This window comes from Nocardioides marinquilinus (assembly GCF_039543705.1).
In the GTDB taxonomy this organism is placed as follows: Bacteria; Actinomycetota; Actinomycetes; order Propionibacteriales; family Nocardioidaceae; genus Nocardioides; species Nocardioides marinquilinus.
Genome location: NZ_BAABKG010000001.1, coordinates 743,543 through 798,176 on the forward strand (window position 1 = coordinate 743,543; position 54,634 = coordinate 798,176).

The 54,634-nt window shown below is 74.5% G+C and carries 63 protein-coding genes and 1 riboswitch (2 of these 64 cut by a window edge); of the genes, 38 read left to right on the forward strand and 25 right to left on the reverse strand.

The window, feature by feature from the left end:
• Positions 1-378: the 3' portion of a response regulator gene (locus ABEA04_RS03520; RefSeq protein ID WP_345454563.1), read on the forward strand. It extends 279 nt beyond the left edge of the window; the window shows 378 of its 657 coding nt (coding positions 280-657); the start codon falls outside the window, past its left edge; its stop codon occupies positions 376-378.
• A 73-nt stretch (positions 379-451) separates the two neighbouring features.
• Here ABEA04_RS03520 and ABEA04_RS03525 read toward each other — a convergent pair whose 3' ends face one another.
• On the reverse strand, positions 452-1,456 hold the full coding sequence (locus ABEA04_RS03525; RefSeq protein WP_345454565.1) for a Gfo/Idh/MocA family protein: 1,005 nt from the start codon (positions 1,454-1,456) through the stop codon (positions 452-454).
• A 61-nt stretch (positions 1,457-1,517) separates the two neighbouring features.
• On the opposite strand from ABEA04_RS03525, the gene napA reads away from it, so the two are divergent.
• From napA to ABEA04_RS03555, 6 genes are all read left to right on the forward strand, one after another.
• Entirely contained in the window at positions 1,518-1,880 is a 363-nt protein-coding gene (gene napA / locus ABEA04_RS03530) for a nucleoid-associated protein NapA (RefSeq protein WP_486348270.1), read from the forward strand.
• Between the two features lie 2 nt (positions 1,881-1,882).
• Complete coding sequence (locus ABEA04_RS03535; RefSeq protein WP_345454569.1) at positions 1,883-2,443, forward strand: LytR C-terminal domain-containing protein; 561 nt, start codon at positions 1,883-1,885, stop codon at positions 2,441-2,443.
• Positions 2,444-2,486: 43 nt separating this feature from the next.
• The gene (gene otsB, locus ABEA04_RS03540; protein ID WP_345454571.1) at positions 2,487-3,332 is read left to right on the forward strand and encodes a trehalose-phosphatase; all 846 of its coding nucleotides are present in this window, start codon (positions 2,487-2,489) and stop codon (positions 3,330-3,332) included.
• 170 nt (positions 3,333-3,502) lie between these two features.
• A riboswitch (SAM riboswitch) is annotated at positions 3,503-3,647 on the forward strand.
• A 12-nt stretch (positions 3,648-3,659) separates the two neighbouring features.
• Positions 3,660-4,964, forward strand: coding sequence for a threonine synthase (thrC, locus tag ABEA04_RS03545; RefSeq protein WP_345454573.1), 1,305 nt, complete (start codon positions 3,660-3,662; stop codon positions 4,962-4,964).
• A gap of 58 nt (positions 4,965-5,022) precedes the next feature.
• Positions 5,023-5,298 (forward strand): MoaD/ThiS family protein, encoded by a 276-nt coding sequence (locus ABEA04_RS03550; RefSeq protein ID WP_345454575.1) that lies wholly within the window; start codon positions 5,023-5,025, stop codon positions 5,296-5,298.
• A 28-nt stretch (positions 5,299-5,326) separates the two neighbouring features.
• Complete coding sequence (locus ABEA04_RS03555; protein ID WP_345454577.1) at positions 5,327-5,866, forward strand: DUF6174 domain-containing protein; 540 nt, start codon at positions 5,327-5,329, stop codon at positions 5,864-5,866.
• A gap of 10 nt (positions 5,867-5,876) precedes the next feature.
• Here the strand turns inward: ABEA04_RS03555 and ABEA04_RS03560 are convergent, their stop codons facing one another.
• The 7 genes from ABEA04_RS03560 to ABEA04_RS03590 form a co-directional block, all read right to left on the reverse strand.
• Positions 5,877-6,497, reverse strand: a complete 621-nt coding sequence (locus ABEA04_RS03560) for a class F sortase (protein ID WP_345454579.1) — start codon at positions 6,495-6,497, stop codon at positions 5,877-5,879.
• Positions 6,484-7,788: a hypothetical protein gene (locus tag ABEA04_RS03565; RefSeq protein ID WP_345454581.1), complete on the reverse strand. Its 1,305-nt coding sequence runs from the start codon at positions 7,786-7,788 to the stop codon at positions 6,484-6,486. Before ABEA04_RS03565 ends, ABEA04_RS03560 begins: the two co-directional genes overlap by 14 nt.
• A 121-nt stretch (positions 7,789-7,909) precedes the next feature.
• Positions 7,910-9,148, reverse strand: coding sequence for an RNA polymerase sigma factor (locus tag ABEA04_RS03570; RefSeq protein WP_345454583.1), 1,239 nt, complete (start codon positions 9,146-9,148; stop codon positions 7,910-7,912).
• Between the two features lie 7 nt (positions 9,149-9,155).
• Complete coding sequence (locus ABEA04_RS03575; protein WP_345454585.1) at positions 9,156-9,527, reverse strand: YciI family protein; 372 nt, start codon at positions 9,525-9,527, stop codon at positions 9,156-9,158.
• Complete coding sequence (locus ABEA04_RS03580) at positions 9,524-9,889, reverse strand: YciI family protein (protein WP_345454587.1); 366 nt, start codon at positions 9,887-9,889, stop codon at positions 9,524-9,526. Before ABEA04_RS03580 ends, ABEA04_RS03575 begins: the two co-directional genes overlap by 4 nt.
• Before the next feature lie 137 nt (positions 9,890-10,026).
• Entirely contained in the window at positions 10,027-10,470 is a 444-nt protein-coding gene (locus tag ABEA04_RS03585; protein ID WP_345454589.1) for a hypothetical protein, read from the reverse strand.
• A complete protein-coding gene (locus ABEA04_RS03590; protein WP_345454591.1) occupies positions 10,461-11,024 on the reverse strand; it encodes an RNA polymerase sigma factor in 564 nt (187 codons plus the stop codon). Before ABEA04_RS03590 ends, ABEA04_RS03585 begins: the two co-directional genes overlap by 10 nt.
• Before the next feature lie 163 nt (positions 11,025-11,187).
• Here ABEA04_RS03590 and ABEA04_RS03595 point away from each other — a divergent pair, with 163 nt between their 5' ends.
• The 9 genes from ABEA04_RS03595 (at position 11,188) to ABEA04_RS03635 (ending at position 16,624) form a co-directional block, all read left to right on the forward strand.
• Positions 11,188-11,673: an Asp23/Gls24 family envelope stress response protein gene (locus ABEA04_RS03595; RefSeq protein ID WP_345454593.1), complete on the forward strand. Its 486-nt coding sequence runs from the start codon at positions 11,188-11,190 to the stop codon at positions 11,671-11,673.
• 16 nt (positions 11,674-11,689) lie between these two features.
• Positions 11,690-12,106 carry an Asp23/Gls24 family envelope stress response protein gene (locus ABEA04_RS03600; RefSeq protein ID WP_345454595.1) on the forward strand — a complete coding sequence of 139 codons (417 nt, stop codon included), beginning with the start codon at positions 11,690-11,692 and terminating at the stop codon, positions 12,104-12,106.
• The gene (locus ABEA04_RS03605; RefSeq protein ID WP_345454597.1) at positions 12,103-12,444 is read left to right on the forward strand and encodes a hypothetical protein; all 342 of its coding nucleotides are present in this window, start codon (positions 12,103-12,105) and stop codon (positions 12,442-12,444) included. Before ABEA04_RS03600 ends, ABEA04_RS03605 begins: the two co-directional genes overlap by 4 nt.
• Before the next feature lie 9 nt (positions 12,445-12,453).
• On the forward strand, positions 12,454-12,630 hold the full coding sequence (locus ABEA04_RS03610) for a DUF2273 domain-containing protein (protein WP_345454599.1): 177 nt from the start codon (positions 12,454-12,456) through the stop codon (positions 12,628-12,630).
• Complete coding sequence (locus tag ABEA04_RS03615; protein ID WP_345454601.1) at positions 12,623-13,027, forward strand: Asp23/Gls24 family envelope stress response protein; 405 nt, start codon at positions 12,623-12,625, stop codon at positions 13,025-13,027. The genes ABEA04_RS03610 and ABEA04_RS03615 overlap by 8 nt, the downstream gene beginning before the upstream one ends.
• Positions 13,024-13,608 (forward strand): DUF6286 domain-containing protein, encoded by a 585-nt coding sequence (locus tag ABEA04_RS03620; protein WP_345454603.1) that lies wholly within the window; start codon positions 13,024-13,026, stop codon positions 13,606-13,608. The genes ABEA04_RS03615 and ABEA04_RS03620 overlap by 4 nt, the downstream gene beginning before the upstream one ends.
• A complete protein-coding gene (locus ABEA04_RS03625) occupies positions 13,605-14,180 on the forward strand; it encodes a hypothetical protein (protein WP_345454605.1) in 576 nt (191 codons plus the stop codon). The genes ABEA04_RS03620 and ABEA04_RS03625 overlap by 4 nt, the downstream gene beginning before the upstream one ends.
• Positions 14,181-14,414: 234 nt before the next feature.
• Positions 14,415-16,043, forward strand: a complete 1,629-nt coding sequence (gene groL, locus ABEA04_RS03630; RefSeq protein WP_345454607.1) for a chaperonin GroEL — start codon at positions 14,415-14,417, stop codon at positions 16,041-16,043.
• A gap of 173 nt (positions 16,044-16,216) precedes the next feature.
• Entirely contained in the window at positions 16,217-16,624 is a 408-nt protein-coding gene (locus ABEA04_RS03635) for a RidA family protein (protein ID WP_345454609.1), read from the forward strand.
• 24 nt (positions 16,625-16,648) lie between these two features.
• On the opposite strand, the gene ABEA04_RS03640 is transcribed toward ABEA04_RS03635, so the two are convergent.
• Both ABEA04_RS03640 and ABEA04_RS03645 read right to left on the reverse strand, forming a co-directional pair.
• Positions 16,649-17,455, reverse strand: a complete 807-nt coding sequence (locus ABEA04_RS03640; protein ID WP_345454611.1) for a hypothetical protein — start codon at positions 17,453-17,455, stop codon at positions 16,649-16,651.
• Complete coding sequence (locus ABEA04_RS03645) at positions 17,452-18,033, reverse strand: RNA polymerase sigma factor (protein WP_345454613.1); 582 nt, start codon at positions 18,031-18,033, stop codon at positions 17,452-17,454. The genes ABEA04_RS03640 and ABEA04_RS03645 overlap by 4 nt, the downstream gene beginning before the upstream one ends.
• Positions 18,034-18,153: 120 nt before the next feature.
• On the opposite strand from ABEA04_RS03645, the gene ABEA04_RS03650 reads away from it, so the two are divergent.
• The 6 genes from ABEA04_RS03650 (at position 18,154) to ABEA04_RS03675 (ending at position 23,311) form a co-directional block, all read left to right on the forward strand.
• Entirely contained in the window at positions 18,154-18,693 is a 540-nt protein-coding gene (locus ABEA04_RS03650; RefSeq protein ID WP_345454615.1) for an RNA polymerase sigma factor, read from the forward strand.
• The gene (locus tag ABEA04_RS03655; RefSeq protein WP_345454617.1) at positions 18,690-19,412 is read left to right on the forward strand and encodes a KOW domain-containing RNA-binding protein; all 723 of its coding nucleotides are present in this window, start codon (positions 18,690-18,692) and stop codon (positions 19,410-19,412) included. Before ABEA04_RS03650 ends, ABEA04_RS03655 begins: the two co-directional genes overlap by 4 nt.
• Positions 19,413-19,416: 4 nt before the next feature.
• Positions 19,417-19,992 (forward strand): nucleotidyltransferase family protein, encoded by a 576-nt coding sequence (locus ABEA04_RS03660; RefSeq protein ID WP_345454619.1) that lies wholly within the window; start codon positions 19,417-19,419, stop codon positions 19,990-19,992.
• A 118-nt stretch (positions 19,993-20,110) separates the two neighbouring features.
• Positions 20,111-20,995: an AAA family ATPase gene (locus ABEA04_RS03665; RefSeq protein ID WP_345454621.1), complete on the forward strand. Its 885-nt coding sequence runs from the start codon at positions 20,111-20,113 to the stop codon at positions 20,993-20,995.
• Positions 20,992-22,134: a vWA domain-containing protein gene (locus ABEA04_RS03670; RefSeq protein ID WP_345454623.1), complete on the forward strand. Its 1,143-nt coding sequence runs from the start codon at positions 20,992-20,994 to the stop codon at positions 22,132-22,134. The genes ABEA04_RS03665 and ABEA04_RS03670 overlap by 4 nt, the downstream gene beginning before the upstream one ends.
• Positions 22,127-23,311, forward strand: a complete 1,185-nt coding sequence (locus ABEA04_RS03675) for an XdhC family protein (protein WP_345454625.1) — start codon at positions 22,127-22,129, stop codon at positions 23,309-23,311. The genes ABEA04_RS03670 and ABEA04_RS03675 overlap by 8 nt, the downstream gene beginning before the upstream one ends.
• A gap of 34 nt (positions 23,312-23,345) precedes the next feature.
• Here the strand turns inward: ABEA04_RS03675 and ABEA04_RS03680 are convergent, their stop codons facing one another.
• Positions 23,346-23,939 carry a DUF1707 SHOCT-like domain-containing protein gene (locus ABEA04_RS03680; protein WP_345454627.1) on the reverse strand — a complete coding sequence of 198 codons (594 nt, stop codon included), beginning with the start codon at positions 23,937-23,939 and terminating at the stop codon, positions 23,346-23,348.
• Between the two features lie 64 nt (positions 23,940-24,003).
• On the opposite strand from ABEA04_RS03680, the gene ABEA04_RS03685 reads away from it, so the two are divergent.
• Positions 24,004-25,239: a sigma-54-dependent transcriptional regulator family protein gene (locus tag ABEA04_RS03685; protein ID WP_345454629.1), complete on the forward strand. Its 1,236-nt coding sequence runs from the start codon at positions 24,004-24,006 to the stop codon at positions 25,237-25,239.
• A gap of 323 nt (positions 25,240-25,562) precedes the next feature.
• Here ABEA04_RS03685 and ABEA04_RS03690 read toward each other — a convergent pair whose 3' ends face one another.
• The gene (locus ABEA04_RS03690; RefSeq protein WP_345454631.1) at positions 25,563-26,120 is read right to left on the reverse strand and encodes a hypothetical protein; all 558 of its coding nucleotides are present in this window, start codon (positions 26,118-26,120) and stop codon (positions 25,563-25,565) included.
• 318 nt (positions 26,121-26,438) lie between these two features.
• Here ABEA04_RS03690 and ABEA04_RS03695 point away from each other — a divergent pair, with 318 nt between their 5' ends.
• Genes ABEA04_RS03695 through ABEA04_RS03710 form a run of 4 tightly spaced genes read left to right on the forward strand, consistent with a single transcriptional unit; the run spans position 26,439 to position 31,039 of the window.
• Positions 26,439-26,936 (forward strand): (2Fe-2S)-binding protein, encoded by a 498-nt coding sequence (locus ABEA04_RS03695; protein ID WP_345454633.1) that lies wholly within the window; start codon positions 26,439-26,441, stop codon positions 26,934-26,936.
• Positions 26,933-29,401: a xanthine dehydrogenase family protein molybdopterin-binding subunit gene (locus ABEA04_RS03700; protein WP_345454635.1), complete on the forward strand. Its 2,469-nt coding sequence runs from the start codon at positions 26,933-26,935 to the stop codon at positions 29,399-29,401. Before ABEA04_RS03695 ends, ABEA04_RS03700 begins: the two co-directional genes overlap by 4 nt.
• The gene (locus tag ABEA04_RS03705; protein WP_345454637.1) at positions 29,398-30,252 is read left to right on the forward strand and encodes an FAD binding domain-containing protein; all 855 of its coding nucleotides are present in this window, start codon (positions 29,398-29,400) and stop codon (positions 30,250-30,252) included. Before ABEA04_RS03700 ends, ABEA04_RS03705 begins: the two co-directional genes overlap by 4 nt.
• Positions 30,253-30,259: 7 nt before the next feature.
• Positions 30,260-31,039: an SRPBCC family protein gene (locus ABEA04_RS03710; protein ID WP_345454639.1), complete on the forward strand. Its 780-nt coding sequence runs from the start codon at positions 30,260-30,262 to the stop codon at positions 31,037-31,039.
• A 22-nt stretch (positions 31,040-31,061) separates the two neighbouring features.
• On the opposite strand, the gene ABEA04_RS03715 is transcribed toward ABEA04_RS03710, so the two are convergent.
• Positions 31,062-31,478: a DUF3253 domain-containing protein gene (locus ABEA04_RS03715; RefSeq protein WP_345454641.1), complete on the reverse strand. Its 417-nt coding sequence runs from the start codon at positions 31,476-31,478 to the stop codon at positions 31,062-31,064.
• Positions 31,479-31,507: 29 nt separating this feature from the next.
• On the opposite strand from ABEA04_RS03715, the gene ABEA04_RS03720 reads away from it, so the two are divergent.
• A complete protein-coding gene (locus ABEA04_RS03720; protein WP_345454643.1) occupies positions 31,508-32,614 on the forward strand; it encodes an alpha/beta fold hydrolase in 1,107 nt (368 codons plus the stop codon).
• A 439-nt stretch (positions 32,615-33,053) separates the two neighbouring features.
• Here ABEA04_RS03720 and ABEA04_RS03725 read toward each other — a convergent pair whose 3' ends face one another.
• Positions 33,054-34,214, reverse strand: coding sequence for a pyridoxal phosphate-dependent aminotransferase (locus tag ABEA04_RS03725; protein ID WP_345454645.1), 1,161 nt, complete (start codon positions 34,212-34,214; stop codon positions 33,054-33,056).
• A gap of 30 nt (positions 34,215-34,244) precedes the next feature.
• Here ABEA04_RS03725 and pyrE point away from each other — a divergent pair, with 30 nt between their 5' ends.
• Positions 34,245-34,781 carry an orotate phosphoribosyltransferase gene (gene pyrE, locus ABEA04_RS03730; protein ID WP_345454647.1) on the forward strand — a complete coding sequence of 179 codons (537 nt, stop codon included), beginning with the start codon at positions 34,245-34,247 and terminating at the stop codon, positions 34,779-34,781.
• Between the two features lie 4 nt (positions 34,782-34,785).
• Here pyrE and ABEA04_RS03735 read toward each other — a convergent pair whose 3' ends face one another.
• The gene (locus ABEA04_RS03735; protein WP_345454649.1) at positions 34,786-35,622 is read right to left on the reverse strand and encodes a DedA family protein; all 837 of its coding nucleotides are present in this window, start codon (positions 35,620-35,622) and stop codon (positions 34,786-34,788) included.
• A 116-nt stretch (positions 35,623-35,738) separates the two neighbouring features.
• Between ABEA04_RS03735 and ABEA04_RS03740 the strand changes: the two genes are divergently transcribed.
• Entirely contained in the window at positions 35,739-36,374 is a 636-nt protein-coding gene (locus ABEA04_RS03740; RefSeq protein ID WP_345455626.1) for a TrmH family RNA methyltransferase, read from the forward strand.
• Here ABEA04_RS03740 and ABEA04_RS03745 read toward each other — a convergent pair.
• On the reverse strand, positions 36,361-37,137 hold the full coding sequence (locus ABEA04_RS03745) for a septum formation family protein (RefSeq protein WP_345454651.1): 777 nt from the start codon (positions 37,135-37,137) through the stop codon (positions 36,361-36,363). The genes ABEA04_RS03740 and ABEA04_RS03745 overlap by 14 nt on opposite strands.
• 7 nt (positions 37,138-37,144) lie before the next feature.
• Positions 37,145-37,939 carry a septum formation family protein gene (locus tag ABEA04_RS03750; protein ID WP_345454653.1) on the reverse strand — a complete coding sequence of 265 codons (795 nt, stop codon included), beginning with the start codon at positions 37,937-37,939 and terminating at the stop codon, positions 37,145-37,147.
• A gap of 122 nt (positions 37,940-38,061) precedes the next feature.
• On the opposite strand from ABEA04_RS03750, the gene ABEA04_RS03755 reads away from it, so the two are divergent.
• Positions 38,062-38,673 carry a hypothetical protein gene (locus ABEA04_RS03755; RefSeq protein ID WP_345454655.1) on the forward strand — a complete coding sequence of 204 codons (612 nt, stop codon included), beginning with the start codon at positions 38,062-38,064 and terminating at the stop codon, positions 38,671-38,673.
• Between the two features lie 25 nt (positions 38,674-38,698).
• On the opposite strand, the gene ABEA04_RS03760 is transcribed toward ABEA04_RS03755, so the two are convergent.
• The 3 genes from ABEA04_RS03760 to ABEA04_RS03770 are packed head-to-tail and all read right to left on the reverse strand — an operon-like array spanning position 38,699 to position 40,628.
• Positions 38,699-39,190 carry a SigE family RNA polymerase sigma factor gene (locus ABEA04_RS03760; protein WP_345454657.1) on the reverse strand — a complete coding sequence of 164 codons (492 nt, stop codon included), beginning with the start codon at positions 39,188-39,190 and terminating at the stop codon, positions 38,699-38,701.
• On the reverse strand, positions 39,187-40,104 hold the full coding sequence (locus tag ABEA04_RS03765; RefSeq protein WP_345454659.1) for a hypothetical protein: 918 nt from the start codon (positions 40,102-40,104) through the stop codon (positions 39,187-39,189). Before ABEA04_RS03765 ends, ABEA04_RS03760 begins: the two co-directional genes overlap by 4 nt.
• A complete protein-coding gene (locus ABEA04_RS03770; RefSeq protein ID WP_345454661.1) occupies positions 40,101-40,628 on the reverse strand; it encodes a DUF2867 domain-containing protein in 528 nt (175 codons plus the stop codon). The genes ABEA04_RS03765 and ABEA04_RS03770 overlap by 4 nt, the downstream gene beginning before the upstream one ends.
• A gap of 46 nt (positions 40,629-40,674) precedes the next feature.
• Between ABEA04_RS03770 and fbaA the strand changes: the two genes are divergently transcribed.
• Positions 40,675-41,703 (forward strand): class II fructose-bisphosphate aldolase, encoded by a 1,029-nt coding sequence (gene fbaA, locus ABEA04_RS03775; RefSeq protein WP_345454663.1) that lies wholly within the window; start codon positions 40,675-40,677, stop codon positions 41,701-41,703.
• 42 nt (positions 41,704-41,745) lie between these two features.
• Here the strand turns inward: fbaA and ABEA04_RS03780 are convergent, their stop codons facing one another.
• Entirely contained in the window at positions 41,746-42,111 is a 366-nt protein-coding gene (locus tag ABEA04_RS03780; protein WP_345454665.1) for a hypothetical protein, read from the reverse strand.
• 106 nt (positions 42,112-42,217) lie between these two features.
• Between ABEA04_RS03780 and ABEA04_RS03785 the strand changes: the two genes are divergently transcribed.
• Positions 42,218-43,930 carry an alpha/beta hydrolase gene (locus tag ABEA04_RS03785; RefSeq protein ID WP_345454667.1) on the forward strand — a complete coding sequence of 571 codons (1,713 nt, stop codon included), beginning with the start codon at positions 42,218-42,220 and terminating at the stop codon, positions 43,928-43,930.
• An 88-nt stretch (positions 43,931-44,018) separates the two neighbouring features.
• Positions 44,019-44,435 (forward strand): DUF3151 domain-containing protein, encoded by a 417-nt coding sequence (locus ABEA04_RS03790; protein WP_345454669.1) that lies wholly within the window; start codon positions 44,019-44,021, stop codon positions 44,433-44,435.
• An 83-nt stretch (positions 44,436-44,518) separates the two neighbouring features.
• Here the strand turns inward: ABEA04_RS03790 and lysS are convergent, their stop codons facing one another.
• A complete protein-coding gene (gene lysS, locus ABEA04_RS03795; RefSeq protein ID WP_345454671.1) occupies positions 44,519-46,195 on the reverse strand; it encodes a lysine--tRNA ligase in 1,677 nt (558 codons plus the stop codon).
• A gap of 30 nt (positions 46,196-46,225) precedes the next feature.
• Complete coding sequence (locus ABEA04_RS03800; protein ID WP_345454673.1) at positions 46,226-47,143, reverse strand: diacylglycerol/lipid kinase family protein; 918 nt, start codon at positions 47,141-47,143, stop codon at positions 46,226-46,228.
• Positions 47,144-47,230: 87 nt separating this feature from the next.
• Here ABEA04_RS03800 and ABEA04_RS03805 point away from each other — a divergent pair, with 87 nt between their 5' ends.
• The gene (locus tag ABEA04_RS03805; protein WP_345454675.1) at positions 47,231-48,535 is read left to right on the forward strand and encodes an adenylosuccinate synthase; all 1,305 of its coding nucleotides are present in this window, start codon (positions 47,231-47,233) and stop codon (positions 48,533-48,535) included.
• A 6-nt stretch (positions 48,536-48,541) separates the two neighbouring features.
• On the opposite strand, the gene ABEA04_RS03810 is transcribed toward ABEA04_RS03805, so the two are convergent.
• The gene (locus tag ABEA04_RS03810) at positions 48,542-50,656 is read right to left on the reverse strand and encodes a serine/threonine-protein kinase (protein WP_345454677.1); all 2,115 of its coding nucleotides are present in this window, start codon (positions 50,654-50,656) and stop codon (positions 48,542-48,544) included.
• A complete protein-coding gene (locus ABEA04_RS03815; RefSeq protein WP_345454679.1) occupies positions 50,653-52,947 on the reverse strand; it encodes a serine/threonine-protein kinase in 2,295 nt (764 codons plus the stop codon). The genes ABEA04_RS03810 and ABEA04_RS03815 overlap by 4 nt, the downstream gene beginning before the upstream one ends.
• An 81-nt stretch (positions 52,948-53,028) precedes the next feature.
• On the opposite strand from ABEA04_RS03815, the gene purD reads away from it, so the two are divergent.
• The 3 genes in view from purD to ABEA04_RS03830 are tightly spaced (at most 23 nt apart) and all read left to right on the forward strand, a layout consistent with a single transcriptional unit that may run on beyond the window.
• Positions 53,029-54,267, forward strand: coding sequence for a phosphoribosylamine--glycine ligase (gene purD / locus ABEA04_RS03820; protein ID WP_345454681.1), 1,239 nt, complete (start codon positions 53,029-53,031; stop codon positions 54,265-54,267).
• A gap of 2 nt (positions 54,268-54,269) precedes the next feature.
• The gene (locus tag ABEA04_RS03825) at positions 54,270-54,500 is read left to right on the forward strand and encodes a hypothetical protein (RefSeq protein WP_345454683.1); all 231 of its coding nucleotides are present in this window, start codon (positions 54,270-54,272) and stop codon (positions 54,498-54,500) included.
• A 23-nt stretch (positions 54,501-54,523) separates the two neighbouring features.
• Positions 54,524-54,634 carry the 5' end (the start) of a ribonuclease FAU-1 family protein gene (locus tag ABEA04_RS03830; protein ID WP_345454685.1) on the forward strand. It continues 447 nt past the right edge of the window, so 111 of the gene's 558 nt are visible here — the first part of the coding sequence; the start codon lies at positions 54,524-54,526; its stop codon lies beyond the right edge, outside the window.

Here is a 54,634-nt window from a genome sequence, read left to right on the forward strand (position 1 = left end):
CTGCTGGCCGCGGGCGACGCCGGCGGCACCGGCTACCTGCTCAAGGACCGCGTCGGCGACGTCGAGGAGTTCCTCGCCGCGCTCGAGACGGTCGCCGGCGGCGGCACCGTGCTCGACCCGCTCGTCGTCCGGCAGCTGATGGGACGCCGCCGCGACCCGCTCGCCGACCTCACGCCGCGGGAGCGGGAGGTGCTGGCGCTCATGGCCGAGGGCCGCTCGAACGCCGCCATCGCCGACGCGCTCTCGGTGACCCTCGGCGGCGTCGAGAAGCACACCCAGCGGATCTTCGCCAAGCTCGGCCTCGCCCCCGACGACGACGCCTCCCACCGCCGGGTGCTCGCCGTCGTCCGCTTCCTCCGCGCCGCCCCCGGCGGGTAGTCCCGGACGTTTGCGGGGTCATCCCGGCCGGACGACCCCTCGAACGTCAGGGACTATCGCCCCCGGGGTCAGGTCAGCCGGTGGTGCCGAGCTGGGCGCGGACGTCGTCCAGCTGGCGCATCAGGGTGAGGGTCTGGGCGTGGGGGACGAGCGGGCTCTCGCGCAGGTCGAGGCGCACGCAGCGGCTGACCTCGGCGACCTCGTTGCCGTAGCCGGTGCCGATGACGGCGTCGGCGCCGCCGATCACCTCCGGCTCCTGCTGCTGCACCTTGTCGTTGTCTCCCTCGCCGCGGGCCCACGGCGTGAAGGTGGCGCGGGTGGGGTGGTGGAAGTCCTCGAGCTCGATGCGGCCGAGGTCGGTGGCGATCGCGGCGGCGCGGGAGGACCACGACGTCATCGACGACGACATCGTGGCCAGGACGCCGCCGGGGTAGCGGCCGACCACCGCGGTGTCGAGGTCGAAGCCGCGCTCGGACAGCGAGCCCACCGCGCGCAGCTCCTCCGCCTCGCCGAGCAGCAGGTGGGCGAGGGTGAGCGGGTAGACGCCCATGTCGAGCAGCGCGCTCGCGCCGAGGGCGGGGTCGAGCAGCCGGTCGGACGGGTCGGCGTCGACCCGGAAGCCGAGCTCGGCGTGCAGGTGCCGCGGGGTGCCGTAGCGGCCCGAGCGCAGGCCGTCGGCCACCGCGTGCACGACCGGGTGGCACGCCGTCCACATCGCCTCCATGAGGAAGCGGTCGTGCTGGCGGGCGAGCGCCACCATCTGCTCGGCGTCGGCCACCGAGACGGCGAGCGGCTTCTCGCACAGCACGTGCTTGCCGGCCTCGAAGGCGAGCCGGGCGTGCTCGAGGTGCAGGGCGTGCGGGGTGGCGACGTAGACGACGTCGACGTCGGGGTCGCGCACGAGGTCCTCGTAGGAGCCGTGGGGCCGGCCGCCGTATTCGGCGGCGAACGCGCGGGCGCCCTCGAGCGAGCGCGACCCGACGGCGGTCACCTCGGCGCCGTCGACGAGCGCGATCTCGCCCGCGACCTTGCGGGCGATCTTGCCGGTGGCCAGGACTCCCCAGCGGACGGTCTGCATCGGGCCAGGCTAGGGCCCGCACCCCCGGGCACCCTCCTCCCGCGAGCCGAATGACATTGCTGTGATTCAGCGTCTACAGTGGTGCCCGACCGCGACCCGTCCGCGCGAGAGCAGGAGCAGTGAGATGGAAGCCGAGCGACACCACGTCGACGCCGCCCCCGGCGACGCGTCGGCGTCCCTGAGCGACCGTGACCGCGACATCCTCGCCTTCGAGCGCCAGTGGTGGAAGTACGCAGGCGCCAAGGAGACCGCGGTCCGCGAGAAGTTCGACATGAGCTCGACGCGCTACTACCAGGTGCTGAACGCGCTCATCGACCGTCCCGAGGCGCTCGAGGCCGACCCGCTGCTCGTGCGCCGGCTGCGCCGGCTGCGCTCCGAGCGGCAGCGCCAGCGCTCCGCCCGCCGCCTGGGCTTCGAGATCTAGCCGTGGCCGGCACCGGCGAGGGTCCCGGGCGCACCCCCGAGCGCGACCTGGACGACGAGAGCCCCCGTCCCGGCCGCACCCAGCGCGGCGTCGTCCTGCCCTCGGGCGTGGTGATGCTCAGCGTCGTGGCCGTCCTCATGGCCGCGCTCGCCTACGTCGTCACCCGCGACAACCCGCCCGAGGAGAAGCCGGTCGCCGAGACCGCCGGGCAGGAGGCCGCGCCGTCCGCCGAGCCGAGCGCGACCACGAAGACCGACCCGCCGAAGCCCAAGCCGAAGCCCAAGCCGATCGAGCGGGCCAAGGTCTTCGTCGAGGTCTACAACAACTCCGGCATCACCGGCCTGGCCGGCTCGGTCGGCGACCAGGCCGCCGACGCGGGGTGGCAGGTCGTCGGCACCGACAACTGGGTCGGCACCATCCCGGCCAACACCGTCTACTTCCCGCCGCGGCTCGAGCGGGCCGCCAAGCAGCTGGCCCTCGACCTCGGCATCGACCGCCTCAACCCGGCCGTCGGGTCGATGAAGCTCGACCGGCTCACGGTCATCCTCACCGGCGAGCTCTAGTCCAGCGCCGCGCCGCTCGCGGGCGTCTGGAAGGCTGCGGGCCGTGGAGTTCACCTCGACCGACGGCGAGCGCCGCTGGGCCGCCGTGGTGCGCGCCAGCGCCGAGGTCGTGGTCGGCCTCGACTTCGACGGCACCCTCGCGCCCATCGTCGACGACCCTGCGCAGGCGCACATCCACGACGACGCCGGCGACGTGCTCGTCTCCTTAGCCGCCCAGGTGCGCGCCGTCGCGGTCGTCACCGGCCGCCCGGCGCGGCAGGCCCTCGCCCTCGGCGGCCTCGAGGAGGTCGGCAACGCCATCGGCGACGCCGGCAAGGACCTCTACCTCTTCGGCCAGTACGGCAACGAGCGCTGGAGCTCGACCAACCGCCGCGTCGTCGGCCCCCGCCCGCCCGCCGGTCTCGCCACCTTCGAGCGCGAGCTGCCGCGGGTGCTGCGCCGTCTCGACGCCGCGCAGGCGCACGTGGAGGGCAAGGGCCTCGCGGTCGCCGTCCACACCCGGCGGCTGCCGGACGACGACGCCGCCTTCGAACGGCTGCTGCCCGAGCTCGAGGAGCTCGCCCACCGCCACGACCTCGTCGTCGAGCCCGGCCGCAGCGTCATCGAGGTGCGCTCGCCCGGCATGAACAAGGGCGTCGCGGTGCGCACCCTGGTCGACGAGCTGGACGCCGGCGGCTTCGTCTTCGCCGGCGACGACCTCGGCGACCTCGAGGCCTTCGACGCCGTCGACGTCCTCGCCGCCGACGGGATGCCGACGCTGCTGGTGGCCTCGTCCTCCGACGAGCAGGGCGCCCTCGTCGACCGCGCCGACGTCGTCGTCCCCGGCCCCGACGGCGTGCTCGACCTCCTCCGCCGCCTCACCGACGAGGCCGCCGCCACCCGAGCCTGAGGCCGGCCCAGGCCGATAGTCCCTGACGAAAATCAAGGTCTGGCACGTCGAATCCTTGATTCTCGTCAGGGACTACCGCCCGGCGTCCCGTCTCGCCAGACGGCGCGACGGCGTCCGCATGTCGGGACCGGGTGACGCATCGTGAGACGGCAGCACGTACAGTCGTCACCAGCTCATCAAGAGGGACTGAGGGAACGGCCCAGTGAAGTCCCGGCAACCGCCACGAGCCTCCGCCCCCGACCAGACGTCGGGCCGGATCGTGGAAGTGGTGCCACATCCGCCCGGTCGCGAGATCCGCCCCGGGGAAGATGAGAAGGAGGATCCATCATGAGCGCTCCCACCATCGAGCGGACCACCGCCGGCACCACCGGTCAGGGCGGGCACGTCGTCCGCGACGGCGCCTTCGGCCACGCCCGTGCCCTGAAGTGCCGCGAGTGCGGCACCGAGGCCGAGCTCGGCCCCCACTACGCGTGTCTGGAGTGCTTCGGACCGCTCGAGATCGCCTACGACTTCCCGACCGTGACCCGCGAGCAGATCGAGGCCGGCCCCCGCAACATCTGGCGCTACAAGGCGCTGCTGCCGGTGCCGGACGACATCGAGACCAGCCCGAACACCGAGCCCGGCTTCACCCGGCTGCTGCGTGCGAACAACCTCGGCGCCGCGCTCGGCATCGAGAAGCTGTGGGTCAAGGACGACTCCACCAACCCGACGAACTCCTTCAAGGACCGCGTCGTCGCCTGCGCCCTCTCGGCCGCCCGCGAGCTCGGCAGCACCGTCTTCGCCTGCCCGAGCACCGGCAACCTGGCCAACGCCGTCGCCGCGGCCGGCGCCCGGGCCGGCATCCGCACCGTGGTCTTCATCCCCAGCAACCTCGAGCAGCCCAAGCAGGTCAACTCGGCGGTCTTCACCGACTCGCTGGTCGCCGTCGACGGCAACTACGACGACGTCAACAAGCTCGCCTCCGAGATCGCCGGCGAGGAGGACGGCTGGGCGTTCGTCAACGTCAACGTGCGGCCCTACTACGCCGAGGGCTCCAAGACGCTCGGCTACGAGATCGCCGAGCAGCTCGGCTGGCGGCTGCCCGACCAGATCGTCATCCCGGTCGCCTCGGGCTCGCAGCTGACCAAGGTGCACAAGGCCTTCCAGGAGCTCATCGCCCTCGGCCTGGTCGAGGACAAGCCCTACAAGGTCTACGGCGCCCAGGCCACCGGCTGCTCGCCGGTCTCGGTCGCCTACAAGACCGGCGGCGACGCCATCCGCCCGGTCAAGCCCGACACCATCGCCAAGAGCCTGGCCATCGGCAACCCGGCCGACGGCATCTACGTGCTCGACATCTGCCGCTCCACCGGCGGCGCGGTCGAGGACATCACCGACCAGCAGGTGCGCGAGGCGATCGTGCTGCTCGCCCGCACCGAGGGCGTCTTCACCGAGACCGCCGGCGGCACCACCGTCGGTGTGCTGAAGAAGCTCGTCGAGACCGGCCAGCTCGACCCCACCCTCGAGACCGTCGTCATCAACACCGGCCACGGCCTGAAGACGCTGGACGCCGTCGCGACCGGCCCCGGCGCCGTCTCGGCCGCCGCGACCATCGCCCCCAACTACGGCGCCTTCAAGGCCGCCGGCATCGCCTGACCACGGCTTGACCACCGACTGAACACCGTCTGACCATCGACAGGGAGCCACCAGCAGCATGAGCGTCAGCGTCCGCGTCCCGACCATCCTGCGCACCTACACCGGGGGCGAGTCGGAGGTGAGCGCGTCGGGGGCGACCCTGGCCGAGGTGCTCGACGACCTCGACGCCAGCTACGCCGGCATCAAGGGCCGCATCCTGGACGACGGTGGCAACCTCCGCCGCTTCGTCAACGTCTACGTGGGTGACGACGACGTCCGGTTCCTCGACGACCTCGCGACCGCCACGCCCGACGGGAGCAGGATCTCGGTGATCCCGGCCGTCGCCGGAGGCTGAACCCACCGACACCCGCCCAGGAGCCCTCGTGCCGACCCGCCCCGCCCGCGCCCTGTCCCTCCTCCTCGCCGGCGCGGTCGTCGGCCCGATCGGGCTCGGCCTGGGTGCCGGTCCGGCCCAGGCCCGTCCGGCCCCGGGGGCGGCCACCACGCAGGTCGTGACCTCGGCCCCGGTGCCGGCCGCGCCCTACCGCATCGAGCCGTTTGCGCCCCGGCGCACCGACCCGGTGCGGCTGCGGCGGCAGTGGAACGTCTGGCGCAGCCAGGACCTCCCGCGCTACCTCACCGACGTGCGTCGCTCCTGCGAGTGCGTCCAGCGCCGGCCGGTCCGCACGTCGGTCGACGGCCGCCGGGTGCTCTCGGTGAGCTACGTCGGCGGCCGCGAGCTGCGACGCCACGGCTGGGAGGTCGCCGAGCTCTACCGGCTGCTGCGCCGTGGCTACGCCGAGGCGGACGACGTCCGCGTGAGGTTCCGCGACGGCGTCCCGCGCAGCATCGCCATCGACTGGGACCGCGACATCGCCGACGAGGAGACCTTCCTCTCCGTGCGGCTCGTCCCCGTCGGCTGACCCCGGCCGCTCAGAGCTGGCGGGCCATGATGATGACGTTGCTCTCGTAGAAGCTGCCGTTCCAGTCGGTGCAGGTCACCAGCACCAGGCGGGCGCCGCCCGGCTCGCGGCGGTCCTGGCCGAAGAGCTTCTCGGCCCGGGCGGCGACCTCCTCGGGGCTGGCCACGATCCGCTTGGTGACCGCGTAGCGCTGCACGCCGGCCTTGGTGCGCAGCACGATGGGCCGCCCGCCGGGCTCCTCCTCGCTGAGGCGGTCGAGCGCGCCGCCGCCGGTGTGCACGGTGTGCCCGGTGATGACGACCTGGCCGGTGTCGGCGCCGGGGCGGGCGCTGTCGTCCCACCAGCCGACGACGTCGGGGTCGTTCGGCGGGTCGAGGACGGCGTCGGGGCTCAGCTGGATCGGCACCACCTTCGCCTTGATGCCGAGCTCGGCCACCCGCAGCTCGATGGGCGCCGCGGCCGGGACGTCGGTCCGCTCGGGCTCGTCGTCGCCGCCGAGGAACGACGACGCCAGCCCGACCACGGCCATGCCGCCGGCCACGACGAGCAGCATCGTGGCCAGGCCGGAGAGCAGGGCGTCGAGCCGACCGCCGATCCCCCCGGAGGAGCCGGACCCGCTACCGGAGGGCACGGCGGTAGGACACGACGCCGGCGCCGCCGGCGAGCGCGATCAGGCCGCCGACGAGCAGCAGCGGGAGCAGGTCGTCGTGCTGCGGGGCCGGGGCCGCCGCGTCGGGGGCGTCGGCCAGGCCGGACGGGATGCGCGTCGGGACGACGGGCGCCGGCTTCGGGTCGGGGGTCGGCGTGGGCGTCGGTGTGGGCTGCGGCTCGGGCGCCAGGCGACCACCGGGGCCGCAGGTGGAGCGGCCGACGACCACGTGCAGCACCTCGAAGCCCGCGGCGGCGTCGGCCGCCGGGAGCACGCGCAGGTCGAGCGCGGTGACCTCGATGCTGTCGGCCGAGCGCTTGACCTGGCGGTTGAGCGTGCCGTCGAGCACGTTCTCCTCCAGCGGCGCCAGCTGCTCCTGCAGCGTGGTGACGAGGTTCGCGTTGAGCTGGTCGAACAGCTGCTCGGCGACCGGGCCGAGCTGGGCGAGCGCGCCCTGCAGGCTGGTCGTCAGCTGTTCCTGCAGCGCACCGCTGATCTGGTCGACGACCGCGTCGAGGTTCGTCACGACCTTGGTGTTCGGCCCGGGGTTGGTCGGGAAGCGCAGCAGGTCGACGCGCTGGCCCTGCACCTCGACGTACAGCGCGGCGTCGGTGAGCTGGCTGTCGCCGCGGCCGAACCCGGGGCCCGCGGTGCACTGGCTCTGGACGGCGCCGAGGTCGAGGTTGACGTTCAGGCCGAGCTGCTCGAGTGCCTGCTGCAGGCCCTCCTGCAGCTGCGGGAAGACCTGGTCGCGCAGCTGCTGGGTGAGCTGGTCGTCGAGCGGGCCGGCGAGGTCGGCCAGCGGGTCGGACTCGAGGATGGTCAGCTTCGACAGGTCGATGCTGCCGGCGTTGATCGTGGCGTTGTCGCCCGGCCGCAGGCAGAAGCCCTCGCCGACGGCGCCGAGGCTGCCGCCATCGCCCGCGAGACCGGCGCAGGCCACGGAGCGGCCGGTGCGGCCGGTGACCTTCGTGGCGGCGTCCTGGGCGAGCAGCCCGCCCTGCAGGAACGACTGGTTGCCGAGCAGCCGCACGGTGGGCTTGTTGGTGCCCAGGCTCTGCTCGCCCGTGCCGTCGTTGGTGACGCGGTAGGTGTCGCTGTTGACGGGGCTGCCGGCGACGGTCACCTCGAGCCCGGTGGCCGTGGCCTGGGCGATGGTGACCGGCGCGCTGGAGCCCGGGACGGCGCTCAGCAGCACCAGGGCGCCGGCGGCGCCCACGGACAGGACGGCCGCGGTGCGGCGTGGGAAGAGCCGGGAAGGCCGGAAAGGCATGGGGAACCTCGTGTCGACGCGGGTGTGTCACCAGGAACAACGCAGGGAGGCCCGCGATGTTACGGACGGGTATCGCGCCCGCCCATACCCCTGGGTGAGCCTGGGTGACCTCGGCTGAGCCTCAGGGCAGGTCGGCCCGGCGGCGGCGCAGGTGCGCGGCCTCGGCGGCGTTGCCGCAGGCCAGCAGGGCGGCGTCCAGTGCGGCGGCGGCCTCGGCGTCGCGGCCGGCCCGGGCCAGCAGCTCACCCCGGACGGCGGGCAGCCGGTGCCCGGGCAGCTCGAGGCCGTCGAGCAGCCGCAGCCCGGCGTCCGGGCCGTCGGCCTCGGCGACGGCGACGGCCCGGTTGAGCCGCACGACCGGCGAGCCGGTGAGCGCCTCGAGCTCGGCGTACCAGCCGGCGACGCGCGTCCAGTCGGTGTCGGCGGCGGTGGGGGCGGTGGCGTGCTCGGCCGCGATCAGCGCCTGCAGCAGGTAGGGCGTCGACGGTGCGCTGCGGGCGAGCGGCAGCAGCAGTCCGAGCGCCTCGGTGACCTCGTCGGCGTGCCAGCGGCTGCGGTCCTGGTCGGGCAGCAGCACCAGCGCCGGGCCGTCGGGGCCGGGGGTCACGCGCGCGTCGCGCCGCGAGTGCTGCAGCAGCATCAGGGCGAGCAGGGCGTCGAGGTCGTCGCGCGAGTCGGCCGGCGCGACCTCGCGCAGCACCCGCACCAGCCGCAGTGCCTCGCCCGCCTCGGCCGCGCGGACGACGTCCTCGCCCGAGCCGGGGGCGTAGCCGGCGGTGAAGGCGAGGTAGGCGATGTCGGCCACCGCGCTCACCCGTGCCCGCAGCTCGGGGCCGGTGGGCACCGCGAACGCCTCGCCGGCCAGACGCTTGCGGGCCCGGGTGAGGCGCGCGGCCATCGTGGCGGTGGGCACCAGGAACAGCCGCGCGATGTCGGCGGTCGGGACGCCGAGCACCAGGCGCAGCGTCAGCGCGGCCCCCGCCTCGGGGGCGAGGGAGGGGTGGGCGCACAGCAGCACCAGCCGCAGCCGCTCGTCGGCGGCGCCGGCCTCGCCGGTGCGGGTGCCGTCGGCCATGACGCGCTGGGCCTCCTCGGTGACGCCGGCCTCCACGGCCAGCACGGGCAGGGACTTGGCCGCCACGCCCTCGGCGCGCAGCCGGTCGAGGGCGCGGCGGCGGGCGGCGGTGAGCAGCCACGCGGCCGGGTTGTCGGGGACGCCGTCGCGCGGCCAGGTGCGCGCGGCGGCCTCGAACGCGTCGCCCAGCGCGTCCTCGGCCAGGTCGAGACGCCGGTAGCGCGCGACGAGCAGGGCCAGCAGCCGGCCCCAGTCGTCGCGCAGCGCCGTCTCGAGCGCCGTCATGCCGGGCTCACGCGTCGGGGACCCCCGCGTCGAGGCACGCGCGCACCTCGACGTCGTACTCGGCCGGCAACAGCGCGGCGAGGTCGACGGCGGTGGCGAGGTCGGGCGCCTCGACGAGGTAGAACCCGCCCAGCTGCTCGACGGTCTCGACGTAGGGGCCCTCGGTGACCGGCCGGGTCGCGGGGTCGTCACCCGGCCGCACCGTGCGGGCGGTGGCGGGGTGGGCCAGTGCCTCGCCGCCGACGATGGCGCCCCGCTCGCGCACGGCGGCGTGGAAGGCCCGGAAGGCGGCGAAGGCACGCTCCTGCCCGGCGTCGCCCGCGGCGTCCCACTTGGCGAAGTGGTCGGGCTCGGTGAGCAGCAGCAGGTAGCGGCTCACGCGGTGGTCGCCCCGGGGACCGCGGCGCGCACCTCGACGGCGCCGTCGCCGTCGGCCAGCAGGCCGCAGCACGCGACGAGGTCGTCGGGGTCGTCGCTCTCGACGAGGTAGAAGCCGGTGAGCTGCTCGGCCGTCTCGGCGTAGGGACCGTCGGTAACGACCAGGTCGCCGTCGACGCGCCGCACCTGGCGGGTCTCGCGCGAGTGGGTGAGCTCGGCACCGCCGGTCAGCCGGTGGCCACGCTCGGCCAGCGCGGCCATGAACGCGTGGTGCCGGGCGTAGGTGGCCGCGCGGTCGTCGGCCGAGGCCGCCTCCCAGGCGCTCTCGTCGGCCGGCAGCAGCACGGCGTACGTGGTGGACATCGCGTGGGTCCCTTCGCTCGGGGTGAGTCTGTCAGCCCGATGACGCGCGGGAACCGGCGAGATCGACGTCGACCCGTCAGACATGTCCGACGGGTCAGCGCCCAGGTGCCGTCGACCCGTCAGACATGTCCGACGGGTCAGCGTCGGGGATCGCCCTCGACGACGTCGGCGACGTGGACGGCGACGGGGGCGGGGTCGGCGTCGGGCAGCAGCTCGGCGAGGGTCGCCTCGGTCGTGGCGCGGACGGCGTCCGCCACCTCGTCGAGCACCACGCCGAAGCGCACCACCACCGTCACCCGCGCGGCGAGCAGTCGGGCGCGGTCGACGTCGAGGTCGAGGCCGGAGACCACGAAGTCGGGTCCGGTGAGACGCGCGCGCAGCACCGCGACCACCACGCGCGTCGAGACGAACGTCAGGGCGCCGTCGGGCGCGGTGCGCGCCAGCACCGGCGCGGCCGGCACGATGACGCCGCGCACCCGCTCGCGGATGGCGGCCGCGACGCGCGGCCACTCGGGGGGCACCGGGGCCTCGCGCGCGGCGATCGTCGCCCGCACCAGGGGGTCGGTCGGCTCTACCGCCATCTCGCCATCCTCTCCGCCACGGTGCGACGTCCGCGGTGCAGGTGCCCGCGCACCGCGCCCACGGGCATCGACAACGCCTCCGCGATCTCTGCGTACGACAGGCCCTCCACCTCGCGCAGCAGCCACGCGGCCCGCTGGTTCCACGGCAGCTCGTCGAGCGCGTGCTGCAGGGCGTCGAGCAGCTCACCGTCGAGCAGGCTCTGCAGCGGGTTCTCGGTCGAGGGTCGCACGAGGTGCGCCAGCAGCGCGTCGTCGACCGGCGTGGCCCGCTTGTGCCGGGCGAGGTCGACCGCCCGCCGGTGCACCAGGCGGAACAGCCACGTGCGCAGCGAGGAGCGGCCCTCGAACCGGTCGAGGCCGCGCCAGGCAGAGACGAAGGCCTCCTGCGTCACCTCGGCCGCGTCGGCGTGGCTGCCGTGCACCAGCCGGGTGGCGTAGCGGTACATCCAGGGGCCGTGCCGCTCGACGATGGCGCCGAAGGCCTCCTGGTCGCCCAGCCGGGCGGCGCGGACCAACGCCTCGTCGCTGGGCGCGTCACGCTCGCCCTCGGTCACCGGGTCATCGTGTCAAGCGCCTGCTCACCCGTCGGGGCGGCCGGCGACGCCGCAGGAGCGGCTCACGGATGTGACCCAGTTCACAGCACGATCCGCGTGACGATCCGGATCCCCGCCGCGACCAACGCACGTACCAAGTCACCCGAGACGAGAGGACGCGATCATGACGCAGGCCACCGACGCCGCACCCAAGACCAGCAAGGCACGCCCCACCGGAGGCGGCAGCGAGGTCGCCGTCCGTGAGTCCGGCGGACTGGTCTCCGACCAGGGACGCACCTCCATCGCCGACACCGTCGTGTCGAAGATCGCCGGCATCGCCACCCGCGAGATCAGCGGCGTGCACGCCCTCGGCGGCGGCGCCGCCCGCGCGGTGGGCGCGATCCGCGAGCGCATCCCCGGCTCGCGCACCAACCTGAGCCAGGGCGTCGGCGTCGAGGTGGGCGAGCGGCAGGCCGCCATCGACCTCGACATCGTCGCCGAGTACGGCGTCTCGATCGCCGACCTGGCCGTCGCCATCCGCCGCAACGTCATCGCCGCGGTCGAGCAGATGACCAGCCTCGAGGTCACCGAGGTCAACATCACCGTCCACGACATCTTCCTCGACGACGGTGGCTCCGACGACACCGACACCGCCCCGCGGGTCGAGTGACGTCGAGGACCACACGGTGAGCACCGGACCGAGCGCGCCCCAGGGGGCCGAGACCCCCACCGGCGCCGACGCCCACCACGCCGCCACGACGGCCGACCGCATCGCGGCCGCCGTCACCGCGGTGCCGGGGGTCGTCGGCCTGCACGGGGGCGCGCACGGCGAGGTCGCCACCTACCTGCCGGGACGCCGGGTCACCGGCGTCCGCCTGCGTGACGAGCGGTGCTCGGTGCACGTGGTGCTCGAGTGGGGTTCCGCGCTGCTCGAGACCAGCGAGCGGGTCCGCGCCGCCGCGCAGGCCCACCTCGGCGGCACCGACGGCCCGTCCGGCGGCGCCGGACCGGTCGACGTGGTCGTCGAGGACGTCGTCGCTCCTGCCGCGCCGGGGGCGCCAGGAGCGACGGCGGGGCCGCTCACCATCAGCTGGCGGCGGTGACCGTGACGCCCGAGGAGCGGGAGCGGGCAGCCGAGCGACGCCGCGTCGCCCGGCAGCACCATCCCGACCTCGGCGGCGACCCGGAGGCCTTCGTGGCCGCCATGGCCGCGCTGGAGCGGCCGACGCGGGGCTCGGGCGCCGCGACCGCAGGCCCGCACGGCGCCCGGCACGACGTGCGCCTGGTGCCCTCGGCCCGCACGCGACGGCGCCGCCGCTGGGGGGCGGCGCGGCGCGCGGTGGCCGACGGCGCACGACGCGTGCGCGACCTGCGCCTGCCGGGACGACGTCCCGACGAGCCGGCACCCGACACCGACCCGCACCACGACCCGCACCACTAGGAGACCCCGATGACCACCTCGACCCTCGGCCTGATCGCCGGCCTGCTGCTCACGATCGCCATCGTGGCCGGAGGGCTGGTCGGCTTCCTGCTCGCCCTCGTGCTCGGCGCGGCCGGCTACCTCATCGGCGGCCACGTCGACGGCGAGCTCGACCTCGGGGCACTGGTGCGGGGCCGTCGTGGCTGACGGCTCCGGCACCACCCTCCCCGCCGCCCTCGTCGGGGCGCGCGCACCCGCCGACCAGCGTGGTCGGCTCGAGGTGCGCGACAAGGTGCTGCGCCGCATCGCCGAGCACGCCGCGCTGCAGACGCCGGGGACGACGTCCCACGAGCCGGCGCTCGGCCGCCTGCGCGGCGCCACCCTGCCGCGCGCCGAGGTGGTGCGCCGGGGCCGCACGGCTCGCGTGGTCCTCGACGTGGCGTGCGGGTGGCCCGCTCCCGTGGCCCGCATCGCCGCGGAGGTGCGCGAGCACGTGCGCGCCGAGACCGCTCGCCTGTCGGGCGTGCCGATCACCCGTGTCGACGTGACCGCCCACGCGGTGGTCGGGAGCGACGACCCGCGCGCGGGTCGTCGGGTCGAGTGAGCGCCGCGGAGCGCACCGCGAGGCGACGTCCGCCCCGCCGGGCCTACCGCGGTGTCGTCGTGGCGGTGCTCGTGGCGCTGGCCCTCGTCGGCCTCGCCGTCGTCGGCGTGCACGACCTGCTCGTCGACCGCGGGCTCACCGACGGTTCCTCCTGGTCCCGTGACGTGCTCGACGCCGTCGACGGGACGACGCCGTCCACCGCGATCGTGGTGGCGGCCGTAGTCGTCGCCGTGCTGGGGGTGGTCCTGCTCCTGGTGGGGCTGGCCCCGAGCCGGCGAACCCATGTCCCCGTGACCGGCGACGATGGTCGCGGTGACGTGTGGATCTCGCCGCGCGCGCTGGCGACGCTCGCGACCTCGGTCGCCGACCACGTCCCCGGCGTGGTCGGCGCCGAGGTCGTCCGAGCGGGCCGGCGCCAGGTGGTGGTGCAGGCGGTCACGCACACGACCGCCACGACCGACGCACCCACCGACCGCGCGGCGGACGACGTGACCTCCGACGTCCAGGCGGCCGTGACCGCCGGCGTCGGCGCCCTGACCCCGACCACGGTCGCGGTCCGCACCACGGAGCTCGAGTCGTGACCCGCCGGCTGCGCGTGGTCGACCGCCTCGGCACCGTCGTGCTCGGCCTGGTGCTCCTGGGCGCCGGGCTGCTCGCCCTCGACTGGCGCTACGAGGTCGTGCTCGACCTGCCCCGCGCGGTGAGCACCGACGCCGCCGACGACCTCGTCGGCACGTCGTGGTGGCCGTGGGCGTTCGCCGGCGGCACCGTCGTGCTCGGCCTGGTCGGGCTGTGGTGGCTGCTCGCCCACCTCGCACGCCCGGGGCCGTCGTCCCACCGGCTGCGCGGCAGCGGGGGCGCCGGCAGCCTCGACGCCGACCTGCGCTCCGTCGCCGACGGCTGCGCGAAGCGGCTCGAGCAGCTCGCCCCGGTCGTCGACGCCCGTGGCCGGACGACGGTCGTGCGCCGCCTGCCCGTGGTGGAGGTGCGCGCCCGCATCGACCCCTACGCCGACCCGGCCGAGCTGACCGCCGCCGCGGCGGCCGTCACCGCCGACGTCGAGGCCGCCTTCCCCGACGGCGACGTCGGGTGCCGGGTGCTGCTCGACGCACCCCGGCCCGCCCGCCGGGCCCGCCGGTCGCGGGTGCGCTGACCCACCGCTGAGAGCTCGCTGAGACCCTGCCGGGAGACGCCGAGAGGCTTTGCACTCGCCGGTGTCGAGTGCTAAACATGTGTTGGCACTCTCATTGCGAGAGTGACAGCCGGAACGGTGCCAGCTGAGGCGCGCACGCCGGGCGTGAAGGGATCGCCCGGACGAGCACGTCGTCCGTCGCGGGCAGCCCACCGAGCCGCACCCCGCACTCCATCCACAGGAATCGCAGGAGTTATGCCGAAGCTGATTGCTTTCAACGAGGAGGCCCGGCGCGGCCTCGAGCGTGGCATGAACACGCTCGCCGACGCCGTCAAGGTCACCCTCGGCCCCAAGGGCCGCAACGTCGTGCTCGAGAAGAAGTGGGGTGCCCCCACGATCACCAACGACGGCGTGAGCATCGCCAAGGAGATCGACCTCGAGGACCCCTACGAGAAGATCGGCGCCGAGCTGGTCAAGGAGGTCGCGAAGAAGACCGACGACGTCGCCGGTGACGGTACGACGACCGCGACCGTCCTCGCCCAGGCCATGGTCCGCGAGGGCCTGCGCAACGTCGCCGCGGGTGCCAACCCGATGGGCGTCAAGCGCGGCATCGAGAAGGCCGTCGAGCTCGTCTCCGAGCAGCTGACCAACCTGGCCAAGGAGGTCGAGACCAAGGAGCAGATCGCCTCCGTCGCGGCCATCTCGGCCGGTGGCGACCAGTCCGTCGGCGACATCATCGCCGAGGCGATGGACAAGGTCGGCAAGGAAGGCGTCATCACCGTCGAGGAGTCGAACACCTTCGGGCTCGACCTCGAGCTCACCGAGGGCATGCGGTTCGACAAGGGCTACATCTCGGCCTACTTCGTCACCGACCCCGAGCGCATGGAGACCGTGCTGGAGGACCCCTACGTCCTCATCGCCAACTCCAAGGTCAGCAACGTCAAGGACCTGCTGCCGGTGCTCGAGAAGGTCATGCAGTCGGGCAAGCCGCTCGTCATCCTCGCCGAGGACGTCGACGGCGAGGCGCTCTCGACGCTGGTCGTCAACAAGATCCGCGGCACCTTCAAGTCGGTCGCCGTCAAGGCCCCCGGCTTCGGTGACCGCCGCAAGGCCATGCTGCAGGACATCGCGATCCTGACCGGCGGCCAGGTCATCTCCGAGGAGGTCGGCCTCAAGCTCGAGAACGCCGGTCTCGACCTGCTCGGCCAGGCCCGCAAGATCGTCATCACCAAGGACGAGACCACCATCGTCGAGGGTGCGGGCGACGCCGGCCAGATCGAGGGCCGGGTCAACCAGATCCGCGCCGAGATCGAGAAGTCCGACTCCGACTACGACCGCGAGAAGCTGCAGGAGCGCCTGGCCAAGCTGGCCGGCGGCGTCGCGGTCATCAAGGTCGGCGCGGCCACCGAGGTCGAGCTCAAGGAGCGCAAGCACCGCATCGAGGACGCCGTCCGCGCCGCCAAGGCGTCGGTCGAGGAGGGCATCGTCGCCGGCGGCGGCGTGTCGCTGGTCCAGGCCGGTGCCCGTGCGTTCGAGAAGCTCGAGCTCGAGGGCGACGAGGCCACCGGTGCCAACATCGTCCGCGTCGCGCTCAGCGCCCCGCTCAAGCAGATCGCGATCAACGCCGGTCTCGAGGGTGGCGTCGTGGCGGAGAAGGTGGCCGGCCTCGAGGTCGGCTTCGGCCTCAACGCCGCCACCGGCGAGTACGTCGACATGCTGGCGGCCGGCATCCCCGACCCCGCCAAGGTGACCCGCTCGGCCCTGCAGAACGCCGCGTCGATCGCCGCGCTGTTCCTCACCACCGAGGCCGTCGTGGCCGACAAGCCGGAGAAGGCCGCCCCCGCGGGCGACCCCACCGGCGGCATGGGCGGCATGGACTTCTAGTCCTTCTGGGCGCCGCAGCACCAGGCTCCACCCACCGACCCGTCGCTCGCGAGAGCGGCGGGTCGGTGTCGCTTTCGTCGCGGCGGTCTCGGGGCGTCATACGAGGTGGTGGTCGGGGCTGCCGGTGCGCATGACGTCCGGCGACGTTCGGGGCGTCTGGTTCAGTGGGGCGCATGACGCACGTCGAGCTGGTCCGGGTCGAGGCGCTGGCCGACACCGCCCCCTACGCCTACGCCGCGGTGGCGAACGGGGCGCCGCTGGTCTTCACGGCCGGGGCCTGCCCGCTCGACGAGGACGGCGCCATCGTCGCGATCGGCAACGTGACCGACCAGACGACGCAGGTCATGGCCAACCTGGCCGCCGCGCTCGAGGCGAGCGGCTGCGGCCTGACCGACGTCGTCAAGAGCACCGTCTACGTCGTCACCGACGACCGCGACGACCTGCTGGCCGCGTGGGCCGTCGTCCGCGAGGCGTTCGGGCAGCACGACGCGCCCAGCACGCTGCTCGGTGTCAGCGTGCTGGGCTACCCCGGCCAGCGGGTCGAGGTCGAGGCGGTCGCGGTCAGGCCCGACGGGCACTGACGCCCGTGTCGGCGCCGGCGGGCGTCAGCGCGGCGCGGTCACCGGCACCACGGCGCACCGCGTGCCGGCCCGGGTGCCCGGGTAGCTGACGCCGATCCGGGCGTCGCCCGCGGTGACGATCTCGATCGGCCGGTCGCGCAGCGGCGAGCCGGCCGGGATGCGCAGCCGCCAGACGCCGCCCTCGTGCGAGAGCCCGGCGGCAGCGTCCAGTCCGCAGCCGTAGGGGTCGAGCGGGCCGACGTCGCCCGCCACCGGGTCGCCGGGGCCGGGGGAGTAGACGTTGCCGGGCTCGTTGACGCCGAGCGAGCCGCCCGCCTCCGGGTCGGCGGGGTCGACCGGCACGTAGGGCAGCACCGGACCGGCGTCGGGGGCCGAGTCGGGCAGCGCCGGCTCACCGGCCGGGCGGTCGGCGTCGAAGGCGACCTCGGCGTCGATGCCGTGCTCGGCGAGCGCGGCCTCCAGCCCGGCGGCGTCCTCGAAGCGGCGGATGGCGACCACGACGTCGTCGTCCGCGTCGGTGCGCACGGTGAAGGCGGCCGGGCGCAGCCGCTCGGTCTGCGTGACGCCGGGCTGTGCGGCGACGCCGTCGGACGGCGCCCGGTCGGGCGTCGCCGCGAGCGCGGTCACCACGGCGAAGGCGGCGCCGACGGCGGCGACCGACGCCGCGCCGGCCCACCAGGGCGGGCGGCGGCGGGAGGGACGGGAGGTCGGGGTGGCCTGCGCGGCGCGGGTCGCGACCTCGCGCCGCAGCTCGGCCAGCAGGGCGGTCTCGAAGGGGTCGAGCCCGCGCGGGTGGTCGGAGCGGGCGGTGTCGGTCTGGGAGGTGCTCATGAGGTGATCTCCGGGGTGAGGGCGATGGCCGGGACCGACCGCCGCAGGTGGTGGGTGACCCGGGCCCGGCTGCGGTGCAGCCGGACCCGCGCGGTGGCCGGCTTCACCCCCAGGCTCCGGGCGGCGTCGGCGACCGAGAGGCCGTCGACGGCCACGAGCTCGAGCAGGCGACGGTCGTCGTCCCCGAGCTCGGCGATGGCCAGGTAGAGCCGGCGGGCGTCACGCTCGGCGTCGATGCGCTCCTCGATGCGGGCCAGCGACCCGGCGTCGAGCAGCCGCTGCCCGCCGAGGTCGCGGACGGCGCGCAGCTCGCGGCCGCGGCGCCGGGCGTCGGCGGCGATGGTGTTGCGGCCCACGCCGTACAGCCAGGCGATCACCGGCCCACGGTCCGACCGGTAGGTGTGGGCGCCGGCGATCGCGGCGAGGAAGACGTCGGCGACCAGGTCGGCGGCCCGGTGCGGGTCGTCGACCCGCCGCGCCACGAAGCGCTGCACCGCCTCGACGTGGTCGCGGTAGAACGCCTCGAGCGCGTCGGGGTCGCTGCCGATGCGGGTCAGCGGGTCGTAGGCGTCGTTCATGCCCCTGCTTGGCTCGGCGAGGGTCGGGCGTTACACCCCGGGACCCCCAGATCCTGCCGCCCGCCGCGGACCGTGCGGGGGAGGGGCCGGGGAGCGGCGGGGGTGTGACACGGTGGATCGGTGACCTCCGAGGCCCGGCGCACCCGGTTCGAGGACGTCGTGACGCCGGCCGTCGAGCCGCTGCGGCGCTTCCTCGCGCGACGCACCGACCCCGCCACCGCGGACGACGTCCTCGGCGACGTGCTGCTGGTCTGCTGGCGCCGCATCGACGAGGTGCCCGACGACGCGCTGCCCTGGGCCTACGGCGTCGCCCGCCTCTGCCTGGCCAACGCGGAGCGGTCGTCGCGCCGGCAGCGGCGGGTCGCCGGCCGCGTGGCCACCCTCGACCCGCCGGCGACCGTCGGGCCCGCGGCGCCCGGCAGCCCGGCCGACGACGCCGTCCGCGCGGCGCTGGCGGCGCTGCCCGAGCGCGACGCCGAGCTGCTGCGGCTGTGGGCGTGGGAGCAGCTGACGGCGTCCGAGATCGCGGTGGTGCTCGACGTGACGCCGAACGCCGCGAGCATCCGGCTGCACCGGGCGCGGGAGAAGCTGCGCGAGCGGCTGCGAAAGGACGGCGCCGCTGCCGGACATGAGGAGACGACGGAGGGGAGGAGACCGTGACCGACGAGCACGAGCACGAGCAGGCCCACGCGGGCGAGAGCCCGCGCGACGAGGCGCTGCGCGAGCGCCTGCGCGCCGCCGACCCGGCCGCCTCCCTGCCCGCGGCCGACCCCGACCGGGTGGCCCGACTCTTGGAGGACACCATGACCGACCAGCTCACCGACGAGTCCCGCACCGACGGCACCCGCAACCGCAGCCGGCTCACCTGGCTGGTGGCGGCGGCCGCCGTCGTCCTCATCGCCGGCGGCCTCGCCTTCGTCTTCCTCGGCGGTGGCGACGACGAGCCCGACGTGGCCGGCGGCGACCCGACGCCCTCGGCGACCACCGGGTCGTCGTCCGCCGCCTCCGCCGCGCCCACCTCGACCCTCACCCTCGGCTTCGACGAGTCGGCCGCCAGCGGCCGCTGCGTCGCCCCCGACTCCGCCGCCGCACTGCAGGTGCTCGAGGGCCAGCAGCTCGCCTTCGACGGCACGGTCGAGTCGGTCAGCGGCACCCGGGTCACCCTCGTGCCGCAGCGGTTCTACGCCGGCGACGAGGTCGACCGGGTCGTCGTCGAGGCCCCCGGCGCGCAGCTGCGCGCGCTGCTCGCCGCGGTGCGGTTCCAGGAGGACGGCCGCTACCTGGTCTCGGCCAGCGACGGCCGGGTCACGCTGTGCGGGCTGTCGGGCGCGTACGACGACGCGCTGGCCGCGCAGTACGAGAAGGCCTTCGGCGGATGAGGCCGTGAGTCCCGCCGGGCTGCTGCTCGCCGCCGGGGCCGGGTCGCGCATGGGCCGGCCGAAGGCGCTCGTGCACGACCCCGACGGGACGGCGTGGCTGCCGCGCTCGGTGGCCGCGCTGGCCGACGGCGGCTGCGACCCGGTGACGGTGGTGCTCGGCGCCGCGGCCGACCAGGCGCGCGTGCTGGTGCCCGGCGGTGTCACCGTCGTGGTGGCCGAGGACTGGGCCGAGGGCATGGCCGCCTCGCTGCGTGCCGGCCTGCGGGCGCTGGCCGACGGGCCCGCGACCCCGGACGCCGTGGTGGTCGGCCTGGTCGACCTGCCCGACGTCGGCGCGGAGGTGGTGCGCCGCCTGGTGGCCGCGCTGGACGCGGCGGCGTCCGGGCCCGGGGTGCTGGCGCGTGCCGCCTTCGACGGCCGGCCGGGCCATCCGGTCGTCCTCGGCCGCGACCACTGGGACGGCGTCCTCGCCACCGCCACCGGCGACCAGGGCGCCCGCGCGTACCTCGCCGCGCACGACGTCGCGCTCGTCGAGTGCGGCGACCTCGCCACCGGGCACGACGTCGACGCCCGCCCCTGACGCGGGCGTCCCACGTCCCACGTCCCGGCGGCTCCGGCGACCACCTCGTACGACGCCCCGCGCCACCGGAAGGCCCGCGCCAACCGGCGGCCAACGGCGGGGTCCGTAGCCTGGCGGGGTGACTTGTGCCTCCCCGGCCGAGGTGTCCGAACGGCTCGCCGCCACCGGCTACCTGTGCGACGACGACCTCGCGACCGTCGGCTTCCTCGCCCTGGCGATGCAGCGGCCTCTGCTGCTCGAGGGCGAGCCCGGCACCGGCAAGACCGCGTTGGCGGAGGCGCTGGCGCAGACGCTCGACGTCCCGCTGGTGCGGCTGCAGTGCTACGAGGGCATCGACGCCACGCAGGCGCTCTACGACTGGGACTTCCCGCGGCAGGTGCTGCACCTGCGGGCGCTGGAGGCCGCGGGTGGGGCGGCCGGCGTCGGGGCGGTCGAGGAGGCCGAGAAGTCGCTCTACGACGAGCGGTTCCTGCTGGCGCGGCCGGTGCTCACCGCGCTGCAGCGCAGCCCCGCCGTGCTGCTGGTCGACGAGGTCGACCGGGCCGACGACGAGTTCGAGGCGTTCCTTCTCGAGGTGCTCTCGACCTACCAGGTCTCCATCCCCGAGCTCGGCACAGTCGCGGCCGCGACGCCGCCGGTCGTCGTCCTCACCTCGAACCGCACCCGTGAGCTGCACGACGCGCTCAAGCGCCGCTGCCTCTACCACTGGATCGACCACCCCGGTCTCGACCGCGAGGTCGCCATCGTGCGCTCGCGGGCTCCGGAGGTCTCGGCGCGGCTGGCCGAGCAGGTGGTCGGCGTCGTGCAGCGGCTGCGCGACCGCGGCGACCTCGAGAAGCCGCCGGGCGTCGCCGAGACCCTCGACTGGGCGCGCGCCCTGCACCACCTCGGCACCACCGAGCTCGACCTCGACTCCGCGTCGCGCACGCTGGGCGCGCTCGTGAAGTACCGCGAGGACGCCGACCGCGTGCGTCACGCGCTCGACCAGGTGCTGCGCGCGTGACCCTCGCGACCGGTGGGGCCACCGTCCGTCACGAGCCCGACGAGGTGCTGCTCGCCTTCGCGCGGGCCGTGCGCGCCGCCGGCGTGCCGGTGACCCACGACCGCGCGGCCGGGTTCCTCGAGGCCGCGGCCACGGTGGGCGCCGACCGGCGCCGGGCCGTGCAGTTGGCCGGCCGCGCCACGCTGTGCGCCTCGCCCGACGACCTGCTGCGCCACGACCAGGTCTTCGAGGCCTTCTTCGACCCCGACACCGGGCTGCCGCGCGAGAAGCCCGCCGCGCCCGAGCGCGTCGTCCAGGTCGAGACGCTCGCCGAGGGCGACGACGCCGGCGAGGGCGGGGACGGCGACGACGACCCCACCGCCGCGATGGCCAGCGAGGTCGAGGTGCTGCGGCACCGCGACGTCGCCGCGATGACCGCCGCCGAGAAGGCCCGGCTGGCCGCGCTGTTCTCGACGCTCCGGCCGCGACCGCCCCTGCGCCGCACCGTGCGCCGCGAGTCCTGGCGGCGCGGCGACGTCGACGCCGCCCGCACGCTGCGGGCCAGCCTGCGCCGGCACGGCGAGCCGGCCCGCATCGAGTGGCGTCACCGGCGGCTGCGGCCGCGGCGGGTGGTGCTGCTGGTCGACGTGTCGGGGTCGATGAGCGGCTACGCCGACGCGCTGCTGCGGCTGGCCCACACGCTGACGCGCGGGCTCGCCGTCCGCGGCGGTCGGGTCGAGACGTTCACCGTCGGCACCCGCCTGACGCACCTGACCCGCGCGCTGAGCTCGCGTGACGCCGAGCGGGCGCTGGCCGCCGCCGGCGAGGCCGTGCCCGACTGGTCGGGCGGCACCCGGCTCGGCGAGACGCTGCGCGTCTTCGTCGACCGGTGGGGACGCCGCGGCCTGGCCCGCGGGGCGGTGGTGGTCGTCTTCAGCGACGGCTGGGAGCGCGGCGACGCGGCGCTGCTCGGCGAGCAGGTGCGGCGGCTCCAGGCCGTGGCGCACCGGGTCGTCTGGGTGAACCCGCACCGCGGCAAGACCGGCTACGAGCCGGTGCAGCAGGGCATCCTCGCCGTCCTGCCGCACCTCGACGACCTGGTCGCCGGGCACACGCTGGCGACCTACGCCGAGCTGGTGGAGGTGATCGCCCGTGCGTGACGTCATGGCCGAGCTGATGGCGTGGTGGGAGGCCGGCGAGACCGTCGGCGTCGGCACCGTGGTCGCCACCTTCCGCTCCGCGCCCCGCCCGCCCGGCGCCTCGATGCTGGTCGGACCCGACGAGACCGCCGTCGGCTCGGTCTCCGGCGGCTGCGTCGAGGGCGCCGTCTACGAGCTCGCGCAGGAGGTCGTCGCCGACGGCACGCCGGTGCTGCACCGCTACGGCGTCTCCGACGACGACGCGCTCGCCGTCGGCCTGGTCTGCGGCGGCATCCTCGACGTCTGGGTCGAGAAGGTCTCGCGCGAGACCTTCCCCGAGCTCGCTGAGATCGCCGCCGACGTCGCCGCCGGCCGTCCCGTCGCCGTCGCCACCGTCATCGAGCACCCCGACCCCGCCCGCCTCGGCGCCCGCCTCGTCGTCCGCCCCCCGGCGGTAGTCCCTGACGTTTCGGGGGTCGAAACAGCCTTGGAACCCCCCAAACGTCCGGGACTATCCACCGGCACCCTCTGGTCGCAACGGGCCACCGACGCCGTGACGGACGACGTGCTGGGGCTGCTGGCGCAGGGGACGAACGCGACGCTGGGCTACGGGCCCGACGGCGAGCGGCGCGGCGAGGGCATGCGGGTCTTCGTGTGGTCGTTCGCGCCCAAGCCGCGGCTGCTGGTCTTCGGGGCCATCGACTTCGCCGCCGCGGTGGCCAAGGTGGGCTCGTTCCTCGGCTACGACGTCACCGTCTGCGACGCCCGGCCGGTCTTCGCCACCGCCAGCCGCTTCCCGGACGCCGACCGCGTCGTCGTCGACTGGCCCCACCGCTACCTCGAGGCCGAGCGCGACGGCGGCCGCCTCGACCAGCGCACCGTCGTGACCGTGCTCACCCACGACCCCAAGTTCGACGTCCCGCTGCTCGAGGTCGCGCTGCGGCTGCCGGCGAGCAACCAGGTCGCCTACGTCGGCGCCATGGGATCGCGCCGCACCCACGACGACCGCATGCGGCGGCTGCGCGAGGCCGGCCTGACCGACGACGAGCTCGCCTACCTCTCCAGCCCCATCGGCCTCGACCTGGGCGGCCGCACGCCCGAGGAGACCGCCGTCAGCATCGCCGCCGAGATCATCGCCGGCCGCTGGGGCGGCTCGGGCGAGCCGCTGACGCAGCGCGACGGCCGCATCCACGGCTGAGCCGCGGACGGCTGCGAACGGCTGCGGCGCGGGGTCACCCCCGCCGCAGCACCACGCTGCTCCACCCGGCCAGCGAGCCGCGCAGCACCACGCGCGGGCCGACCGCGGACGTCGGCGGGCCGGCCTTGTCCTTCACGCTGCACCAGCCGCCGAGCGCGAGGCCCTCGACGTCGGCGGTGTGGTCGGCGCCGAGCCGCAGCTTGACCGTGCTGGCCGAGACCTGCAGGTCGATCTCGACCAGCGGCCGGGTCAGCGTCGCGAGCGTCAGGTCGAGGTCGGCGGTGCCCATCGACCCGGTGACCACCAGCCGGGGCGGCACCTCCCAGGCGCCGCCGCGGCGCACCGTCGTCCAGTGGATGCTCAGCTCGAGCGGCGGGACGCCGCCGGGGTGCGCCACCGGTGCGGCGTCGCGCGCGGCGGGCGCCGGCGGCAGCACCCGCTCGCTGCCCTCGAGGTCGGCGAGGACGGCGCGCAGGTCGCCGCGGGTGCGGGCCGCCAGCACCCGCTCGGTGCGCTCCTGGTGCTCGCCGAGCTCGAGGTAGCCCTCGCTCGCGGCGTCGGTGAGCAGGTCGAGCGCCCGCTCGCGCTCCGGCGTCCCCACCCGCATGGCGTCGTCCGAGCCCGTCACGCCCCCAACCCTAGGCAGCGCCGTTCCGGTGACCGCCCTCACACCCGCGGGGTAGGTTCGCGCCATGGGGGTCGGTGAGCTCGACCAGCGCAGGCGTGAGTGCGTGCGCGCCTGGACGACGTTCGTCGAGCAGGGCGACGAGGCGGCCCCGCTGGTGCGGCCCGAGATCCTGAGCAGCTGGGCCCGGTCCGGAGCCGCCGTCGACCCCGACGTGCAGGCCGCGCCGCTGGCCGACGAGAGCGAGACGACGTCCATCTGGCGCGACTCGCCGCTGCAGACCGCCGTCGAGCGGGTCGAGGCCGACCTGCGGCGCACCGCCGAGGACGGCGACCTCGTGCTCGCCGTCACCGACGCCGACACCCGCATCCTGTGGACCTACGGCGGGCGGGTCATGCGGCGCAAGGCCGAGTCGGTCAACTTCGTCGCCGGCGGGCGCTGGGACGACGAGTCGGTCGGCACCAACGCGCTCGACCTCGCCAACCGGCTGGCCGAGCCGTCGATGGTCTTCAGCGCCGAGCACTACGCCTCGATCGTGCACAACTGGGTGTGCTGGGCCGCGCCGGTGCACGACCCGGTGAGCGGCCGCCAGCTCGGCGTCCTCGACCTCTCCACCACCTGGGACCGCACCCACCCGATCGGCCTGGCGACCGCCCGCGTGATGGCGCGGCTGATCGAGGGGGCGCTGCCGCGCTCGAGCCACCACCCAAGCGCCGCGCCGCTCGACGAGACCGCCGACCCCGGCCTGGTGATGACGCTGCTCGGCACCGCCGAGGTGCGCCTCGACGGCCAGCGGCTGCTGCTCAACCGGCGCCAGACCGAGATCCTCGCGCTGCTCGCCCTGCACCCCGAGGGACTCAGCCTCGAGCAGCTGCACGCGCTCGTCTACGGCGACCAGGCCATCACGTTCTCCACGCTCAAGGCCGAGGTCTCGCACCTGCGCGCCGCCCTCGGCGGCCAGCTCGCCTCCCGCCCCTACCGGCTGCCGATGCCGGTGGCCACCGACGTCGAGCACGTGCTCTCGCTGCTGCGCCACGGCCGGGTCGTCGCCGCCGTCGAGGCCTACGGCGGCGACCTGCTGCCCGGCACCAACAGCCCCGCGCTCACCGAGCTGGGGGAGTACGTCGCCGTCGCCGTCCGCGAGGCGCTGCTCACCGACCCCGACCCCGACGCCGTCCTGCGCTACGCCGAGCTCGCCCCCTACGACACCGCCGTCCTCGAGCGCTGCCTGGCCGACCTCGGCAGCCGCCCCCACCCCGCGACCCCGCTGCTCAAGGGCCGCCTCGCTGCTGCCGGGGGCTGACGGCTGGGCCCGGGTGGGCGGTGGGTGAGTGACCGTTCGGGACGTCGGTTCGGTAAGTGGCTCACCGCCGCCGTGGCTGGGCCTGGGTGGGCGGTGGGTGAGTGACCGTTCGGGACGTCGGATCGGTAAGTGGCTCACCGCCGCCGTGGCTGGGCCTGGGTGGGCGGTGGGTGAGTGACCGTTCGGGACGTCGGATCGGTAACTGGCTCACCGCCGCCGTGGCTGGGCCCGGGTGGGCGGTGGGTGAGTGACCGTTCTCGACGTCGGTTCGGTAACTGGCTCACCGCTGCCCTGGCCCGACCCCTGAACCGCCCGCACCGACGTCACCCGCAGGCGCCGGCCTCGACGCCCGTCGGCTCGACGACGAAGGCGTTCGACCCGGGTGCGGTGTCGTAGGTCGTCTCGACGGTGGCGCACGCGCCGGCCGAGCCGTCGTCGCCGGCAGAGTCCGCGCCGATCCGGACGTCCCACCGGTCGGTCAGGGGGACGCCGGGCTCGATGGTGCGGCTGCCGCTCGACCCCTCCGGCAGGTAGCGGTCGACGGTGACGTCGTCGCGGTCGAGCACCTGGCGCAGCTGCGCCTCGAGCCGACTCTCGGTCAGGCCGTCGGGCGGGGCGAGCAGGAACGCCTCGTCGACCGCCGCGGCCAGCTCGTCGTCGCTCGGCGGCAGCCGGTCGAGCGTCACCGGGACGGCGACCGCGACCGCGGCCGCGACGAGCAGCCAGTCGCGCAGCACCAGCAGCCGGCGTCCGCGCGCGGCCGGCCTCGCCGCCCCGGGACGCACGTGGGCGGTCACCGCGTAGTACCAGCGGTCGGGTCCGTAGAGCGCGTGGACGAGGAGCAGGGCCGCCACGGCCCAGACGAGGACGACGATCAGCACGCCGCCACCCTGCCCGCGGAGCGCCCCGGGCAACCGCGCCCGCACACCGGGACCCGGAGAGGGGGTCGTGTGCCCGAGGAAGGCGCCACGACCGGCGTGGGGCACACGACCCGACCCCGACCCGACCCCGACCCGACCCGACGCCGACCGGGCCGGACCAGGCCGGCAACCCGACCGCCACCCGGACGCCGCGTGGGCCGCGACCTCGTTCGCCGCTCGCACCCGCCCCGACCCCAACCATCGGCCAACCGGACCCGCCTAGCGTGACGCACGTCACCGGTCCGCCCGTGACCGGCCGCCATCCCCAAGGGAGAGTCCATGACCCGGATCAGCCTCACCGTCGACGGCTCGAAGGTGGCCGACGACGTCGAACCCCGGATGCTGCTGGTGCAGTACCTGCGCGAGCGTCTCGGCAAGACCGGCACCGTCATCGGCTGCGACACCAGCAACTGCGGCGCGTGCACGGTGCACCTCGACGGCACCAGCGTGAAGTCGTGCAACGTGCTCGCGGTGCAGGCCGACGGGTCCGAGGTCACCACGATCGAGGGGCTCGCCGACACCCACGACGGCGACGGGCTGCACCCGGTGCAGGAGGCGTTCCGCGAGTGCCACGGCCTGCAGTGCGGCTTCTGCACGCCCGGCATGGTCATGCAGACCGCGGCACTGCTGCAGGAGAACCCGAAGCCCAGCGAGGACGAGATCCGCGAGGGCCTCGAGGGCAACCTGTGCCGCTGCACGGGCTACCACAACATCGTCAAGGCCGTGCAGCACGCCTCCGGCCAGGCCGCCGGGCAGACGGAAGGAGCCAGCGCGTGACCGCCACCCAGGACGCCCCCGCCTCCGAGATCGGCCGCGACCGCCGGCGCAAGGAGGACCAGCGCCTCATCACCGGCCGCACCCGCTGGACCGACAACCTCACCGTGCCCGGGCTGCTGCACCTCGCCATGGTGCGCAGCCCCTTCGCCCACGCCACGATCACCTCGATCGACGTCGAGGCGGCCAAGGAGTCGCCCAACGTCGTCGCGGTGCTCACCGGCACCGACCTCGCCGACCTGCAGGGCGTCTGCATCAACGCCTGGCCGATCACGCCCGACCAGGTCGCGCCCACCCACCTCCCGATGCCCACCGAGCGCGTCGCCTTCGCCGGCGAGATCGTCGCCTGCGTGGTGGCCCGCACCGCCGCCGAGGCACGCGACGCCGCCGAGCTGGTCGACGTCGAGTACGACGAGCTGCCCGCCGTCATCGGCATCAAGGACGCGCTCAAGGACGAGGTGCTCGCCCACCCCGACCTCGGCACCAACAAGTCGGCCCTGTGGGTCTTCGACTCCGCCGAGGCCGGCACCGGCGGCAGCGCCGACGAGGCCATCGAGAAGGCCCGCGCGGACGGCGTCGTCGTCGAGCGCGAGTTCCGCCAGCAGCGGCTGATCCCGGCGTTCATGGAGCCGCGCTCGGTCGTCGTCGACCCCACCGGCGAGCAGATCACCGTGTGGTCGGCCACCCAGATCCCGCACATCCTGCGGTTCGCGCTCGCCGCGACCACGGGCGTGCCGGAGTCGAAGATCCGCGTCATCGCCCCGGACGTCGGCGGCGGCTTCGGCGGCAAGCTGCAGCAGACGCCGGAGGAGATGATCGCCTTCGCGGTCGCCCGGCTGCTGAGCAAGCCGGTCAAGTACACCGAGACCCGCTCCGAGAGCCTGGTCAGCGCCCACCACGGCCGCGACCAGTGGCAGAAGCTGACCCTCGCGGCCGAGAAGGACGGCACGGTCACCGGGTTCAAGGTCGAGCTGTCGGCCGACCTCGGCGCCTACATCGCCATCGTCGGCGGCGGCGTCCCGGTGCTCGGTGCGTTCATGTTCAACGCGATCTACAAGTTCCCGGCCTACCACTTCGCCTGCCAGACGGTGCTCACCAACACCACCTGGACCGACGCCTACCGCGGCGCCGGCCGCCCGGAGGCGACGTTCGCCATCGAGCGGATGATGGACGAGCTGGCCGCCGAGGTCGGCGTCGACCCGATGGAGATCCGGCGCAAGAACTGGATCACCCACGAGGAGTTCCCCTTCACCACCGTCGCCGGGCTCGAGTACGACTCCGGCAACTACGAGGCCGCCACCGCCCGCGCCATGGAGATGTTCGGCTACGACGAGCTGCGCGCCGAGCAGCAGCGTCGCCGCGAGTCGAACGACCCGGTGCAGCTCGGCCTCGGCATCTCGACCTTCACCGAGATGTGCGGCCTCGCGCCCTCGCGCGTGCTGGGCCAGCTCGACTACGGCGCCGGCGGCTGGGAGCACGCCTCGGTGCGCATGCTGCCCACCGGCAAGGTCGAGGTCGTCACCGGCGCGAGCGCCCACGGCCAGGGCCACGAGACGGCCTTCAGCCAGATCGTGGCCGACCGGCTCGGCGTCCCGTTCGAGGACGTCGAGATCCTGCACGGCGACACCGCGATCGCGCCGAAGGGCCTCGACACCTACGGCTCGCGCTCGCTCGTGGTGGGCGGCGAGGCGCTGGTGCGGGCGGCCGACAAGGTCATCGAGAAGGCCAAGCCGATCGCGGCCCACCTGCTCGAGGCCTCCATGGACGACATCAAGTTCCACGAGGGCCGCTTCAGCGTCGTCGGCACCGACCAGGGCCTCGGCATCGGCGAGATCGCCACCGCCACGTTCGCCGCGCACAACCTGCCCGACGGCGTGGAGCCCTCGATCGACGCCGACGCCACCTTCGACCCGGTGAACTTCAACTACCCGCACGGCACCCACCTGTGCGCGATGGAGGTCGACACCGAGACCGGCGCGGTGAAGATGCGCAAGTACGCGTGCTGCGACGACATCGGCAACGTCATCAACCCGCTCATCGTAGCCGGCCAGGTGCACGGCGGCCTGGTGCAGGGCATCGCCCAGGCGCTGTGGGAGGAGGCGGTCTACGACGAGGCGGGCACGCTCGTCTCCGGCTCGTTCGTCGACTACCTGCTGCCCACCACGGCCGACACGATCAGCTTCGACGTCGACCACACCACCACCCCCGCGCTCACCAACACCCTCGGGGTCAAGGGCGTCGGCGAGGCGGGCACCATCGCCTCCACCCCGGCCGTGGTCAACGCGATCGTGGACGCCGTGCGCCACCTCGGCGTCACCGACGTCCAGATGCCGTGCACGCCCGAGCGCGTGTGGAAGGCGATCAACGGCGCCGGCGACGGCGGCCCGGCCACGCAGGGCGCGGCGATGCCGCACTTCGAGCCGGACGCCGAACCCGGCACCTCGAGCACGGAAGGAGCCGGCGCATGATCCCCGCCTCGTTCGACTACGTGGCCCCGACCTCGGTCGAGGAGGCGCTGGCCGCCCTCGCCGAGCACGGCGACGACGCCAAGATCCTCGCCGGCGGGCAGAGCCTGCTGCCGGTGCTGCGGATGCGGCTCAACGCGCCCGAGGTCGTCATCGACCTCAACCGCATCGACGCGCTGCGTGGCGTCCGCGACGACGGCGACGCCATCACCATCGGCGCCATGACCCAGCACTCGGTGGTCGGGTCCGACCCGCTGGTGGCCGAGCACGCGGCGCTGATCACCAAGGCGGTCGCGCACCTCGCCGACCACCAGATCCGCCACCGCGGCACCTTCGGCGGGGCGCTGGCCCACGCCGACCCCGCCGGCGACCTCGGCGCGCCGGTGCTCGCCCTGGGCGCCGAGTTCGTCATCGCCGGGTCGGGCGGCACCCGCACGGTCTCGGCCGACGACTTCTTCGTCGACCTCTTCGAGACCGCCATCGGCGAGGACGAGATCCTCACCGAGGTGCGCGTGCCCAAGCACACCGGCTGGGGCGCCCACTACGAGAAGTTCGTGCGGGTGGCCCACCAGTGGCCGATCGTGGCCGTCGCGGCCACGGTGAAGGCCGACGGCGGCACCATCTCCGAGGCGCGGGTCGGCCTGACCAACATGGGCTCCACCCCGCTGCGGGCGCGCGCGGTCGAGGCCGCGCTCGCCGGCCAGCCGGCCTCCGACGAGGCGGTGCGCGCCGCCGCGGCGCAGGCGGCCGAGGGCGCCAACCCGCCGTCCGACCTCAACGGCGACTCCGACTACCGGCGCCACCTGGCCACCGTGCTCACGCGGCGCGCGGTGCTCGCGGCGGCGGGGGCGTAGGGGCGCCGTGGACCTCACCCACCGGTTCACCGTCCCCACGCCGGTCGAGCAGACGTGGGAGGCCTTCGGTGACATCGCGGCGCTCGCGGAGTGCTTCCCGGGCGCGACGGTCACCGAGGCCGACGGCGAGAGCTTCGCCGGGTCGGTGAAGGTCAAGCTCGGGCCGATCGCGCTGGTCTACAACGGGTCGGGCACCTTCGTCGACAAGGACGACGCCTCCCACTCCTTCAAGGTCGACGCGAAGGGCAAGGACAAGCGTGGCAACGGCACCGCCGGGGCCAAGGTGTCGCTGGCCATGAGCGAGGCCGAGGGCGGGGGCACCGACGTCGAGGTGCTCACCGACCTCGCCATCACCGGCAAGCCGGCCCAGTTCGGCCGCGGTGTGATGCAGGACGTCTCCGACAAGCTGCTCGGGCAGTTCGTCGCTTGCCTCGAGCAGCGGCTGACGGCCGACTCGGAGTCCGAGTCGGCCCCGGCAGTGGAGGAGGCGCCAGAGGCGACGCCGATCGCGGACGCCGCGGCGGCGTCGTCCTCGGCGTCCTCGCCGTCTGCGCCGTCCTCGTCGTCCTCGACGACGCCGGCCGCCGCCGAGGCGGCCGACCCCGCGCCGGCCGCCGCCGCGAAGCCGGCCGCCGCGCCCCGGCCGGCGCCGCGCCCCGCGGCGTCCGAGGACGTCGCCGTCGACCTCGGTGCGGCCGTCGTCCCGGTGCTGGCCAAGGCCTACTGGAAGCAGGGGCTGGGAGCGCTCGCCGTGCTGGCCGTGCTCTGGCGGCTGCTGCGTCGCTAGACCCGGTCAGACCAGAACGCCGTCAGGGCGCGGTCCGCCGGATGCGGATCGCGCCCTTGGCGGTCGAGGGGTCGACGACCCGGCCGCCCTGGGTGATCTCGACCTCGCCGGCCGCGACGAGCCGGCGCGCGGCCCGGCGGGCCGGCTCCATCAGCTCGCGCCAGCCCTCGTCGTCCAGGCCCTGGTCGGTGCCGACCCGGCGCGCGGCCTCCGACGGACAGATCGTCGCGCCGCCCTTGCGCTGGTCGAGCAGGTCGCCGATGGCGGCCTCCAGCGCGCGGTCGGTGTCGGTCACCTTGTGGCGTCGGCAGGCGTCGGAGCAGTAGCGCACCTCGTCCCAGCTGCGCTCCCACTTCTTGCGCCACTCGATGCGGCGTCCGCAAGAGGCGCACGTCTTCTCGGGCGGGGTGGGGTCGCTGCTGCGCTCGCGTCGGGCCACGTCTCCCATGGTGCCCGTAGGTTCATGACATGCGCCGGGCCCTGGCCGCCATCCTCACCGTCCCGCTCCTCGCCGCGTGCTCCGAGGGGGACGACGACCCCGCGCCCGACAGCGCGCCGCCGCCGTCGAGCACGCAGGTCACGACGGCCCCGCCCGAGCCGAGCGAGTCGGCCGAGCCGACCGACGAGCCGTCCGAGGAGCCCACCGACGAGCCGTCGCAGGAGCCCACCGACGACCCGGCCGACGACCTGCCGCCGGTCACGAACCGGCTCTCGCTGCCCGCGATCATGCGCGAGGACCTCAACGGCCACCGGCTGCGCGTCATCCGGCAGGTGCCGGCCGACACCGGCGGCCACACCAAGTACGAGGTCAGCTACCGCAGCGACGGCCTCACCATCACCGGCGAGCTGTTCCGCCCCAACGGCCCCGGCCCGTTCCCCGCGCTGGTGCTCAACCACGGCTACATCGACCCCGCCATCTACGAGACCGGCCAGGGACTGGCCCGCGAGCAGACCTGGCTCGCCGACGCCGGCTTCGTCGTCCTGCACACCGACTACCGCGGCCACGCCGGGTCGGACGACGTCCCGCCGGTCGACCTGGAGTCGCGCCTCGGCTACGCCCGCGACGCCGCCAACGCCGTGCGCGCCCTGAAGCAGCTCGACTACGTCGACGCCGACAAGCTCGGCATGCTCGGCCGCTCGATGGGCGGCGGCGTCACCCAGAACGTGCTCGTCGCCTACCCCGGCCTCGTCGACGCCGCGGTGGTCTACGCCAGCGTCAGCAGCGACTTCGTCGACAACCTCGAGCAGTTCACCGAGCCCAACCGCCCCGACGAGCTGCAGGCCTACTACGAGCGCTTCGGGACGCCGCGCGAGAACCCCGACTTCTACGCCGGCCTCTCCTCGCGCACCTACTACGACCGCATCACCGAGCCGGTGCTCTCGCTGCACGGCGAGGTCGACGACACCTGCCCACCCCGCTGGGCCCGCGCCAGCGACCGCCTCATGCAGCGCGCCGGCGTCGACTCGAAGCTGGTCTTCTACGAGGGCGAGGGCCACACCTTCTACGGCGCCTGGGAGCGCTCCATCCGCCGGTCAGTCCGCTTCTTCAAGCGGCAGCTGGACGTCGCTGCCTGATCCGGCCCTCCGCACGGACCCTGAGCTTGTCGAAGGGCATCGGACGCAACCACCGACCCGGCGCTACGCGGGATCCGGACCGAGCGCCAGCGAGACCGACCGGAGCGAAGCAGGGCCAGCCCTGACAACGGCTCGGTCTCCCGGACGTCGGAGATCGCGGTGCTCGGCACAAAGGGCCGGTCATGCCCGTTCGCATCGCATCAGGCGCCGCGAACACGCGCCGAAGCGACGAAGGAGCGGAGGCGCAATCCAACACAGGCGGTCGGTATGTCCATCACGCCGCGCCCGTTGACCTGTCAGGGCCCTTCGACAAGCTCAGGGTCCGTGCGGTCCTGACCCCGTGGACGCTGCGTGACCAGGCCCTCCGTGTGGTCCTGACCCCGTGGGTGCTCCGTGGTCTCGAGGCTCGTCGCCAGGGCTCCTCGCACCTCGACCACCGTCAGACGGTCAGGTCGGCGTTCGCCAGCCGGCTCGTCGCCTCGGTGAGCACCTCGCGCCGCTTGCAGAACGCCCAGCGCACGAGGTGGCGGCCGGGGCCGCGGGGGTCGTCGTAGAAGACCTGCTCCGGGATGGCGACGACCCCGGCCCGCTCGGGCAGGGCGAGGCAGAACGCGAGGCCGTCGTCCCAGCCGAGCCCGGCGACGTCCGAGGTGGCGAAGTAGGTGCCCTGCGGCACCGAGGTCGGCAGTCCGGCGGCGCGGAGACCGGCGACGAGCAGGTCGCGGCGCTCCTGCAGGTCGCGGGCCAGCTCGGCGGGGAAGCCGGCGTGCTCGGTGAGCGCGTGGGCCACCGCGGGCTGCAGCGGCGCGCCCGAGGTGAAGGTGAGCCACTGCTTGGCCGCGACCACCGCCACCACCAGGTGCGCCGGACCGGTGGCCCAGCCGACCTTCCAGCCGGTGAACGAGTAGGACTTGCCGGCGCTCGAGAGCGTCAGGGTGCGCTCGAACATGCCGGGCAGCGTGGCGATCGGGGTGTGCGCCCGCCCGTCGAAGACCAGGTGCTCGTAGACCTCGTCGGTGATCACGGTCAGGTCGTGCTCGATCGCGAGCGCGGCGACGGCCGCGAGCTCGTCGTCGGTCAGCACCGTGCCGGTCGGGTTGTGCGGGCTGTTGAGCAGCACGAACCGGGTGCGCGGCGTCACCGCCGCCCGCAGCTCGTCGAGGTCGACGCGGAAGTCGGGAGAGCGCAGCGTGACCGGACGCCGGACGCCGCCGGCCACCTGCAGCATCGCCCGATAGGAGTCGTAGTAGGGCTCGAGGACGACGACCTCGTCGCCCGGCTCGACCAGCCCGAGCAGCGCCGCCGCGACCGCCTCGGTGGCCCCGGTGGTGATGGCGACCTGCGTGTCGGGGTCGAGGTCGAGGCTGTAGTGGCGCCGCTGGTGCGCGGCCACCGCCTGCCGCAGCGCGGGGACGCCGACGCCGGGCGCGTACTGGTTGCCGCCGCCCTCGAGCGCGGCGACGGCCGCCGCGGCGACCTCGGGCGGGCCGTCCTCGTCGGGGAAGCCCTGGCCGAGGTTGACCGAGCCGGTGCGCACGGCCAGCGCCGACATCTCGGCGAAGATCGTGGGTGGGATGTCGTGCAGACGGGTCGCGACCACGACCCCAGCCTGCCGCACTAGGTTGAGCGGGTGACCACGACCGACGAGTCCCTGGCCGCCGACGTCGACGCCTGCTGCCGCCTGACCGGCGAGTTCACGCTCCGCTCGGGACAGGTCAGCCACGAGTACTTCGACAAGTACCTCTTCGAGGCCGACCCGCTCCTGCTGGCCCGCGTCGCGCGGGAGATGATCCAGCTCGTCCCGCAGGACACCGAGCTGCTGGCCGGCCTCGAGCTCGGCGGCATCCCGATCGCGACGGCGGTGAGCGGCATCCTCGGCACCCCGGCGCTGTTCGTGCGCAAGCAGGCCAAGACCTACGGCACCTGCAAGCTTGCCGAGGGCCCGCCGTTCGAGGGCAAGCGGGTGACGATCATCGAGGACGTCATCACCACCGGCGGCGCCGTGCGCGACGCCGTCACCGCCCTGCGCGAGGGCGGCGCGGTCGTCGACGTCGTCTGCTGCGCGATCGACCGCAGTCCCGCCGGCGAGAACCCGCTGGCCGACGTCGGCCTCGAGGTGCGCGCCGTCCTCACCAAGGCCGACCTCGACGCCGCCCGCGCCGGGTAGCGACTCAGCGGCGGCAGCGCCCGCTGGCGTCGGACGCCGGCTCGGTCGGCTCGGCGGACGTCGCCGGCTCGGTCTCGACGGTCTCGACGGTCTCGACGGTTTCGACGGTCTCGGACGTCGTCCCGGCGCCGGCCGTGGCGGCGGCGGCCTCGTCGTCCCCGTGCCCACCCAGCTCGCGCCGGTGCTTGATGCCCTCGTAGGCGAGCGGGGCGATGGTGAAGACCGCGATGGCGATGGCGGCGTAGTCGATGTTCTCGCCGATCACCGGGAAGGCCGCGCCGAGGAAGTAGCCGATCAGCGTGATGCTGAGGACCCAGAGCAGCGCGCCGACCAGGCTCCACCGGAAGAAGCGGCGGCGGTCCATCTGCGTCACGCCGGCCACCACGGTGATGTAGGTGCGCACGAACGGCACGAACCGCCCGATGACCAGCGCCCGGTTGCCGTGCTTGTCGAAGAACTTGCCGGTGTTGTCGAAGTACTTGCGCTTGAGGATGCGCCCGTCGCGCTCGTAGAGCGGTGGCCCGAGCTTGCGGCCGATCTCGTAGCCGACCACGTTGCCCAGGAACGCGGCCGTGGTCAGCATGAACAGCGTGAGCACCAGCTCGACCGGCTCGTTGTGGATGCCGACCACGTAGATCTGGCCGCCGGCGATGAACAGCCCGAGCGCGAACAGCAGGGTGTCGCCGGGCAGGAACGGGAAGAACAGGCCGCACTCGATGAACACGATGGCCAGGCTCAGCCAGATGAAGGAGGCGCCGTACTGGTCGAGCAGGTACTCGGGCTCCAGCCACTTGATGCCGAGCAGCAGGGGGGCCAGGACAGGCTCGATGGCCGCGATCACCCCTGAACGGTACCTGTCGTAGGGTCGCCGGCGTGTCGGCGCCCGACCCCGAGATCCCCCCGGTCTCCGACCCCGAGGCGCCTGACGACGGCCCGCGGCGGGCTCCCTACGACCCGATGCCGCACGGCCGGCCCGAGGTCGGGGTGGGTCCCTGGCCTGGCGGACGCGACGCCTGGCCGGACGACGACCGCCTCGATCCCGACCTGCTCGAGCACGGCGACCGGCGCAACGTGGTCGACCGCTACCGCTACTGGAGCCTCGAGGCGATCCGCGCCGACCTCGACACCCGCCGCCACGACTTCCACGTCGCGATCGAGAACTGGCAGCACGACTTCAACATCGGCACGATCGTGCGCACCGCCAACGCCTTCCTCGCCGCCGAGGTGCACATCGTCGGCCAGCGCCGCTGGAACCGGCGCGGCGCCATGGTCACCGACCGCTACCAGCACGTGCGTCACCACGCGACGCCCGCCGACCTCGTGGCCGCGCTGGACGGCGTCCCGGTGTGGGGCATCGACAACCTGCCCGGCGCGACGCCGCTCGAGACGGCGGTGCTGCCGCGCCGGGTGTGCCTGCTGTTCGGGCAGGAGGGTCCGGGACTCTCGGACGACGCCCGCGCGGCCTGCGCGGGCACGTTCTCGATCGCGCAGTTCGGCTCGACCCGCTCGATCAACGCCGCGGCGGCCGCGGCGATCGCCATGCACGCCTGGGTGCGGGCGCACGCCGACCTCGGCGGGTTCAGCTCTTCGTGATCGCCGTGCAGACGAAGTACTTGAAGCCGTCGCGCCAGTCGTCGGGCGAGGGGTTGAAGACGGTCCACTGCTGCGTGCCGGCGATGCGCGGGCAGCGCCTCGCCGCGACCCGCTGCAGACGGGCCGCGTCGGGGTAGGCGCGACCGCTCATCGTGTAGACGCCCTTGGCGCGGTAGGCGTGACGCCGCGAGCAGACCGTGACCTCGTAGTCCCAGCGCTTCGACTCGTAGCACCGCGCCTCGGCGTCCGCGTGCGGCGCGGCGCCTAGCTGGGGCGTGCGAGCCGGCGGCAGCGGGGCGAGGCTGCCGCCGCCGTAGAGCACCAGGTCGCACCGCAGCCACCGGGCGCCGCGCCGGATCTCGCCGCGCGTCGGCACGAACCACACCAGCGAGTACGTCGACATCAGTCGCCGCTTGATCGAGGGGCTGACGACCTCGCGCCAGACCGGGATGCAGCGGTCGCCCACCTCACGACGGACGGCGTCGAGGTCGGAGAGGTCGACCCGCGCGGGCACGGTCGCCACGAGGAACGTCCGTGAGGTGTGGGGGCCCGTGCACGGCACCGGCCGGTCGGTGTCGGTGGGCTTCAGCGACTCGAAGTAGGACAGCCGGTGGCAGTCGCCGACCTCGGGCACGTCGTCCACCCGCGCGGCGGACGAGGGTGCGGCCGCCTGGGTCGACGCGGCCGGGAGCCCGGCGAGCAGCGTCCCCGTCACGACGGCGGCGGCGAGCAGGGCGAGCCGGTGCAGCAGTGGTCGGGTCACGCCGGGGTCACCGCGTGGTCTTGCGGTAGCAGACCATCAGCCGCTCGCCGGCGAGGCGCCAGCCCTCGGCGCTCGGCCACGATGCGTACCAGGTGCGGGAGCCGACGATCGCGGGGCAGCGACGGCCGGCGATGCGGAGCATGCCCTTGCGACCCGGGTAGGTCTTCGACGGGATCCGCAGGGTGTTCTTCGCGCGGTAGTCGTGCTTGGCGGAGCAGGCGGTGGCGTAGAAGCCCGCCCGCCGCGCGTCCCCGCACCGGGCGACGCGGTCGGGGTGGGGCAGCGCTCCCAGGGCCGGGGTGCGGTCGGTCGGCAGCGGCAGTAGCCGGCTGCCGCCCAGCAGGGTGAGGTCGCAGCGGATCCAGCGGGCGCCGGCCCGACGCTGCGCCGCGGTCGGGGCGAAGAACATCAGGTTGTAGGCCGACATCTCCTGCGCCTTGCGCGAGCCGCCGAGCGCCCGCCGGATCGCGGGGGCGCAGCCGCGGATGCCGGCGTCGAACGCCTTGGACTGGTCGGCGACGACGCTCCGGGAGACGTCGAAGACCTTGACCGTGCGCGAGGTGTGCGAGCGGCGGCACGGCACCGGGGCGTCCGGGTCGCTGTAGCGGCCGCCCTCCTCGTAGGTCAGCGCGTGGCAGCTGCCGACCTTCGGACGGCCGGCGGCGGAGGCCTCGGCCGTCGGGGTCGTGCTGGCCCCGGTCGCCGGTGCCGGGGTGGCGGCGACCGGTGCGGTGAGGACGGCGGACGTCACGCCGAGGGCCAGCGCCAGGCAGGCGAGCGCGCGGAGGAGGGTGCGGGTCATGGCGCGGGACCGTACCGCCGGCAGGGCGCGGGCGGGGCCGAATCCGGTGGACGTCGTCCGATCGGCCAGGTCTCTCCCTCCGGCGGGCGTGGACGGACGACCCGCGGGGAAGGGTCGGCCGCATGCGCCTGCCCCGGCTGACGATCGCCGCCCTCCTCGCCACCGTCGCCCTGGCGTCCGGCTGCGGAGGTGACGACGAGGACGCCGGGCCCGAGCGCAGTGAGCTCGCCGAGAACCTGGCCGCGACCTTCGAGAAGGCCGGCGTCGGTACCGGCGACGGCCGCACCTACTGCCTCGCCCTGGACGACGAGGGAGCCGGGCGGGTCGCGGAGGCGCTCGGCATCGGCGGTGCCACCTTCGAGGACTCCGCCAACCTCATCGGCACCGGCTCGCAGGACGCTCGGGTCCAGTGCAGCTTCGTCCCGGACACCGGGGACGAGCTGCCGGTGGGCCTGGTCGTGCGCACCACCGACGACGACCTCGACGAGGCGGTCGCGCCGGCGCGCGACTCCTCCGGCCGCGCCGCCGAGATCACCGAGCGCACCGTCGACGGGCTGGACGACGGCACCGTGGTCACCCTCGACCAGGGCGGTGAGTACGGGCAGGCGGTCTGGGTGCAGGACGGCGTCTACGTCGCCCTCGGCGCCCCGCCCGAGACCGCCGACCTCGACGCCCTGCTCGCCGCGCTGCCGGTGCTGGTCGAGGAGGTCGACCGCACGGTGGCCGACGACTGAGACGTGCGGCCACCGACGGGCGGCGTCAGGTCGCGGCGAGCACCTGCTGCAGCGCCGCCACGCCGCGCGAGGTGTGGCTCTTGACGGTGCCGGTGGCGATGCCCAGCTCGGACGCGGTCTCCTCCACCGACAGGCCCAGCCAGTGCCGCAGCAGCACGGTCTTGCGCTGCATCTCGGGCAGCGACTGCAGCGCCTCGAACAGCGCGGAACGGTCCTCGACGCCGAGCCCCTCGCGGGCGGCGCGGTCGTGCCCGTCGAGCCCCGGCTGCTCGCGACGGCGCCACGTCCGACGGTGCTCGTCGATGTCGGTGCGCACGATGATGCGGCGCAGGTAGGCCTCCTCGGTGCCGGCCCGCCGCACCCGTGGCCACGCGACGTACAGCTTGGTCAGGGCCGACTGCAGGACGTCGTCGGCCCGGTTCCAGTCGCCGCACACCGCGTAGGCGATGCGGCGCAGGTGCTGCTGCCGGGCGGCGACGAACTCGGTGAACTCGCGGTCGCGCTGGGCGGCCCTCAACGCAGACCCTCGGATCCTCCGCCGGGACCGTCCTCGTACTTGGTCGCCGCGAAGGAGAGGAAGCTCGTGAGCGTGGCGCCCGTGCGCGCGGTCTGCGGATAGACGATGAACTCCGGGTCCGAGCCGTCGAGCTGGCGGGCGAGGACGAAGAGCAGGTCGCCGTCGTGGTCGACCCGGGCGGCAGCCGTGCGGTCGTCCGGAGCCGCGAAGCTCTCGGGGAGGACGACGTCATCGGTCTGGGCGAGGACGGTGGTGCCGGGCTCGGCCCGGAGCGTCTCGCCGTCGCCGAAGCGCACCAGGCGCAGCTGCTGCAGGTCGCCCACGTCGGGGTCCGCACCGTCGGCGTCGGAGTTGCCGGGCAGCTCCGCGGCCGTCTGCTCGGCCCAGGCGGCGAAGTCGGAGCCACCGGGCTCCGCCGGCTGGGAGAACTCGTAGCCCGACGACGTCACCAGGGACCACCGCTCCTGGTCGCCGCGGACGACCGAGACGGCGGCGGACGGATCGGCGGGCGCGGAGTCGAGCGGGTCCTCGACGACCTCGACCACTCGAACGCCCGGGGCGAGCACGAGGGTGCCGTCCCGGTCGACGGCCACCAGTCCGCCCGGCCCGAGATCCGCGCGTCGCACGTCGAGGGGCGGCACCGTCGGCACCGCCGGGGCCTGGTCGGGGGCGGCGGCCGGACCCGGCTCCTGGCCGGACGGGCCGGTGCCCGACCCACCGCCGTCGTCCGCGAGGCCGCTGATCGCGACGCCGGCGCCGACGACCGCGAGGACGGCGAGCGCACCCGCGCCGGTCGCCACCCGACGTCGCAGCAGCGCACGCCGGCCGGCGCGGAGGTGGGTGTGCGGCGGCTGCGGCGCGGGGCCGTCCCCGAAGGAGCGGTCGATCCGGGCGGCGAGGTCGGTGTCGTTCACACCTGGTCTACGGCACGCGGCCACGATCGGTTGTCACGGGCGCCCGCCTCGTGCCGACGCACGACGGTCAGCACGTGCAGCATCACCAGCTCGGTCAGCGCCTCGCGCGCCGGCAGGTCGGCGAGCAGGTAGGCGGTGCCGAGGACGCCGCGCGGCGCGAACGCGACGACCAGCTCGAGGCGCGAGCCGGCGTCGTCCGGGTGCACGACGACCTCGAGGGTCACCGTGCCGGGTGCCCGCACGATGGCCTGCAGCGTGAGGCGGTGGGCGTCGTGGTCGGCCTCGACCACGCGCCAGAACCCGGCCTCGTCGCCGGTCTCGAGCAGCGGCCGTCCGGGCGGACGCCGCTTCAGCGCGGGCCCCAGGGCCAGCCGGTCGATCGCCCGCCGGAACGCGAACGGCGCCGCGTCGACGTACCACTGCGGACCGTCCTCGCCCGAGGCCGCCACCGCCCACACCGACGCCGGGTCGAGGGCGAGCGCCGACGAGCGACGCGAGCTGCGCAGGGTGCGGCCGCGGTCCATGTGGTCGACGCTACGGGGCGTCGTCCGGCGGCACTAGGCTTCGGGCATGCCTATCGCCACCCCCGAGAAGTACGCCGAGATGCTCGACGCCGCGAAGGCCGGCAGCTATGCGTTCCCCGCGATCAACGTCTCGTCGTCCCAGACCCTCAACGCGGCGCTGAAGGGCTTCGCCGACGCCGGCTCCGACGGCATCGTGCAGGTCTCCACGGGCGGCGCGGAGTACCTCTCGGGCCCGAGCGTGAAGGACATGGTCAGCGGCTCGGTGGCCTTCGCGGCCTACGCCGCCGAGGTGGCGAAGAACTACCCCGTCAACATCGCGCTGCACACCGACCACTGCCCGAAGGACAAGCTCGACGGCTTCGTGCGCCCCCTCCTCGACCTCTCGCTCGAGCGGGTGCGCGGCGGCCAGGCGCCGCTGTTCCAGTCGCACATGTGGGACGGCTCGGCCGTGCCGCTGGAGGAGAACCTCTCGATCGCCTCCGAGCTGCTCGAGAAGTGCATCGAGGCCAAGATCATCCTCGAGATCGAGGTGGGCGTGGTCGGCGGTGAGGAGGACGGCGTCGAGAACGCCATCAACGACAAGCTCTACTCCACCCCGGACGACGCCATCGCCACCGCCAAGGCGCTCGGCCACGGCGACCGCGGCTACTACATGACCGCGCTGACCTTCGGCAACGTGCACGGCGTCTACAAGCCCGGCAACGTCAAGCTGCGTCCCGAGGTGCTCAAGGACGCGCAGGAGGCCGTCGTCCGCGAGTTCGGCCTCGAGGAGGGCGCCAAGCCCTTCCACCTCGTCTTCCACGGCGGTTCGGGCTCCTCGGCCGAGGAGATCGCCGCCGCCGTCGACTACGGCGTGGTCAAGATGAACGTCGACACCGACACCCAGTACGCCTTCACCCGCCCGGTCGCGGGCCACATGTTCGACAACTACGACGGCGTCCTGAAGATCGACGGCGAGGTCGGCAACAAGAAGGCCTACGACCCGCGTGCGTGGGGCAAGGCGGCCGAGGCCGGGATGGCGGCGCGCGTCGTCGAGGCGTGCGAGAACCTGCGCTCGGCGGGCCGCGCGCTCTGACCCGCTCGTGATGCGTCGATGAGCGGCCTGCGGGCGCCGGCGTCAGCCGGTGACCTGCAGGTCGACCTCGTCGTCACCGACCTTCGTGCACTCGATGCTGAGGCCGGCGGCCTCGACGGTCTCGCCCTCACGGCACGAGACGTCGTCCCCGTCGACGGTGAGCTCGGCGGTGCCGTCGCTCGCGCCCTCGAGGGTGACCGTCGGCTCGCCGCCGAGGGTGTCGAGGTCGGCCTCCGCGCCGTCGCCGTTCAACGAGACCTCGCACTCGTCGTTGACGCACTTGCTGGTGTTGGTGGTGACGCTGCAGCCGCCGGCGAGCACGGCGGTGGCGAGGACGAGGGCGGCGACGGGGGTGGTGACGGCAGCGAATCGGCTGGGTCGGCTGGGCTGTCTGGGTCGGCGGGTCATGCCACGACCCTGCCCGCCAGGTGATCGGCCGAAGCGTTCGCTCTTCGCGAGGTGTTCACCGCTAGGGGTGCCTTGACCTGTCGGTGGCGTGATGCATCCTTCGCGCATGAGATCCCCCTCCCGTCCACTCGCTGCAGTGGTCGGCGTCGTCGTCGCCGCCGGTCTGCTCAGCTCCGTCCCCGGTCCCGCGCGGGCCCTCGACGTCGACGCGTCGACGTCGGCCGCGCGCACGCCGGCCGCCGCGGCCGCCCCGCGGTCCACGGCCGCCGAGCGGCAGGTCGCCCGCGTGGCCACGCCGCGGCTGCGATGGGAGAGGTGCGGCCAGGGCCTGCCCCCGAACCTCGCCAAGCGCCTCACCTGCGCGACCCCGAAGGTGCCGCTCGACTACGACCGGCCCCGCGGCGCCCCGACGCAGCTGTTCGTGGCGCGGCTGCGGGCCGAGCAGCCCGCGCGGCGCATCGGCACCCTGTTCGTCAACCCGGGTGGTCCGGGCGGCTCGGCCGCGGGCGCGATCCTCGACTTCGCCAGCGCGCTCGGCCCGCGGGTGCGGGCCCGCTTCGACGTCGTCGGCGTCGACCCGCGGGGCGTCGGCGGCAGCGGCATCACAGCGTGCAGCGGCAAGGTCGGCTTCCCGCCGCGCCTCGCGCAGTACCCGCTGAACCGCGAGCAGGCCACCAGCCGCATCCGCTTCGACGACCGCGTGCGCCGCGCCTGCGCGCAGAAGCGCACGCCGCTCGTCGACCACGCCAGCACCGCCGACGTCGCCCGCGACATGGACCTCATCCGGCGCGCCGTGGGCGACCCGAAGCTCACCTACTACGGCGTCTCCTACGGCAGCTACCTCGGCGCCACCTACGCCCGCCTGTTCCCGAACAAGGTGCGTGCGCTGGTCGTCGACGCCGTCCTCGACCCCGTCGCCTGGTCGACCGGCAACCCCACCACCCAGGGCGCCAAGACGCCGTTCACCACCCGGCTGCGCAGCGGCTACGGCGCCTACGAGGCGCTGACCGCGGCGTGGACCGAGTGCGACCGCGTCGGCAAGAAGCGCTGCGCGCTGGCCGGCGACGCGCTCGGCAAGTGGAAGCGCGTGCTGCGCGCGGCCAAGCAGGGCCGCCTCGGCGACGGCAACGGCTCGCTCGCCTACCAGGACGTCGTCGGCATCGCCCTCGGCTCGCTCTACAGCCGCTTCGGCATCCCCTCGCTCGCGAGCTTCGTCGCCGACCTGAACGCCGGCCTGGACCGCTCGGCGCGCACCGGTCAGCGCCGGGTCCTCGTCAGCGAGTCGAAGCAGTACCCCAAGCTGCTGAAGATGCGTCGCGAGCTCGAGCGTCGTGGCCTCTACACCGCGCCGATCGTCTCGGCCCCGGCCCGGCGCCCCGCCACCACCGACGTGCTGTTCAACGCCGTCACCTGCAGCGACAGCGTGAACCCGCGCGACCCCTACGCCTGGGAGCGCGCCGCCAAGGAGCAGGACCGCACCGCGCCGTGGTTCGGCCGGCTGTGGACCTGGTCGTCGTCCCCGTGCGCCCGCCAGGGCATCGGCTCCTCCGACGACGCCTTCCAGGGCCCGTGGCGCACCGGCACCTCGACGCCGCTGCTGGTCGTCGGCAACACCCACGACCCCGCCACCCCGATCAGCGGTGCCCGCAAGGTCAACACGCGGTTCCGCGACTCGGTGCTGCTGACGTGGGACGGCTGGGGCCACGCCGCCATCGGCCAGGGCGGCTGCGTCACCTCGCTGACCGGCACCTACCTGGTCACCCAGCAGCTGCCCGACGACGGCACCGTGTGCCGTCAGCCCAAGCCGCTGTTCCGCTGACCGGCCACTGACCGGCCGCTGACCGGCCACTGACCGGCCGCTGACGGGCGGCGGTGGGTGGGCCGGGCGGCCCCGGCATGATGGCGCCATGAGCACCTTCGGCGACCTGATGGCGGGACCGCCCCCCACCCACCTGCCGCACGACCCCGCGACCGACGACCTCGCCTCGGGCACCAGCCCGCGCGACGTCGTCCGCGCCCACCCCGCCTCGCCGTCGGCCTGGGCGGCCCTGGCCACCCAGGCGGTCTCCGACGACGCCGACGCCGTCACCGTCTACGCCTACGCCCGCGTCGGCTACCACCGCTCCCTCGACCTGCTGCGCCGCAACGGCTGGAAGGGCCACGGCCCCGTCCCGTGGGAGCACGAGCCCAACCGCGGCTTCCTGGTCTGCCTCTCGCTGCTCGCCAAGTCCGCCCGCGCCATCGGCGAGGACGACGAGTGGGAGCGCTGCGCCACCTTCCTCCGCGACTCCAGCCCCACCGCCGCCGACCACCTCCTCGGCTGACCGGCCGGCCCGCTGGGCACTCCCTCACCGAAGCGACCGCTCAACCGCCCGTAGACGGGCGGGGAAGTGCAACGGACGGTGGGCTAGTTGCCCGGGTCGGCGCCGCCGAGCAGGTACCGCACCCGCTCGGCACCCAGGGCGAGGAAGAGCGTGGGTAGGCGAGGGCCGCGCTCGGCGTCCACGAGCAGCCCGTAGAGCAGACGGAAGAACGCCTTCTGGTCTGCCTTGACCTCGTCGGTGGGCGGGTCGTCGAGGTCGAGGCCACGACCGAGCTTGGGGACGCCGTACACCAGGGTGGTGATGCCGTCCTGGTCGAGCTCGTCGGGCATGCGGTCGAGCAGCGCAGCCAACCACCCCTCCTCGTCCTCCGAGAGCGCAGCCAGTCGGGCCGTGTCGGGCTCGGTACGGACCGTCGTGCGCTCCTTCTCGGGCTGATCGGCCACCCACGCCAGCGCGCGAGCGAGCCGCGGCTCGAGGTCCTCCAACGAGGACAGCTCGAACCCCGACCCCGTGACGGCGCGCGCGATCAGCTCGGGAGCACCCGCGGTCACGTCGGCCACCGAAGACAGCAGCCTGAACGGCACCGTGACTGCCGCCCGGGGCAGTGTGCCCGCGGCGGCAGTCGAGACCGAGCGCTCCCAGGCCAGCGTGGCCACGTCGCGCTTGGTGGCGGCCTTGCGGCCCAGGGCGTCCCACTCGTCGTAGAGGCGGACGACCTCGGCGCCGAGGTCGATGGTGAAGTTCTGGCGCGGCTGGCGGCGCACGTAGAGCCACCGCAGCATCGGCGGCTCGAGGATCCGCAGCGCGTCGGCCGCGGTAGGCACTCCGCCGCGCGAGGACGACATCTTGGTCATGCCGGCGACGCCGACGAAGGAGTAGGCGACGAACGAGGGTGCCCGCCACCCGAAGAACGGCGCCACCTCGGTTCCCACCGTGTAGGAGGACCCGGGTGTCGCGTGGTCGTCGCCACCGGGCTCGAAGTGGACCCGCTCGAACGCCCAGCGCATCGGCCAGTCGATCTTCCACACCAGCTTGCCCTCGTCCTGCGTGGCGAGGTTGGTGGTGCCGGTGAAGTCACACGAGGCGCACGTGTAGGTCAGGTCGGTCGTCTCGTCGTCGTACGCGGTGACGGTCACGGTGTCGCGGCCGCACTGGCGGCAGTAGGGCTTGTAGGGGAACCGTCCCAGGTCGAAGCCGTCGCCGCCCGCGGCGTCCTCGTCGTCGGCGCTCGTCGCAGGCGCCTTCGTGCGAAAGCGGGCGAGCACGGCCTCCAGCTCTTCGCGGTGGCGCACGGCGTGCAGGACCTGCTCGCGATAGCGGCCGGAGCGGTACATCGAGGTCTGCGAGACCTCCTCCATCTCCACGCCCATCTCGCGCAACGAGGTGACCAGCGGCTCCTTGTAGTGCTCGGCCCAGGACTCGTGGCACCCGCCCGGGTCGGGCACGACCGACAGCGGGCGGCCGATGTGCTCGCTCCACGACGGGTCGACGCCTGCCGGCACCTTGCGGAAGCGGTCGTAGTCGTCCCAGCTGTGCAGGTGCCGCACCGGCAGGCCACGCCGGCGCACCTCCTCGGCCACGAAGTGCACCGTGAGGAACTCGCGGAGGTTGCCCAGGTGCACCGGGCCGGACGGGCTGGCCCCGGAGGCGCAGGTGATGAGCGCCGCGCCCTCGCCGGCCTGGCGGATCGCAGCATCGGCCGCCCGGGTCACCCAGTCGGTCGGTTCGCCGTCGTCCTTGCTGCCTCTGGTGCGTGCCACACGCCCCACGCTATCGAGCGCGGCGCGTGCTCAGGCGGGCAGGATCATCCGGTACGCCGCCCGCTCGAGCCGCCACGACCGGCGGCGCTCCGGGCCGTAGATCTCGCCGTCGGCGCTCACCCAGAACGCCTCGCCGCTGACGCTGACCTGCTCGCCGCGCAGGTAGTCGACGTCGGCGTGGTCGGGGTGGCTGCCCATCGCGAGCCGCGCGGCGTAGACGAAGCGCGAGACCGGACCGGTGGCGCGGGAGACCATCACGTCGATCCTGCCGTCGCCGGGGTCGGCGTCGGGCGTGAGGTCGGTGCCGCCGCCCACCGACGCGCCGTTGCCGACGGCCACCTGCAGCACCTTCGTGTCGACGTCGGTGACGACCTCGCCGTCGACCTCGACCCGCAGCCGCAGCACCGGCGGGTTCCACGCGGTGATGGCGGCGCCGATGGGGTAGCCGAGCTTGCCGAGGTTCACCTTGCCGACGCCGACCTGGCCGAGCCGGCCCTTCCAGCGGGTGGCCCGGCGGCTGGCCGCGGCGCCGGCGCCGACGTGCACGTTGTTGACCACCACCTGGCCGAGCTCGTCGACGATGAGGTCGATGGGCCGCGCCGTGCCGTCGAGGACGACCTGCGCGGCGTCCTCGACCTCGAGCGGGATGCCGGTGCCGCGCGCGAAGTCGTTGCCGGTGCCGAGCGGCAGCAGCGCGAGGGTCGCGTCGGCGAGGTCGCGGCGGCGGTAGAGGGCGGAGACGACGGCGTGCAGGCTGCCGTCGCCGCCGGCGACCACGATGGTGCGCCCGCCGGCGCGGTGCAGGACGCCGTCCAGCTCGCCCGGCTCGGAGGTCGCCTCCACCTCCACCGACCGGTGGGGGCGCAGCACGGCCAGCGCACGCTCGAGGTTCTCCTCGTCCGACGTGCCGGCCTCGCTGTTGGTGATGACGAGCAGGGGCTCACCCATGCCGGTCAACGTAGCGGCCGTGTCGATACCCTGAGCCGTTGGCCCAGCGGCCCCAGCAACCGACAGCACCCGACGAAGTGGAGCACCATGCCGGCCATCGCGATCATCGGCGCCCAGTGGGGCGACGAGGGCAAGGGCAAGGCCACCGACCTGCTGGGCAGCCGCGTCGACTACGTGGTGAAGTTCAACGGCGGCAACAACGCCGGGCACACGGTGGTCATCGACACCGACGGACGCCGCGAGAAGTACGCGCTGCACCTGCTGCCGAGCGGCATCCTCTCCCCGAACTGCACGCCGGTCATCGGCAACGGCGTGGTCGTCGACCTCGGGGTGCTCTTCGAGGAGATCGACGGCCTCGAGGCCCGCGGCGTCGACACCAGCCGGCTCAAGGTGAGCGCCAACGCCCACGTCATCGCCGACTACAACCGCAGCCTCGACAAGGTCACCGAGCGGTTCCTCGGCTCGCGCCGCATCGGCACCACCGGCCGCGGCATCGGCCCCACCTACGCCGACAAGATGAACCGGGTCGGCATCCGGGTGCAGGACCTCTTCGACGAGAAGATCCTGACCCAGAAGGTCGAGGGGGTCCTCGACCTCAAGGGCCAGGTGCTCTCGAAGATCTACAACCGTCGCGCGCCCACGGTCGAGGCGACCGTGGAAGAGCTGCTCGGGTTCGCCGAGCGCATCTCGCCGATGGTGTGCGACACCGGCCTGCTGCTCAACCAGGCCCTCGACCGCGACGAGGTCGTGCTGCTCGAGGCCGGCCAGGCCACCCTGCTGGACGTCGACCACGGCACCTACCCGTTCGTCACGTCGTCCTCCGCCACCGCCGGCGGCGCCTGCACCGGCTCCGGCATCCCGCCGACCCGCCTCGACCAGGTCATCGGCATCGTCAAGGCCTACACGACCCGGGTCGGCGAGGGGCCGTTCCCGACCGAGCTGCACGACGGTGTCGACGCTGCCGGCGAGCACCTGCGCAAGGTCGGCGACGAGTACGGCACCACCACCGGCCGGCCGCGCCGCTGCGGCTGGTTCGACGCCGTCATCGCCCGCTACGCCGCCCGCGTCAACGGAGTCACCGACTTCGTGCTCACCAAGCTCGACGTGCTCACCGGCCTCGAGCAGGTGCCGGTGTGCGTGGCCTACGACGTCGACGGCGTCCGCCACGACGAGATGCCGGTCAACCAGAGCGACTTCCACCACGCCAAGCCGATCTACGAGTACCTGCCCGGCTGGTGGGAGGACCTCGGCGAGGCACGCAGCTTCGACGACCTGCCGGCGAACGCGAGGGCCTACGTCGAGGCCGTCGAGCAGATGTCGGGCGCCCGCATCTCGGTGGTCGGCGTCGGGCCGTCGCGCGCCGCGTCGGTCGTGCGGCACGAGCTGGTCTGAGCGCCCCTAGTAGATGCCCGGCGCGACGTCGTCGACGACGCCCTCGAGGTCGCCGGGCTCGTCGCGGTCGCGCCACTGCGGGGCGTAGCGGAACGACGTCCCGGTCGAGAGCAGCACGCGGACGCCGTCGATGCCGAGGGTGACCACGTCGGCGTCGCCGTCGCCGTCGACGTCCGACAGCGTGCCCTCGAGCCCGTCGCCGCCGCGCTCGAGACCGAGCGCCCAGATCTGCGCCGAGCTGAACCCGTCGCGCCCGGCGACCCAGCGCCACACCACGGCGTCGAAGCCGAAGCTGTTCATCAGCACCAGCTCGGGGGCGCCGTCGGCGTCGACGTCGCCGGCGTGCACCTCGTCGAGGGAGAGGTACTCGCCGCCGTACTGCTCCGAGACCCGCACCGGGTCGCCGGCCGGCTCGAGCGCCCGGCCGGTCGAGAGCAGCATCTGGAACTGCGAGGGCTGCTCGCCGTAGACCTGCTCGAGGACGGCGTGCACGAGGTCGTCACGGCCGTCGCGGTCGAAGTCGCCGACGGCCCACACCGACTCGACGGCCGTCAGGTCGCCCTCGTACCAGCGCTCGGGGTCGCCGAACCCGCCGCTCTCGCCCACCGCGACGACGTCGACGGCCGTGCCGCGACTGCGAGTGGGGCTGGCCACCACGAGCTCGTCGGCGCCGTCGCCGTCGAGGTCGGCGGCCAGGAAGTCGCGGTCGAGGTCGTCGCCGACGCGGGGGAGCGAGACCGCGGACGACGAGCCGCGCCCGCGGGCCGGGTCGAGGGTCAGCGCGACGGTGCTGGTGTCGTCGAGCAGGGTGAGGACGTCGGTGCGGCCGTCGCCGTCGAAGTCGCCGGTGAGTGCGGCGGTGCCGTCGACCTCGCGGGCCTGCGCCGGGGCGAAGCCGTCGCCCTGCGAGCGCAGGGTCACCAGCCCGCGGTCGTAGTCGCTGTAGGCGAGGTCGCCGAGGCCGTCGCCGTCGAGGTCGCCGGGCACGATCGGGGGTGGACCCGACGGCGTCGGCTCGCCGGTGGTGCCCGTCGAGCCCGTCGCGTCGGTCCCGTCGGTCCCGTCGGGCCCCGGCACGGTGGACGACGACGTCGCGTCGGTGGGGCCGGGCGGGTCGGCCCCGGGGTCGTCGTCCCCGCCCGCGACCGCGACGCCGGCCACGACGCCGCCGGCGACCAGCAGGCCGGCCGCCGCGGCCAGGGCGATGCCGCGGCGCCGCCGCGAGCGTCCGGTGGCGCCCAGCGGCGGCAGGTCGGGCAGCGGGGTGGCGCCGGTGAGGGTGCCGACCAGCTGCCGCAGGTCGTGCCGCAGGGCCCGCGCGTCGGCGTAGCGCTCGGCGGGGTCCTTGGCCATCGACTGCGCGAGGATGCGGTTGACCTGCAGGGTCAGGCCGTCCTCGCCGGGCAGCTGGGGCACCGGCGCCGAGAGGTGCAGCATGGCGACCTCGACGTCGGAGCCGGCGTAGGGCGGGCGGCCGGTGAGCAGCTCGTGCAGCACGCAGCCGACGGCGTAGACGTCGCTGGCGGCCGAGCCGGGCTCGCCGCGGGTGCGCTCGGGGGCCAGGTAGTTCCAGGTGCCGGCCACCGCGCCCGGCGTCGTCAGGCCCGAGCTCTCGGTGAGCGCGACGCCGAAGTCGCTGAGGTAGACGTGCACCCGGTCGAGCCGGTCGTCGCGCAGCAGCACGTTGGAGGGCTTCACGTCGCGGTGCACGACGCCGACGTCGTGCGCGGCGACGAGCGCGTCGGCCAGCTGGGCGGCGACCCGCGCGGCCAGCGGCGGCGGCATCGCGCCGCGCTCGCGCAGCAGCCGGCCGAGGTCGCCTCCCGCCGCGAGCTGCATCGCGATGTACAGGCGGCCGTCGACCTCGCCGTGGTCGAGGATGCGCACGACGTGCGGGGAGTCGAGCCGGGCCAGGACGGCGGCCTCGCGCTCGAACCGCAGCCGGAACCCCGGCGCCGAGGCCGCCGCACCCGAGATCAGCTTCAGCGCCACCCGGCGTCCGAGGCGCAGGTCGGTGGCGGCGTGGACGGCGCCCATCGCGCCGGAGCCGAGCACCTCCTCCAGCCGGTAGGGGCCGACGGTGCCGACCGGCCCGCCGGGCCCACCAGGGCCTGCGGTCACCGGAACGTCCGGGTGTGGAAGTCGAAGTAGCCGATGTAGCGGCCGTCGAAGAAGCTGCGGTTCCAGCGGCCCCAGCGGCTGCTGACCAGCCGGCTGCCGTCGGAGACGCCCGCGAGCAGCACCGCCCGGCGCTTGCCGGTCACCGCGACGCCGACGACGTCGTCGAGGCCGTCGCCGTTCACGTCGGAGACCCCGGCGTAGAACGACGAGGCCTGCCCGGCCGACAGGGCGCCGATCACCCGGGTGCGGGTGAAGCCGCCACGGCGGACGTCGACCATCTCGACGGTGCCGGAGGTGGAGTAGTCGAGGCTGAGCAGCTCGTCGTCCTCGTCGCCGTCGAGGTCGCCGACGAGCAGCTCGGGCCGGAACCCGGTCACGAGCTCGCGGGTGCCCGCGCGGCGCACGCCGACGGGGTCGTCGCCCGCGCCGCGCCAGAGCGTCAGCCGCTGGCGGTACTCGCCGATCTCGCGCGTCTCGGCGCCCTGCTTCATCACCGCGACGTCGCCGCGTCCGTCGCCGTCGAAGTCGCCGAGCTCGATGCTGGCCTGCGCCGCGCTGAACGGCACCTCGAGCAGCGGGCGGGCGTCGCGCACCTCCTGCCCCTCGACCACCATCGCGTCGAGGGTCAGCGGCGGCTCCTCGTAGTCGCGCAGGTAGAGCAGGACGACGTCGTCGTCACCGTCGCCGTCGACGTCGCTGGCCGAGACGTAGGCCGGCTCCTCGCGCTTGGCGGCCTCGGCGTCCATGCTCCCGCCGCCGCTGAGGTCGCCGGTGAAGCGGAACGCGTCGCGCTTGTTCAGCGTGCGGACCGCGAGCGTCTCGCCGACCCCGTCGCCGTCGAAGTCGCCCCGCAGCGGCGTCCAGTCGCGGTCGACGATGCTGACCTGCTCGGGCTCGGCGAACCGGCTGCCGGTGGAGAGGAACGTGGTCTCGTCGTCGATCTGGCGGTCGCGGGGGCCGACGGTGATGCTGAAGTCGACGCGCAGGTCGCCGAGGCCGTCGCCGTCGACGTCACCGGTGATCGGGCCGCCCTCGTCGAGGCGCTGCGGGCCGGGGTCGGGCTCCGGCTCGGGGTCGGGGTCGGTCGTGGGGTCGGTGGTGGGGCTGCCGGTGAGCGCGTCAGTCGGGTCGTCGGTGGCCTGCGAGGTCGGCGTGGTGGGGCCGGCGCCCTCGTCGGGGCCGTCGTCGCCGCCGAGCTGGGTGAGGACGACGACGCCGCCGGCCACCAGCACGACCGCGGCGCACACCGCGGCGATGACGCCGGCCGAGCGGCGCCGGCGTCCGGTCGGGTGGGGCGTGGGCGGCGAGACCCGTGGCGGCAGCGGGCCGAGCGAGACCTGGCTGACCGGTGCGCCCGTGCCCGAGCCGGACGGCGTGACCGGCGCCCGGTGCGCGGTGGGGGCGGCCTGCGTGGGCGCCCGGTGGGGCGCGGCCGGCACGGGCCGGACGCCGGAGTCGGGGCGGCCCGCCGCGCTCAGCAGGTCGAGGCGCATCTCGTCGGCGCTGCGGTAGCGCTGCGCGGGGTCCTTGGCCAAGGAGCGCTGCAGGATCGCGTTGACGTGGCGGCCGAGGTCGTCGGTGGCCACCAGCTGCGGCACGGGCGCCTGCTGGTGGGCGACCGCGATCTCGACGTCGGTGCCGCGGTAGGGCGGGCTGCCGGTGAGCGTGGCCCACAGCAGGCAGCCGAGCGCGTAGACGTCGGACGCCGGCGACCCGGGTGCGCCACGGCCGCACTCGGGGGAGAGGTAGCTCCACGTGCCGGCGACCGCGCCGGGGGCGGTGAGGCCGTCGGAGGCGGTGCGGGCGATGCCGAAGTCGCACAGGTAGGCGTGCAGGTCGAGCGAGTCGGCGTCACGCAGCAGCACGTTGGTGGGCTTGACGTCGCGGTGCACGACGCCGACGCGGTGGGCGTCGTCCAGGGCCTCGGCGAGCTGGGCGCACACGGAGAGGGCGAGGGTGGTGGGCATCGGCCCGCGCCGCTGCAGCAGCCCGCCGAGGTCGCCGCCGCCGACGTACTGGGTGGCGATGTAGGGGGCGCCCTCGTGGGTGCCGTAGTCGTAGATGGCGATGACGTGGGGCGAGTCGAGCCGCGCCAGGACGGCGGCCTCGCGCTCGAAGCGGCGGCGGAACTCCTCGGAGTGGCCGAGGTCGGCGCCCAGCACCTTGAGCGCGACCCGGCGGCCGATCGAGGTGTCGGTCGCGCCGAGGACCACGCCCATGCCACCCCGGCCGATCACGGAGTCGATGCGGTAGCGACCGACCTGGTCGCCGACGCGTGGGAGCGCAGTCACGGTGCCGTCATTCCCTTCCGGGTCGTGGGTCAACCCCGCACACTCTGGACGCGGGAGGGCCTCGCCCTACCATCGTGGCCCGTGAGGATCCTCGTCATCGGAACCGGCGGACGTGAGCACGCCCTGGCCCGGGCCCTGGCGGCCGACCCCGACACCACGGAGGTGCACGCCGCGCCGGGCAACCCGGGCATCGCGCGCGTGGCCACGCTGCACGACGTCGACCCGCTCGACGGCGAGGCGGTGGCGGCGCTGGCCGACGACCTCGGTGCCGACCTCGTCGTCGTGGGGCCCGAGGCGCCGCTGGTCGCCGGTGTGGGCGACGCGGTCACCGCGCGCGGCATCCCGGTCTTCGGGCCGAGCGCCGCGGCGGCCCGGCTCGAGGGCTCGAAGGCGTTCGCCAAGGAGGTGATGACCGCGGCCGGCGTGCCTACCGCGGCGGCGCGGGTGTGCACCGACGCGGCGCAGGTGGCGGCCGCCCTCGACGAGCTGGGCTCGCCGTACGTCGTCAAGGACGACGGCCTGGCCGCCGGCAAGGGCGTGGTGGTCACGACCGACCGCGACGAGGCGCTCGCCCACGCGGCCGGCTGCGAGCGGGTCGTGGTCGAGGAGTTCCTCGACGGGCCCGAGGTCTCGCTGTTCGCGCTCACCGACGGCCGCACGGTCTACCCGCTGCAGCCCGTCCAGGACTTCAAGCGCATCGGCGACGGCGACGCCGGCCCCAACACCGGTGGCATGGGCGCCTACACGCCGCTGCCGTGGGCGCCGTCCGACCTCGTCGAGCAGGTGCAGCGCGAGGTGCTGCAGCCGACGGTCGACGAGATGGCGCGCCGCGGGACGCCGTTCGCGGGGCTGCTGTACGCCGGCCTCGCGCTCACCTCGCGCGGCGTGCGGGTGGTCGAGTTCAACGCCCGCTTCGGCGACCCCGAGACCCAGCCGCTGCTCGCGCTGCTCGAGAGCCCGCTGCTGCCCCTGCTGCTCGGCGCGGCCACCGGCACCCTCGCCGACGTGCCGCCGCCGGCGTTCCGCGCCGGCGCCGCGGTCGGCGTCGTCCTGGCCAGCAAGGGCTACCCGGCCTCCGCGTCGGTGGGCGACCCGATCGCCGGGCTCGACGAGGCCGAGGCGCTCGACGGCGTCCACGTCGTGCAGGCGGGCACCGCCCTCGGCCCGGACGGCGACCTGGTCACCGCGGGCGGCCGCGTGCTCGCCGTCGTCGGCACCGGCGCCTCGGTCGCCGAGGCCCGCGAGGCCGCCTACCGCGGCGTCGCCGTCGTCGACTTCCCCGGCGCGCAGCACCGCACCGACATCGCCGCCGGGGTCTGACCGTGCCGGTCACGGAGGGCGGTCTGCGGCGATCGCGGACGTCGTGGGAGGAGCTTCTCGCCCTGCCCGACGACGTCCGCGCCGAGTGGGTCGACGGCGCGGTCGTCGTGAGCCCGCCGAGGTTGCTGACCGCGCTGCCGGAGCTGCTGATGGTGACCGAGGTCGGGCTGCTGCTGCCCGGGGAACGTCTCAGGGCGCCCGACCCGCTGCCGCCCGGGCCCGGGGCGCCGTGACGGCGTTCGCGGCCGGGTCGACCGTGCTCAACCGTGAGACGTGGGGCGAGCGCACCTGGCTGACCTACCCGGTGACCGTGGCGTCCGACGACGGGCCGGACGGCGTGCTGGCGCTGGTGCTCTCCGACGGGGCC

Coding starts and splice junctions, on each gene's coding strand:
- ABEA04_RS03525 (WP_345454565.1), bottom strand. CDS start 1,456: ATGCAGACCGTCCGCTGGGGAGTCCTGGCCACCGGCAAGATCGCCCGC.
- thrC (WP_345454573.1), top strand. CDS start 3,660: ATGAGCGCTCCCACCATCGAGCGGACCACCGCCGGCACCACCGGTCAG.
- ABEA04_RS03550 (WP_345454575.1), top strand. CDS start 5,023: ATGAGCGTCAGCGTCCGCGTCCCGACCATCCTGCGCACCTACACCGGG.
- ABEA04_RS03565 (WP_345454581.1), bottom strand. CDS start 7,788: ATGCCTTTCCGGCCTTCCCGGCTCTTCCCACGCCGCACCGCGGCCGTC.
- ABEA04_RS03570 (WP_345454583.1), bottom strand. CDS start 9,148: ATGACGGCGCTCGAGACGGCGCTGCGCGACGACTGGGGCCGGCTGCTG.
- ABEA04_RS03580 (WP_345454587.1), bottom strand. CDS start 9,889: ATGTCCACCACGTACGCCGTGCTGCTGCCGGCCGACGAGAGCGCCTGG.
- ABEA04_RS03585 (WP_345454589.1), bottom strand. CDS start 10,470: ATGGCGGTAGAGCCGACCGACCCCCTGGTGCGGGCGACGATCGCCGCG.
- ABEA04_RS03595 (WP_345454593.1), top strand. CDS start 11,188: ATGACGCAGGCCACCGACGCCGCACCCAAGACCAGCAAGGCACGCCCC.
- ABEA04_RS03610 (WP_345454599.1), top strand. CDS start 12,454: ATGACCACCTCGACCCTCGGCCTGATCGCCGGCCTGCTGCTCACGATC.
- groL (WP_345454607.1), top strand. CDS start 14,415: ATGCCGAAGCTGATTGCTTTCAACGAGGAGGCCCGGCGCGGCCTCGAG.
- ABEA04_RS03635 (WP_345454609.1), top strand. CDS start 16,217: ATGACGCACGTCGAGCTGGTCCGGGTCGAGGCGCTGGCCGACACCGCC.
- ABEA04_RS03640 (WP_345454611.1), bottom strand. CDS start 17,455: ATGAGCACCTCCCAGACCGACACCGCCCGCTCCGACCACCCGCGCGGG.
- ABEA04_RS03645 (WP_345454613.1), bottom strand. CDS start 18,033: ATGAACGACGCCTACGACCCGCTGACCCGCATCGGCAGCGACCCCGAC.
- ABEA04_RS03685 (WP_345454629.1), top strand. CDS start 24,004: ATGGGGGTCGGTGAGCTCGACCAGCGCAGGCGTGAGTGCGTGCGCGCC.
- ABEA04_RS03695 (WP_345454633.1), top strand. CDS start 26,439: ATGACCCGGATCAGCCTCACCGTCGACGGCTCGAAGGTGGCCGACGAC.
- ABEA04_RS03705 (WP_345454637.1), top strand. CDS start 29,398: ATGATCCCCGCCTCGTTCGACTACGTGGCCCCGACCTCGGTCGAGGAG.
- ABEA04_RS03720 (WP_345454643.1), top strand. CDS start 31,508: ATGCGCCGGGCCCTGGCCGCCATCCTCACCGTCCCGCTCCTCGCCGCG.
- ABEA04_RS03740 (WP_345455626.1), top strand. CDS start 35,739: ATGCCGCACGGCCGGCCCGAGGTCGGGGTGGGTCCCTGGCCTGGCGGA.
- ABEA04_RS03750 (WP_345454653.1), bottom strand. CDS start 37,939: ATGACCCGCACCCTCCTCCGCGCGCTCGCCTGCCTGGCGCTGGCCCTC.
- ABEA04_RS03755 (WP_345454655.1), top strand. CDS start 38,062: ATGCGCCTGCCCCGGCTGACGATCGCCGCCCTCCTCGCCACCGTCGCC.
- ABEA04_RS03770 (WP_345454661.1), bottom strand. CDS start 40,628: ATGGACCGCGGCCGCACCCTGCGCAGCTCGCGTCGCTCGTCGGCGCTC.
- fbaA (WP_345454663.1), top strand. CDS start 40,675: ATGCCTATCGCCACCCCCGAGAAGTACGCCGAGATGCTCGACGCCGCG.
- ABEA04_RS03780 (WP_345454665.1), bottom strand. CDS start 42,111: ATGACCCGCCGACCCAGACAGCCCAGCCGACCCAGCCGATTCGCTGCC.
- ABEA04_RS03785 (WP_345454667.1), top strand. CDS start 42,218: ATGAGATCCCCCTCCCGTCCACTCGCTGCAGTGGTCGGCGTCGTCGTC.
- ABEA04_RS03790 (WP_345454669.1), top strand. CDS start 44,019: ATGAGCACCTTCGGCGACCTGATGGCGGGACCGCCCCCCACCCACCTG.
- ABEA04_RS03800 (WP_345454673.1), bottom strand. CDS start 47,143: ATGGGTGAGCCCCTGCTCGTCATCACCAACAGCGAGGCCGGCACGTCG.
- ABEA04_RS03805 (WP_345454675.1), top strand. CDS start 47,231: ATGCCGGCCATCGCGATCATCGGCGCCCAGTGGGGCGACGAGGGCAAG.